Genomic DNA, 57671 nt, shown 5'->3' with positions numbered 1-57671 from the left:
GCAGACACTTTTACTAGCACTTCGTGGCTTTTTAAAACCGGTTTATCGGTTTCACTAAATGCAAGGGTGCCACCCTCATGAGAAATATATTTCATTAATGCTCCGTATTTAGCCTTTTAATTAGGGCCTGTTAACCTTTCAGGATTAAAATTTGTTCAATCTAGGGACCATTTAATCGCGGCGCGAGGTTTGTAACCTAGTGGGCTAAGTAAAAACCGAGCAAAGCTTCCGCGTCCTGCTCACGCCCCTTACCTACATCCATGTAGGCAACAAAGAGTAAATGGCCCCTAGGCAGAAACCCTTCGGGCAGCGCCTGTTTAGCATTTATGCTACGTTATCGCCTATTTATGGGGAACAACCACACTACATAGGCTCTGCCTTGCCTAATTACCAAACAGACGGCTGCAAATTTAACCTCTAAAGATAAACAGGCCCTAGCTAGACATGGGGTTAGTTATTTTTATTTAAACCGCCAGCTTTGTTTATACGGGTATACGTCAGGTAAAAAGCCTGATTTAATTTGTTGTTGGCAAGCTTGCCAAAAATCAGCTAAAAACAGATCGTTATGTTCGCAGTTAAAATAGTTAAATGCCGTTTCGTTTGCGCTAAAAAACACCTTAAACTGACTGGGGAAAATATCGTTTTCTGCTATATCAAAATAACTGTTGGCGCTTAGCTCCTCTAGGTCGTTTTGTGCGCTAGGTACATCTCTAAAGTGGCAATCAGTCAATGGGCAAATTTCATCAAAGTCGTAAAAAACAACGCGCCCCCAACGGGTTACGCCAAAGTTTTTCATTAGCATATCGCCTGGGAATATATTTGCGCCGGCTAAGTCTTTAATCGCTTTACCGTAATCGGTCATAACCTGTTGTAATTCTTTGTTAGAGCAGTGATTAATGTATAAATTAAGCGGCGTCATTTTTCGCTCAACATACACATGCTTTAAAATAAGCGCCTTACCCGATATAACCATGCTGCTGCCAATTTGTGCCTTCATTTGCTTAAGTAACTCGTCGCTAAAGCGGCTGAGGTCGAACGCTAAATACCTAAATTCGTGTGTATCTACTAAGCGCCCTACTCGGTCGGCTTGCTTTACAAAGTTGTACTTGGCTTTTACTTGCGCTTTGGTGGCTGTTTTTGGTGCACTAAATTTATCTTTTATTACTTTATAAACGTAGTCTAGCCCTTCAATGGTAAATACCAGCATAACCATGCCGGGAGTACCTGGTGCTGTCACGTATTTAAAATTAGTAGGGCTATTTTTAGTGGTATCAACTTTGTAACGATAAAACTCTGTTTTAGCGTGCTTAATAAAGCCAATGGCGTTAAATAACTCAAAGCGTTTTTTATGTGGCATCAGCACGCTTAAGTAATCTACATAACGTGCGGGTTGGTCGGTATCAACCATAAAATAGGTACGAGCAAAACCAAACAGTAAACTTAACTGATCGGCGCCCATCATTACGGCATCAAGCTTTAACCCTTTATTAGTATTTAATATGGCGATAGCAAAAGGCATATTATCGCCATTTTTAGCAATACAGCGCCCTATTAAGTAGCAGGCTTTGTTTCTAAAAAATAATGAATTTGCGTATTCTATAAACCCGTCGTTTAAATTTATAAGCTCATACACTTGTTTACATTGCTGCTTTGCACCGGCCATTAAAGTTGTTTGCAATGCGTTTAAATCGGCGTCTAAATGACTAAAAGGTACTCTAAAAGCTTGGCGGGTAATGAGCGTTTTTACAGCATGGTTAAACCCATCTTTAAACGATATTCGCCTTACTAAATTTTCATACGAACGCGGCTCGCTTCTGTATTTTGCTTTTAATACAAACAAATGTACGGTACGAATTTTTTTATCGTCCCAAATTGCACCAAAGGTAGAATTAAAAAAGGTATGTGCTATGGGTTTGTTTTCATGATTTTGCACCATATCGCCGTATATATTTTTAGCTAGCTGCCATGTTTGCGGGCAAGACAGTTCAGCGTAAGCAATAACTCTCACAACTTCACTGACATTTTTTACTTCACGTTCGTACACTTGTAAGCGTTCGCGCATGGTAGTTTGCACATCGTGATATTTTTGTTGTTCAAACCGGCTTTGCGCACCTAGCGTAATATTTAAAAACTGCGCAAACATTGCTTCAAAGCCTGCAAAAACAGCGCGGGCCAACTTAGTAGCAATAACTTGCTGTAGCGCATTATTGGTTTGATTAGTTAACGATTTTGACATGGTTACAACACTTTTATTTTTACCACTTATAGCGGTTATTTTTTATTAATTGTTTACACCTTAGCAAGCAGGCTTTAATTTAGGTAATTAATAAAGCATATAAATAAAATTGATCATATGAATATACGTAACGTCGATCTCAACTTATTAGTGTACTTAAATGTGCTCATTGATGAAAAAAGTGTTTCAAAAGCAGCTAATAAACTCGCACTGACACAACCTGCCATGAGTAACGCACTTAAACGATTACGTGATTTATTTGACGACCCATTACTTGTGCGTGCCGCAGGCTCTATGACCCCCACCAGCAAAGCACTTAGCTTAAAGCCTGAAATAGAGTCTCTTTTAAAAATGGCAGAGGCGATTACTCAGCCCAGTGAGCAATTTAACCCAGCAACGGCAGAGGTGACTTTTAGAATAATGGCAAACGACTACATGGAGTCCACCTTAATTGCCCCCTTTATTACTGAGCAGTTAACTAAAAACCCAGGGGTTAATTTTGATGTACTGAGTCCAAGCGATGTAAACCTACAAGATATGGAAAAAGGCACTATTGATTTAGCCATAAACCGTTTTAATGGCTTGCCTCGCTCGTTTCATCAGGCCAGTGTTTGGCGCGATAATTACTGCTGTTTAACCCACCCTAAAAATACCTTTTTACAGCATTCAAGCCTTGAAGATTATCTGCAAAAAGAACATGTTTGGGTAAACCGTGCAGGCTGGGGGCCAGAAGCCGCCGTTACCAACAAGTCTGGCAAGCAAAAACTAGGTTGGGTAGATGAAGCACTTTGGCAGCTAGAACAAACGCGTAAAATACGGGTGTTTACACGCCACTACATGATTGCAAGTTTGCTATGCCAATCAGAGCAACTTATTGCTACTTTACCGCGCAGGCAGGCTAAATTATTAACCACGCATACCGATTTAGTCATTAGCCCAGTACCGTTTCAAATAGTCCCTATTGAGGTAAAAATGATATGGAGCCCACTACTTCACCATGCTCCCGCACACCAGTGGTTACGTCGTGAGTTGCTTGAGTTTGCTAAAACAATTGCTGATAGGTAATAAATATAAAATCTCAATACTTGTGTTCAGAGCTCAAGAGCCCTAACCCGCAATTTTTACAACGCGCTGACTCACACAGTGATTTAGCTACTTACTTGCTTAATGGATAGAATAAATTAATGCTAAAGCCGTCTTACGAAAACTGAAAACTCTAGCTAAAAAATTACTGCTTGTACTCTTTAATATAGTACCTTTCAAAGATTTGAACCAAAATAGGTACTAGGTTACACTTTACTTAGTCAAAATAAATAAGCTTAAGTACTCATTAAGCAGAGTTTACTACATATATAAAAGGGAGTTTTATGTATCAATACTTATATTTAAGGTGTTCGCTTATGATGAGCAGAGCCACCAAAATTAGCTTTGTTCCATTCTCTCAACTGAAAACTGATAATTTAAAAACTCTCTTATTTACTGCACGACTTTTAGTTTATATAGCACTTATATACTTTTTGAATGGGTTAGGTACTTTTGTATACGAAGTGCATGAAATTGTTAATTTATATAACTTTGAACAAACTTGGGCCGTGATATTTAAAAATATTCATCAGGCACTATTGATGAAAAAATTATTATGGGAGATGCTATTTAGCGCTGCAATATTAGCGACAGCCGGAGTATTGGCCGCAATAGTTTCGTTCGAGTTTAAATACAAAAGTGCCTAATAATATATAAGCTCAGAATAAAAAAGCGCCATGGTATTCAACTTTGGGAAAATACCATGGCACTTTTGAAATCGTAGAAATAGGAGTGAACCCTACCCTTTATTTAGCAACCTTGATGCCAACCCACCAAAAAAATAAAAAACACTTAAAATCAAACATCTAATTAAATTATGCTTTTAATTATTATCTAGTGTGTCCCAGTTTTGTGCATTTTTATAGGTATTTGCACCACTTTAATTAAGCATGCTAAGTGGTTTTTGGTTTGTTGTCATTTACTATTGATAAAATCAATGTCAGTTATTGAAAACAACAATTTCATTAATAATACACTTAGCGCTAAAGTGAAGTTAAGCCAACAAACTAAGAGTAATGATTATGACAACATCAAGCTTCACACAACAAGACGGGTTATTTATTGACGCTAATTTACATCAGTTTATTACCCAACAGTTATGCACTAAAACCAATGCAGCTGAGACATACCAAGCACTTGCTACCTTGGTTGATGAGTTTGGTTGTAAGTGCCGTAAAACAAAGCACCAACCAGATGACATTTTAGAAGTAGATACGCTACTGCATGCGTATCAGCGTAAAAACCACCCGCTTTGCCATGTAGATGCACAAACAACCGAGGCAGTACTTGATGAATACTGCTGCCAAGTTCCGGCTATTATTGTAGTTGCATTAATGGATACGCTTAGCGGTACTCAGTGCGATGAACCTAATGCACACGATATTTACCACCGCGCTGCACAGCTTACTAATCGCCCATGTGTACACAAGGCAAAAACAGCCACAGCGGCCTAGTAATGGAGTTGCTTAAAAATACTCGATAACCTTTTGTGCAAAATCACTGCAGCTTAGGGTTGTCGAGTTATTAATATTTTGCGCTAAATCAAAGGTTACATTACTGCTTTTGAGTGCTTGTTCGAGCGCTTGTTCAATCAGCGTTGCTGCCTCATCCCAGCCCATAAACTTAAGCATTAAAACGGCACTTAAAATACTGCTACTTGGATTTGCTTTGTTTTGCCCTGCTATTCTCTCAAACGTACCATGGGTTGGTTCAAAAAATGCCACATCGTTATTTAAATTAGCAGCCGGCATAATGCCCACTCCGCCAACTTGTGCGCTGAGCATATCTGCTAAAAAATCGCCATTTTGGTTTGTGGTTGCTACCACATCAAATTGCTCTGGGTTCATTAAACATTGTTGCAGCATGTTATCGGCTATCACTTCTTTAATAATCAAAGGCGATTTATTAGCGCGTGGTATTTCAAGCCAGCGTCCGTTTTCGTGTGGGGTAGCGTTAAACTCATTTTGGGCTAAGGCAAACCCCCAACGTTTAAAGGCACCATCGGTAAATTTAAGTACATTTCCTTTATGCACAAGCGTTAACGATTCGCTGTTATTTTTAAGGGCGTAATTAATTGCATAGCGTACTAGGCGCTCGGAGCCTTCTTTAGATATATTTTTTATACCTATGCCACACTCTTGAGAAAACCTTAGGCGCGTTACTCCCATTTCTTCACATAAAAAGTCGAGCATTTTCTCGCTCTCTACGCTGCCCGCTTGCCACTCTATTCCTGAATATACATCTTCGCTGCTATCACGCAGCACTGTTATATTAGTTAAAAATGGATTTTTTAACGGCGATGGCAACGCACTTAACCCTTTAACAGTGCGCATATTTACAAATAAATCCATTTCGTGCCTTAGCGCCACATTTAATGAGCGAAAACCGCCGCCAAGAGGTGTAGTTAGCGGCCCTTTAATTGCTATTTTGCACGCACGTACTGCGTTAATCGTCTCCTCTGGGAACCAATCGCCATCATATAACTTTGCTGCTTGCTCGCCGTTATATACTTGCATCCAGTGAATTTTTCGCTCCTTTGCATAACAGTGTGTAATGGCATTATTCACCACATGCTGCATGGCCGGTGTGACCTCTTGCCCAACCCCGTCACCATTAATATAAGCAATAATAGGGTTTACAGGCACATGCCATTGGCCTTTAGCATCAATAGTAATATTTTGTCCGTGCTCAGGGATTTTAATATGCTGATAAGCCATGGTTAATACCTATACTAAAAATAGTGTTACCTGATTAAATCATGCTTGATTGAGCATGTATGCAATTTGCTTTTTATAATTGATATTAGTTAAAAAAATAACGAATAACATGTGCTTAATTACGTAAATAGTGGGTCTAGTATTAAGCGCGTAATAAGCGCGTATTTAGGAGGTATAAATGAAGTTATTTTGGCTGTTATTGCTATTAATGTGCTCTTTAAAAGCCTCAGCTGTTGATGTGGTTATTCATAATTTAGACGCACTGACTGCTAAGGGTCAAAAAACGGTAGCTACTTGGGTAAATCAAAGCCTTAAAAAAACACAAAATACCTTAGGCCCATTGCAACAAAGTACCCTCCCTATTTATTTAAAGCCACAATACTTTGCTTTTGAACCCGTGCCATGGGCTAGCGTAAAACGAAATAATCCCGATGGATTAGAGCTGCATATTGACCGCTACGCAAGTTTAAATGCATTTACAAAAGATTGGACGCTTTACCATGAGCTTTCACATTTATATTTACCACTACTGCCTTACTCTGGCTTTTGGTTAAGCGAGGGGTTTGCCAGTTACATGCAAAACGTAATAATGCGCAACAGCGGTGTCATTAGCCAAGCGCAATTTGTTCAGCGCCTAAACGCAGGGTTTGAGCGAGCACGCTTACAAACTAAAACAAAGCAACAGCCACTTAATAAACTTTCAAGTGATATGTGGAAGCAACGTGCACAACAGCGGGTTTATTGGACAGGGGCAGCATTTTTTGTAGAAGCCGATTTAGCCCTTCAAAAACAAGGTAAAAGCGTTGCCGCTATAATAAAACAATACCAAATATGCTGCAGAGCTGCGCGCACAAGTGCTAAAACGCTCATAAAAGAGCTAGATAAGCTCTCACGCAGTAGTATTTTTACTACCTTGTACGCGCAATATAATACGCGTACCGACTTTCCTGTTATTACTAAAACGCAGTTAAATACACTTTAAGTGCTTTTAATAAGTGCGCAATACTCATCATATGCTTTTACATTGTAATTAGTAGAGTAAGTATTCATAAAACCATGTAAAAACGGTGTTTTGTTACACGTAACTTGGCTTTTACTATCTAAAGTACTTATCACTTCATCTACATTAAAATGCATTTCGGTATGTGGAAAAATAAACGTACAAGGTACTTTTGCCGCAATATCTAAATGATTTCTAATTTGTGAAGGGTAAAAGCCAATCAGCTTTTTTAGGTGTGGATTGCCTGTTAATAACTGCGCGCGCCACGCGGCACTTGCGCCTGCACTAAACCCTATACAAGCTGTTGGCTCTGTAAGGTTATTAAATACATTTAAGAGCTTAGCTACGTAATTGTCATGGCCACAGTCATTTATAAATTTATTATAATAATACTTTTCACTATCAAGGGGTTGCAGTTCTCCTTTATAGGGGTCTATAACCTCTGTATTCGCTTGCATAATATCTAACAACCTCACTAAAGGTGCTGTTAAACCATAAATATCGCTGACTATTATGTAATTCATACTTACCCTTTTAAGGTTAGAATCCATGCGTTTAAGCAGTTGATAAAATTAAGTATAAATAATTTTTAAATAAATAGCTTGCACACATTTTTTATTTAGGTTACCTTTCTTCTCTGGTCTTAAAAAACCACCGCGGTTAACCTTTTTACCCTGATCCAGTAAGCCCCGCAAAACGTATATTTTAAAGCTAAGTTATTGTACGGCGAGAACCCCTATTAATACCTTGATGATTTTTTTAATATCATCGCAAAAGTGTCATAAAGATCGTCAACACTGTAATGAAGCTAAACACAACATCGTTAATTTATTAACTGCATTTGGCTATAAAAAATAGCGCAGAGTAAATAACAAGAATAAAGTGAGTTTTATTATGTCTTATAAATACAATGGTTCTATGATCCAAATTGCCCATCCGGTGCAATCAATTTCTGTAAACAAACAACGTGTTATTTTTAGTGATACACAAGGTTTGAAAAACGCAATGTTTCAAAAAGCAAGCGAAGCGCGCGAATTTGTAAAATGGTTAAAAGCCAACTAAACATTGCGAGCAATTAACTGATTAAGCAGTTAATGTTAATAAAATGTGCCAGCTTTGTAGCTGGCATTTTACTTTGTTGCTCTTAATTGACTACAATAGCGATACTTTCATTGTTTTAGGTAGTTGTAGTAATGCTCCGTGCATTTTTGTGTATCACCTTATATTTAAGCATTTCTTCAGTCAGTTACGCCCACACGATTAACTGGCTAACGCACGACTTTGCACCCTATTACATTTTAAATGGAAAATACCAACACCAGGGGCGTGATGAAAGCGTTATAACCTTACTCGAGCAACAACTTGAGCACATCACGTTTAATCGCCTTGTTATCCCCTCTGGCAAAGTAACGCAAGAACTAGCCAATAAATCAGCCACACATTGTGCCCTATCACTTTATAAAAATGCATTTAGAGAAAAGTTTATTCACTTTAGCGAGCAAAGCTCAACCACGGGCCTTTCACCTTCCATTGCTATGCATAAAGGTTTGGCGCATTCACTAGAAGTGCCTAACTCAGAGCCAGTGTCGTTGCAGGATTTACTAGCAGAAAAAAAGCTCACGTTAGGTGTATCTATGAACCGCTCATACGGCGAGCAACTCGACAGTGTAATAAATAACACCCCCGATGTTGATATTGTTATTCGCCCAACGCGAAATAGTTTAGCCAGCCTTACCTATATGCTTAATTTAAAGCGCTTAGATATTTTATTAGGTTACCCAAGTGAGCACCATTACTTAGCTAAATCGATGTACTTTGAAGAAAACCTAACTCAGCGAGCGATTGTTGAAGCGCCACCGCTAAGTTATGGCTACATTGGCTGCACTAAAAATGAGCAAGGTGCTAAAAATATTCAACTATTAGATGAGCAATTAAAAAAAATTAAGCAAACCGAGCAATACCACCAAGTAATGTTACGCTGGTTGCCCCCACATTTAAAACCCTTATTAGAATCAAGAATTCACGCTACAAAAAACAAAAACGCCACTAACTAAAGTGGCGTTTTAATTTAATCTACGCTTTATTATTTGCGTACACCTTCAATAGACAGCCCAATATCAACATGGGTAGACGCCGGGCCTAAATTATAATCAATGCCGTAATCGGACAGTTTTAAACTGGTTTCGCCCTCAAAACCAGCACGGTAGCCACCCCAAGGGTCTTGCCCTTCACCTACTTTATCCATTTTAAACGTAATGCGTTTAGTTACGCCATGTAAAGTAAAGTCACCCGTTACTGTGGCTGTATCATCATCGGTAAATTTCACATTGGTGCTTTTAAATGTTGCTGTTGGGTATTTATCTACATTTAAAAAGTCTTTACCGCGTAAGTGTTTATCACGCTCAGCATGGTTAGAGTCTAAACTTGCAGTATCTATATTTACTAAAATATTAGACCCTGTTTGCGCTTTAGCGTCGAAACTGAAGCTGCCATCAAAACGGTTAAATCGCCCGTGCAGCCAGCTGTAGCCTAAATGCTTAATTTTAAAGGTAACAAATGCATGCGCCCCTTGCGTATCAATTACATAATCTGCTGCATTTGCAGTAGCCGATAACATCATTACACCCGATAGAGCTGCACTTACTAGTCGTTTTTTCATGTTAGTATTCCTTTGGTTTGATCATTCTCGTTAAGGTTTTATCTTTATCAATAAAGTGGTGCTTTAATGCCCCCAGTGCATGCAAAACAGCCAAGCCAATTAATGTACACGCACCGTAGTAATGAATTTTTCCGGCAATATCGGCTTGTCCATCAAAGTTATAATCCAGAGCTGGTACATTAAATATCGAAAAAACGGCGATTGCTCTGCCATCAGCGGTAGAAATCAAATAACCCTCCACTACAATGACTGCTAAAATTAGGTACATAACAATATGCGCGGTATGTGCAATGTGGTTTACTGTTTTATTTTGACTAAGGGGGCGAGGTATGGGGCTGAATACACGCCACAAAATTCTAAAAATAAGCACTGCGGCGAGCGTTATACCTATACTTTTATGTAAATCCAGTGAGCCTTTATACCAGCTGTCGTAATAGGTTAGCTCAACCATGTATAAGCCCAAGCCAAATAAACCAAACACGGTAAAAGCCATCAACCAGTGTAAAGTAATGGCAATAAGGCCATAAGATGTGGGCGTATTTTTAAACATGTGGGTTCCTCTAAATTCAATAATTTAAGAATATAGAGGGTGAAGAAAAACTAAAATAGCGTATACAAACAGCATCTGTGCATATACGCACATACAACTTGAGCTACAGTTTTACTAATTAACTATTTGGTGTGTCAGTAAGGTTTATGTAAATTAGGCTATCAGGTGAGACTTGCAAACAGCTAATTAAGCCTTCTTTTATAAGCTCAAGCATAGCAATAAAGCTAACCACTACACCGCTTCGCCCTTCACTAAGGGTGAATAAATCGTTAAACGGCAGCGCTTTTTTTGCGTTACTCAGCTGGGCTAAAATTTGGCTCATCCGCTCACGGGTAGAGAGGATTTCTGCGGTCACTTGGTGATGCTCAAATGTTTTGGCGCGCGCCATCACGTCGCTCAGAGCTAACATTAAATCTTTTAACTCAAGCTCTGGCAGGTTTTGAGCGGTATTTTCAATAACCGGCATAGTTGCATGTGCGACAAAAATATCACGGCCTACACGGGGGATGGCATCTATATTTTCGGCTGCTTTTTTAAACTGCTCGTATTCTTGTAAACGCTTGATCAGTTCTGCGCGGGGGTCTTCCTCTTCTTCGAGCTCCTCGTGCACAGGCAATAACAGACGCGATTTTATTTGTGCCAATAACGCTGCCATTACTAAGTACTCACCGGCAAGCTCTAACTGAAACTCACTCATCATTTCTACATAACTGACATATTGCTCAGTAATGCTAAAAATAGAGAGTTCGAGCACATCTAACTTGTGCTTTTTTATTAAATACAGCAGTAAATCAAGCGGGCCTTCAAAGGTTTCCAAAATAATTTCAAGTGCATCGGGCGGAATGTATAAATCTTCAGGTTTATCTACAACGGCTTTGCCATGCAAAAAAGCCAGTGGCAGCTTTTGCTGCACTGGCTCACTTTGAGTATTTTTTTCGCCCTGTGTTGAATCACTCACCAAGGTTACTCAAACGGGCTGGTATCGCCACACCCTACACGCAAAATGTGAATATCATCTTCTGATAGGTCAATAACCGTGGTTGCTTGCTCTGCAAGGTGTCCGCCGTCAATAATTAAATCTACGTGTTTATCTAAACGCGTTAAAATTTCATCTGGATCTGATTCTGTAAACTCTTCTCCAGGTAAAATTAACGAACACGACATTAACGGTTCCCCAAGCTCTGCAAGTAATGCACATGCAATTGGATGCTCTATAACGCGCATACCAATGGTTTTTTTCTTATCGTTTAATAACCGCTTTGGCACCTCTTTTGTGCCTTTAAAAATAAAGGTGTATGGCCCTGGCGTATTATTTTTAATAAGCCTAAACATTTGGTTATCTACACGGGCATAAGTTGCCAGCTCAGATAAATCACGACATACCAGCGTAAAGTTATGGTGTTTTTCTATTCCACGAATACGCTCAATGCGCTCTTTTGCTTGCTTATTACCGAGGTTACACCCTATTGCGTAGCCCGAATCTGTTGGGTATACAACAACCCCGCCCTGTTTAATAATATCAACCGCTTGGCTAATAAGTCGTGGCTGTGGGTTTGCTGGGTGAATATGAATTAATTGACTCATGATAATGCTCCTTCTTGCCCTTCCCACACTTGCCAAACCCCTTGGCAGTCTTTGGGTAAGTATAAGTTTTTACCTAGCTCTAAATAACTAGTTGGAAAATGAAAGTCAGAACCTTGCGAGCACAGTAAACCGTACTCTTGGCTCAATTGCCCTAAAAATTGGCGTTCAGTGGGCGCTTGTTGCGGCTGCGCAACTTCCATGGCATCGCCCCCGTCGCTTTTGTATTGCACAAGCAACTTACGTAACCATTTATTAGACATTTGATAACGCCCTGGGTGTGCAAGTACTGCAACCCCGCCCGCAGCATGAATGGCGCTAATGGCTGTTTGCATATCACACCAATTGCTAGGAACATAACCTGTTTTGCTGCGCCCTAAGTATTTTTTAAATACCCCAGGAAAATTTTTAGCAACGCCTCTTTCAATCAATGCACGCGCAAAATGTGCACGGGTAATTTGGGCGTTTTCTGCCAGCGCCTTAGCTTGCTCGTAAATGCCATCAAAACCGTTTTTTGCCAGCCTTTTGCCTATTTCAATAGCGCGTTCATCACGCTTTTGCTGCTGCGCCGATAGCAATGATGTAAGGGCATTGTTGTTTATATCAATATTTAGCCCAACAATATGTATTTCAAAGCTTTCCCACTTGGTAGAAATTTCTACGCCAGATATAAGCTTAAGCGGTAGGTTTTCTGTTTCGATAAACGCTTTTGCCGGCGTAATAGCAGCCACAGTGTCGTGATCGGTTATCGCAAACACATCAATGTTTTTTTCTACGGCGCGGTTTAATAATTGCTCAACTGTTAAATGTCCGTCTGAATGCGTTGTATGGCTGTGTAAATCGTATTTTATCAAAAGAAAACTGCTTAAATTTAAGGGTAATAGATGTTTATATAAGTATAACAACTTTTTTGACTAAATTGTTTTAAATAAACACTTGACACAAAAGCGCTAAATACGTTTTACTGTAGCCACTTTAAGACACATTAAGAATTAATAAAAATGATCAATTCAATCCAACACACTATTTGGTGGTGGCACTCATAATTTTTGGGTGATGAATTGTCGTGTCTAGCAAATATTCAAAACCCGCAACTATGCGGGTTTTTTTATAACTAAATTTTACGTATTTAATTTTTTATTTTGAGGCAAAAAAACATGAATAACGGTCTTACTCTTACACATCGTTGGTGGTGGCGCCTGATATAGCGGGACGGTAATGATCTGTTTGTAATTTAGATATCGTTATTCAAACCCCGCATTGCAAAAGCATTGCGGGGTTTTATTTTTTGAGGGAATGAGGTTTGATTTTTAGTCATATAACTACCACACCAGGCGAAGTTACTAGCATAACGCAAGTGCGCGACTACATTAGTAGCCCACTTGCACTTTATGCAGCACTTGATAAGCCTAATTCGCTACTGCTTGAATCAGCCGAAATTGATTCTAAAGACAGTGTTAAAAGCTTAATTTTAGTTGACTGTGCACTGCGCATTGTTTGCCAAGGTAAAACCGTCACGGTAAGTGCTCAATCTAATAACGGTAAACAGTTACTGCCGTATTTAAGAGCCAATGTACAAAGCTGCGATGCAACCTTAACCGACACAAGCCTAACCCTTGTTTATAAAGGCGGCTCTAATGACATTGACGAGGCAAGTAAACTGGTTGCCGATAATGCATTTAGCGCACTACGCACCTGTATAAACAGTATCAAAAGCACCACCGAAAACCCGTTTTCGGTATTTTTAGGCGGTGTATTTGCCTACGACATGGTGGCTAATTTTGAGCAGCTAAGCGACGTACCCGATGGCGAAAACACCTGCCCAGACTACGTATTTTACTTAGCCGAAACCTTAGTGGTTATCGACCATCAAAAACAAACCACCGAGCTTATTGGTAATGTGTTTAATGGCCCAGACGTACACGCTAATTGTTTTGAGGTAGGTAAAGAGCTAGAACGATTAAATGCCCTATGCGATAAAGCAGAAGAGTTTAGTGCGCCTATGCAAACAGGCACCTGCGATGTAAGTGTTGATATAAGCGATGAAACTTACTGCGAGCAAGTGGTTAAGCTTAAAAAGAACATCGTTGATGGTGATATTTTTCAGGTTGTGCCTTCGCGTACGTTTTCACTGCCCTGCCCTGATTCGTTGCACGCATATAGCCAGCTTAAAAAGCAAAACCCAAGCCCTTATATGTTTTATATGCGCGATGAAGAATTTGCTTTATTTGGCGCCTCACCTGAGTCTGCTCTTAAATACGAAGTGCAAAGCAAACAAGTTGAAGTTTACCCTATTGCCGGTACTCGCCCTCGTGGAAAATTTGCCAATGGCACAATCAACCCAGATTTAGACAGCCGTATAGAGCTTGAACTAAGAAACGATCAAAAAGAGCGTGCAGAGCATTTAATGCTGGTTGATTTAGCTCGTAACGATGTGGCACGCATTAGTGTAGCCGGCACGCGCCATGCAAAAGAGCTATTAAAAGTAGACCGCTACTCGCAAGTAATGCACTTGGTTTCTCGCGTGGTGGGCACATTAAAGCCTGAGCTTGATGCACTGCACGCTTACCAAGCGTGTATGAACATGGGCACGCTAGTAGGCGCTCCTAAAGTACGTGCCGCCGAACTTGTACGCCAAACCGAAGGCAAACGCCGTGGCAGCTACGGTGGCGCAGTAGGCTATTTAACAGGCGATGGTGCAATGGATAGCTGCATTGTTATTCGCTCAGCATTTGTTAAAAATAATACCGCGTATGTGCAAGCAGGTGCCGGTGTCGTTTACGATTCTGATCCGCAAGCCGAAGCTAACGAAACCCGCGCTAAAGCCCAAGCGGTGATCACCGCCATAAAATCGACTTATGAGGCGGTATAAAATGAGCACAGCAAACCCAATGAAAATATACTTTTTAGATAACTTTGATTCGTTTAGCTACAACCTTGTTGATGAACTAACCATGCTGGGCTGTGAGCTTGTGGTATACAGAAATAACATAAGCGCAGAGGTTATTTTTAATAAAATGCGCCAAGAGCCTGGGCAAGTATTATTAGTGCTTTCGCCAGGACCTGGTGCCCCCAGTGATGCTGGTTGCTTAATGGAATTAATCGAACTGGCTAAAGGCCACTTCCCTATGCTGGGCATTTGCCTGGGGCAACAAGCACTTACACAAAGTTATGGCGGAGTAATCGGCCACGCGGGCGAAACCGTACATGGTAAGTCATCAATCATTAATTTAAACCCGCATCCGGTGTTTGAAGGAATGGGCAACACCATGCCCGTAGCACGTTACCATTCATTAATGGCAACCAAGGTACCTGAAAATATTGAGGTAATTGCACAATTTGACGATATTCCTATGGCCATATATCACCGCGACGATAAAGCGTTAGGTTATCAATTTCATCCTGAGTCAATACTTACGCCAAATGGTGCAATGCTACTTCAACAAAGTGTTGCGTACTTAACGCGCACCAACTAATAGAGGACATTATGAGTACCCAAGCACAAGAGACCATAAATGTTCAATACGCTATTGAGCAACTTATTCAAGGCAAGTCGTTAAACTATGCCCAATCAAACGCATTATTTAACCAAATAATGCAAGGTAACATGAGCGAAATAGAGCTCACTGCATTGCTAATCAGCCTTAAAATAAAAGGCGAAGTAAGCGATGAAATTGCCGGCGCTGCAGCGTCAATGCGAGAAAACGCCGTTGCCTTTACAACCGCTAGCACGCAACTTGCCGATAGCTGCGGCACCGGGGGCGATGGCTCAAACACGATTAATATTAGTACTACCGCGGCTATTGTTGCAGCTGCCGCGGGTATTAATATGGTAAAACATGGTAATCGCAGTGTATCGAGTAATTCGGGCTCTGCTGATTTATTAAAAGCACTGGGCATTAATATTGATATGAGCCCAGCACAGGCTGCACATTGCCTTGAGCAAACCCATTTTACCTTTTTGTTTGCACCGCATTATCACAGTGGTGTACGCCACGCGATGGGCGTACGTACTGCGCTTAAAACACGTACCATTTTTAATATTTTAGGCCCGCTTGCTAACCCTGCTGCACCACACGTGCAATTACTGGGTGTTTACGATGAGTCTTTATGTATGCCAATGGCGCAAACCCTTAAAACATTAGGCACTAAGCACGCGATGATAGTGCATGGTTCTGGCACTGACGAAATAGCCCTGCACGGCCCAACTAACGTAGTTGAGCTAAACAATGGCGAAATAACGCAGTACACATTAAACCCAAGCGACTTTGACCTTGCAAACTATTCACTTGAACAACTAGCCGGTGAAGGCCCACAATACAACGCAAATGCGAGCCTTGCTATTTTACAAGGTAAAGGCAGTGATGCGCACAATGCTGCAATCGTGGTCAATGTGGCTGCACTTTTATACCTAAGCGGTAAAGTACAGTCATTAAAAGAAGGCGCACAACAGGTACAAACATTACTAAGTTCAGGCAAAGCAATGAACACATTAAATGCAATTATTGAGGTAAGTCATGGCTAATGTATTAGACAAAATTGTTGCTGATAAAAAACAAGAGCTAATAGAGCGTAAAGCCGCGCGCCCACTAGAGAGCTTTAAACACTTAGCAGTGCCAACTAGCCGCAGCTTTTATAAAGCGTTAGCAAAGCCGGGTACGCAGTTTATTTTAGAATGTAAAAAAGCATCTCCTTCAAAAGGACTAATAAGAGAGCCGTTTGATTTAACCGAGATCACCTCTGTTTATAAAAAATATGCTAGCTGCATGAGCGTACTTACAGATACTAAATACTTTCAAGGTAGTTTTGATTATTTAGAGTTTGTACGTAGCCAAGTAGAGCAACCACTTATTTGTAAAGACTTTTTTATTGATGAGTACCAAGTTTACATGGCACGTATTTATGGCGGCGATGCTATATTACTAATGCTTTCAGTGCTTGATGATGAACAATATAAAGCGCTACATGCAGTTGCCGACTCGCTTAACATGTCGGTATTAACCGAAGTAAGTAACGAAGAAGAAGTGCACCGTGCCCTTGCACTTGATGCGCAAATTATTGGTATTAATAACCGTGACCTTCGCGATTTAAGCACTGATTTAGCAACCACCGAAAAGCTACGTAAACTCATCCCACAAGATAAAGTGGTTATCTCAGAGTCAGGTATTTACACTCATCAAGATGTTAAACGCCTAGCGCCATTATGTGATGGCTTTTTAATTGGCAGTTCTTTAATGGCTGAGCGCGATTTAGAACAAGCCTGCAAAAAAGTGATTTTAGGTGATAACAAAGTGTGCGGTTTAACCCGAGCACAAGACGTACAGGCCGCTTACAACAACGGCGCAGTGTACGGTGGACTCATTTTTTACCCTAAATCGCCTCGTTATGTTGATTTAGATTGTGCGATTGAGCTGAGCCAAAGTGCGCCACTTAAATTTGTCGGTGTTTTTGTTAATGCAAACCCGCAGCAAGTGGTACAATACGCGCAAGAACTAAAACTTGCCGCAGTACAATTACACGGTCAAGAAAGTGACGATTACATTGCCGCATTACGTACACAGTTACCTAAAGGTTGTGAAATTTGGAAAGCACAGGCAATTAAAGATACATTGCCAACCCCAGCTACGGGCGTAGACCGCCATCTTTATGATACCCACAGCGATACACAAGCCGGTGGTACAGGTAAAGCATTTGATTGGGCAGTACTGCGCGACGCAACAACCCCCTTTATGCTAGCGGGTGGCTTAAATCCAGACAATATAAAAGACGCGCTTTCTCAAGGTGCCCTAGGCCTTGATTTAAATTCAGGCGTTGAAGAATCTGCGGGTAAAAAGTGCCCTATCAAATTACAAAATGCTTTTACAAGCATCAGAAATTATTGAGGTTATAATGCAAAATCCAGCTTATTTTGGCGAGTTTGGCGGTATGTTTGTACCTGAGCTACTTGTCCCTGCGCTTAAGCAGTTAGAGAACGAATTTAACAAAGCACAAAAAGACCCTGAATTTCAGGCTGAGTTTACAAAATTATTAAACGAGTATGCCGGTCGCCCTACGCCGCTTACATTAACGCGTAATTTAATTAAAAACCCTAAAGTAAAACTTTACCTAAAACGTGAAGATTTACTGCACGGTGGCGCACACAAAACCAACCAAGTACTTGGTCAAGCGTTGCTAACTAAACGTATGGGTAAAAAAGAAGTTATTGCCGAAACTGGAGCGGGCCAACACGGCGTGGCAACAGCCCTAGCCTGTGCATTACTTGACTTAAAATGCCGAATTTATATGGGTGCTAAAGACGTTGAGCGCCAACAGCCTAATGTATTTAGAATGAAATTAATGGGCGCAGAAGTTATTCCGGTAACCGCCGGCTCTGGCACATTAAAAGATGCGGTAAACGAAGCGCTACGCGACTGGTCTGCAAACTACCAAGACGCTCACTACTTACTTGGTACCGCTGCGGGTCCTCATCCATTCCCAACAATTGTACGAGAGTATCAAAAAATCATTGGTGAAGAAGCTAAACAACAAGTGTTAAAAGCAGAAGGACGCTTACCGGATGCCGTACTAGCCTGTGTTGGCGGTGGCTCTAATGCCATTGGTATGTTTACTGACTTTATTGACGAGCCAAGTGTAAAACTTATTGGTGTAGAGCCTGCAGGTAAAGGCCTAGATACCCAGGAGCACGGCGCTACAATTTGTAAAGGTACAAAAGGTATATTGCACGGTACCTATACGTACATTATGCAAAATGACGATGGCCAAATTGAAGAGTCATACTCAGTATCTGCCGGCCTTGATTACCCAGCAGTTGGACCACAGCACGCGTTTTTACACGAAACAGGCCGTGCTCAATATGTGGGTATTACCGATACAGAAGCCCTTGACGCGTTCCAAGCACTTGCTAAAAACGAAGGGATTATTCCAGCTCTTGAATCAAGCCATGCCCTTGCTTATGCGCTTAAATACGCCGAAGAGCAAACAGAAGAAAGCATTTTAGTGGTTAACTTAAGTGGCCGTGGCGATAAAGATTTAACCCACGTACACAGCGTTTTATCACAAGGAGGTCAACTATGAGCCAGTTAAATACAGATCGTTACGGTAAAACCTTTGCTGCACTTAATGAGCAAAAACAAGGTGCATTTGTACCATTTGTTACCATTGGCGACCCAGGTAAAGAGCAAAGTATTGCCATTATTAAAAGCTTAATTGATGGTGGCGCGGATGCACTGGAGCTAGGTATTCCATTTTCGGACCCAATCGCCGATGGCCCCGTTATTCAAGCGGCGAATATTCGTGCTCTCGATGTAAACATTAACACGCAAGATTGCTTTGATATTATTAAAGAAATACGCGATTACAATGCAGATATTCCAATTGGCTTATTATTGTATTCTAACCTTGTGTTTAAACGCGGTTTAGAAACATTTTATAAAGATGCTAAAGCGGCGGGCGTAGACTCTATTTTAGTTGCTGATGTACCACTGCATGAGTCTAAAATGTTTAGAAAAGCAGCCATGGCAAACGGTGTAGACCCAATATTTATTGCCACACCCAATGCCGATGACGATACTCTGCGCCAATGTGCATCTTACGGCCGTGGCTACACGTATTTATTATCGCGTGCGGGTGTTACCGGCACCGATACTAAAGCGCAAATGCCAGCGGGTAACATAGTAACTAAGCTAAAAGAATACCATGCAGCCCCTGCTTTATTAGGCTTTGGTATTTCTACGCCCGATGATGTAAAAGCCGCTCTAAATGCCGGTGCAGCTGGTGCTATTTCAGGCTCAGCCGTTGTTAAAATTATTGAAGCCAACCTTAATGATTTAGACGCGATGACAACGCAGTTAAAAGCGTTTGTAGCTGATATGAAAGCGGCCACCGCACTGTAAAAGCTTAAAATTTACGCATTAAAAAAGGGCATTTTAAATGCCCTTTTTTATTAAGCTCTACACTTAGTGAGCTTGATGCTTACCTTCTAAAATTTCTTCAATAAATTTTGCATTAAATGCTTCTAAATCTGCAGGGCTGCGGCTTGTTACTAAACCTTGGTCTACACTCACCTCTTCATCAACCCAGTTTGCACCAGCATTGATTAAATCACTTTTAATGCTTGGGAATGATGTAACGGTACGGTCGCGTAATTTATTAATTTCGGCAAGTAGCCAAGGAGCATGGCAAATAGCTGCAACGGGTTTGTTTTTCTCAGCGCCAAAAAAACCGTCTATAAACGCTTTTGCGTGCTTATCTTGGCGTAACGTATCTGGGTTAAATAAGCCACCTGGCAGCATGAGCGCATCGTAATCGCTGGCACTGGCATTTGTAACAAGTTTATCTACGCTTACTTTGTCGCCCCATTTATCTTCATCCCAGCCGGTGATTTCACCCTCTTTTACCGACACAATATCGATATCGGCGCCGGCATTAAGTAAAGCATCACGTGGAGATAATAGCTCACTTTGCTCAAAGCCATCGGTGGCTAAAATAGCAATTTTTTTGCCTTGTAAACGAGTGCTTGTTTGTAATGTAGACATAGAGATCTCCTTATTGCGTTTAATAAAATGTTTCAATCACCCTATTAAAAGCATAACCGATGCCAAATTTAACCTATTGAAAATAATGGATAATATAAATTCAAGCTGTCAAAGCTATGTAAATCATTTAGAGGGTTTGAACAATCTACATAGCTTAATTTAAAAGTGCGTATTAAAAACCAGCACACAAGCTTTGCTTATAAGATGAAGTAGTTAGGCATTAACTAAAAGCTGGGTATTTATTTTGTAGACGCACCCTATTAGCGGGGTGCGCCGAACTGTAATGTTATGATTAATAGCGCTAACTAAACCTAAAAAGGTAACCGGGCTATTAGCAAGTATTGATTGCAGGAACTAGTCGCTGGTACTGGTCACTGGTACCGGTCAATGCAAGTTGCTATTTAAAGGAGATCTTTTAATGCTTTGGCAGGTTTAAATACGGGTTTGTTAGCGCCTTCTATTTCAATGCTTTCGCCTGTTTGTGGGTTACGGCCAGTGCGCGCTGGGTAGTAGCTTAAAGCGAATGTACCAAATCCATTAATTTGCACTTGGTCGCCTTCAGATAACGATTTAGTAATTACTTTTTGTAAGCTAGTTAGGGCTGCTTGTGTGTCTTTTTTTGTTAGTTCACTGCGTTTGGCTATTTGGGCAACAAGTTGTGCTTTGTTCATTGTAGGCTCCTAAATGCACACTTAATCAGTGTTGGTTAAGCGTGGGAATTTGATGATGGATAATTAAAGCCACGCAGGCTAAGGCTTACAGGGCAACAAGTCAACCTTGTAGTTGCCTAGTGTTATGTGGTAAAAACTTCCCTGACTTCTTTTTGTATAATTTAGGTAGTATATGCACGCATTGATTGAATACATCCCGCTAATATTATTTTTTGCGGTATTTAAATTAGTTGATATTTACTGGGCAACAGGCCTTTTAATGGTCACTACGCTTATTCAAGTTGCGTATAGCTACTTTAAGCACGGCCATGTACCTGCCCGCCAATGGCTATTTTTTGCTATTGCAGCGGTGTTTGGCACATTAACCTTAGTACTCCACGATGAGCAGTATATAAAATGGAAAGCCACGTTAATTTACGCCGGCCTAAGCCTTACCTTATTAATTAGCCGCTACGTGCTGAATAAAAATCTTGTTAAAAAAGCCCTTAGCTCAATCCTCGAAAACGCCAACGACTCTAAACAGGCGATTGAAGTACCTGAGCCGGTGTGGAATAAGCTTAACTTAATGTGGGTTGCCATTACCGCAGGTATTGCAGTGCTGAATATTTACATTGCGTATAATTTCTCACTCGATTTTTGGGTTAACTTTAAAGTGTTTGGCTTAATGGCCATTACTTTTGTGAGTATTTTGATCACTATTTTTGCTTTGTATAAATACTTCCCTGATGAAGAAGAACCCGCAAAGTAAAACACCTTCGTCATAAAAATGTCGTCTTTGCTTGATAGCGTGTAAAAAAAATCAATCAGAGACGACCTTGAACGCCAATCAATACCGCTGGTTTGAATTTACCCTAATATTTGTTTTATTGCCTTTAATAGGCTTTACCCTTCGTAGTTACCTAGCTAACTGGCTAATACCCGCACTGATTGTTTTAATGAGTGTGTGCTGCATGTTATTACTGAACGACCCTCACTTTAAGCGATTTAGACTTACAAGCCTGGGGCAGTTTTCTGCGGTAAAGCGCCGTTTATTTAGTTTCTTTTTTTTAGGAGCGCTTTTTTCAGGCGTGTTTTACGGCATTATTCATCAAGAGAATTGGTTTAGTATGCCGCTGCACTCATTTTATAACTGGTTACTTTTACTGCTACTATACCCGCTGCTGTCGGTATTACCACAAGAGCTAATTTTCAGAACCTACTTTTTTCATCGCTATAAACGCATTATGCCCAAAAAAAGAGTGCGTATAGTGGTAAGCGCAACGGTGTTTGCCCTTGCCCATATTGTGTATGCCAATTGGGTGGCTGTAGGCTTAGCATTTTTAGGCGGGTTATTATTTTCGTTTACCTACGCGCAAAGCCGCTCAACCATAGTGTGTGTAATTGAGCATAGCTTATGGGGATTGTGGATGTTTACACTGGGGATTGGCAGTTCATTAGACTCAGGAGCTATAAGCTAACAAGCTAAGCCGCTATTCTAAACACAAAAAAGCCGCGTTAATACGCGGCTTTTGAAAACTTTCTTTTAGCCTAAAATCCAAATAACTTAAAGGCAAAAAACTTAGTCGCTACTGTGTTAATAAATATGGCTAATAAAATAACCGGAATAAACGTAGAAAGCGAAAAGTTAACGTATTTCTCCATAAAGCTACCGGCGTAATTTGGTGAGCCTTGGCTTAGCTCATCTGTTAGGCGCGCTTTTTTCCAGCGGTACATAACAAATAAACACACCATTAAACCATTCAGTGGCAATATAGTGTCGTAAAATACATCATAAACAATATCAAAAAAGCTTTTATTACCGCTGCCGTAACTAGTAAACGACGTTAGGCTATCAACCATACCAAACGACATAGTACACAATATAGTTAACACACCGGTGGCTAGCGTTAAAATACCTAAGGCTTTTTTACGGCTGATCCCTTTGCGGTCGCTAAGGGTCGCTGTAGGTACTTCTACAATTGATACAAGCGAAGTAATCGCTGCAAAAAACACTAATAAAAAGAACGAAAACGCCACTGCAGACGCGCCAAAGTAACCAATGTCATTTTGTAGTGCTAATAAAATTTTAGGTAAGTATACAAATATCATCGATACAGATGAGTCAGAAAGTGCGGCTGGGTCGGTATTAGGATCAAAACTAAATATAGCCGGTAACACCATTAAACCGGCAACAAATGCCACTAATGAGTCGGTAATAGCCACCATTTTAGCACTGCCAACAATGTCATCTTTTTTAGATATGTAAGAGGCGTACGTCATTAAAATACCCATACCTAGCGATAGTGAGAAAAACGCTTGGCTTAGTGCACCATTAAGCACGCTGGCGCTCATTTTAGAAAAATCAGGAATAACATAATATTTAACACCAGCCATGGCGTTATCAAGCGTTAATACATACGCTACAAGGGCAAGCAACATAACAAATAAAGCCGGCATTAAAAACTTAGCGGCTTTTTCTATGCCTTGTTTAACCCCACCCAATAAAATAAGGTTAACAATAATAACGACCACAGCCATGTAGCCAAAAACAGTGTAGCTATTTATAAAGCTGCCAAAATGGCTCGGATTTGCCAATGCATCTAAATTACCCATGGCGGTTTGGCTTAAGTAACCAAAAATCCACACGGTAATAACCATGTAAAATACGGCAATCATAAACGGCGTTAATACAGCCAAAAAGCCTGCAAACTTCCATTTTTTGTCGTTATTTGCCAGCGCTTTGTACGAACCAAGTGGATCTTTTTGCGCGTTACGACCCATGGCCATTTCAGCCATCATTACCGGTAAACAAATAAAAGCAACAAACAAAGCGTATACAAGTAAAAATGCACCACCACCATTTTTAGTTGCCGACACAGGAAAACCTACTAAGTTGCCAATACCCACTGCCGAACCTGCTGCAGCCAGTATAAAGCCAAGACGGGAGCTAAAATGCTCTCTATTATTGCTCATGTATTAACCTTGTTATTTTTAAGTTATTCAAGCGACTCTACCAGTGTTGTGCCGCGCTTTTCAAGCAATTACACACTAAAAATAATTAATAACTGTAAACCTAGCTTTAACGGTAATTTGTTCACCAACTATCAACGTTGTGCTAGTATTTGCGTTATTAAACTTAACATTTTTTTGAGAATTACTATGTTGTACATGATTTATTCAACCGACGTTGAAAACAGCTTACCGCTTAGAAAAGAAGCCCGCCCCGCCCACTTAGCACGTTTAAGCGAACTTGACTCTCAAAACCGTTTACTTGTTGCCGGCCCACTGCCTGCAATCGACAGTGAAGACCCGCAAGATGCTGGATTTACAGGCTCATTAGTCATTGCCGAATTTGATTCACTTGAAAAAGCACGTGAATGGGCAGCCTCTGATCCATACGTTGCAGCCGGCGTTTACGCAAACACCGTTGTAAAACCATATAAAAAAGTATTACCAGCGTAACGAACACCCTGAATTTAAAACGTTATTTAATTCAGGGTTGGTTCACTGCTAATTAATTAAGCTGGCCAACGTAAAAGCGCATATTGGACGTTTTTACTTGAGTTTTAGTAGCTTAGTTAATTAGAATAGCTGGGTTTGATCTAGGAGTTCCCGTCATGCGTGTATTATTAACCCTTGGTTTAATTGCCTGTATTAGCGTCAGTGGCGCCGTACACGCAAGTTCGACTGCTACCAAAGCAGTTAAAAAAACTGAGATCAGCAAAAAGAAAGCCGTAATACTTGCAAAAGAAGAAACTGACGGTAAAACCTTAAAAATTACAGAACAAGCAAAATTTTATACTGTACGTATACTCAAATCTGACGGCCACGTCGTTGATTTACATATAAATAAAAAAACCGGCGAAGTGAAAAAGGATTAGCAAATGCGAATTTTAGTTATAGAAGATGATTTACACTTAGCAGACAACCTACGTAATGCTTTAGAGAAAGAACGTTACAGTGTTGATTTATGTCACGATGGCGAAGCTGGCCTATTCCATATTACAGAATACCCGCTAGATATGGCGGTGGTTGATTTAGGCTTACCAAAAATTGACGGTATTGAGCTAATCAATAAAGCACGTGCACAAGGCGTGACGATCCCTATTTTAATCTTAACGGCGCGCGACCGCTGGCAAGACAAAGTTGAAGGCCTAGATGCAGGTGCCGACGACTACTTAACCAAGCCGTTTCATGTTGAAGAATTAATTGCGCGTTGTAACGCACTTATTCGCCGCAGTGCTGGTAAAGCAAACCCTGAAATGACAGCGGGTCCAATTAAAATTCACACTCGCTCGCAACAAGTTTGGGTTAACGACAAAGAACTTAGCCTTACTGCTTATGAGTACAAAGTACTTGAGTATTTAATGGTTAACCCGCAAAAAGTAATTTCTAAATCAGAACTTACTGAGCACATTTACGACCAAGATTTCGATCTTGATTCTAACGTTATCGAAGTATTTGTACTTCGTCTGCGTAAAAAATTAGACCCTGAAGGCACATTAAACCCAGTAGAAACACTACGTGGGCGTGGTTACAGGCTTAAAAGTCAGTGGTAGCATCGCAAATATCGCTTAAAATAAGGCAAGGATTTATCCTTGTCTTTGTTTTATTGGTGGCACTGCCTATTTTGTTTTACTCGATTGGTAAAGCGTATTACGCCTCATTAGTCGAAACCACCGAAAAAAATCTAGAAGCCCACTTATACTCCCTTATTTCTGAAGTCGACTTTACTGAGCGCGGCATTATTATGCCCAGCACAATTTTAACGCCTGAGCTTAATAACTTAAATTCAGATACCTACGCCATGATTTACCGCGATGATGTACCTGTGTGGCACTCAGAGTCGGCTGTAAACGTAAACTTTAAACCCGAGTACATAGAGCCTAAAGCAGGTGCGGCCGACTTTAGACGTGTAGTTTACAACAATGCGGTTTACTGGCAATTAAGCCTAACGGTCATTTTAAATAATATTGACCAATCTGAGCAGGCACGTTTTATATTACTCAAACGAAACGATGCATTGCTAAGGTTAATGGATGGCTTTAAACAAACCTTAGTCGATTGGATGTTTATAATGGGTATTGCGATTGCCGGTTTAATGGCAATTGGTTTTATTTGGAGCGGCCGGCCGTTACAACGTCTTGATAAAGAAATAAAAGCCATTGAGTCGGGCGATATTCAAGAAATTAAAGGCTTATACCCTGTAGAGCTGCAAACAATTAAATCAGACCTAAACTTATTACTAGAGTCGCAGCAACGTCAAAAAGAGCGCTACAGAGCCTCTTTAAGTGACCTAGCACATGCATTAAAAACGCCCCTTGCGGTATTAAAATCAAGCCCGCTTGCTAATGATGCCGATGCCCAAGAGCAACTTGATAGAATAAATGTGATGATCGAGCATCAGTTAAAACGTGCAGCTACTGGCGCCTCAGATACATGGAAAAAACAAACTCCAGTTAAACCTGTGGTTGATTCTATTTTAAGTGCAATGGCCAAGGTATACCGCGATAAAGACATTATATTTAATTGTACCGTGACCGATAAAGATTACTTTTTAGGTGACCAAACAGATTTAATGGAATTACTGGGTAATTTAATTGATAACGCCTGTAAAGCGTGTCGCTCGCAAGTAGAAATACAAGTTATTCAAAGTAAAACACTGTGCATAGGCATTAGTGACGATGGACCCGGTGTACCCGAGGATAAACGCGAGTCTTTATTAACCCGTGGTACCCGCCTTGATACTTATGAAAGCGGCCACGGTGTTGGTATGGCGATAGTCTCTGACTTGGTTAAATCTTATAACGGTCACTTAACGATTAATAAGTCGGACACCTTGGGCGGCGCACAATTTATTTTAGAGTTTAATTACAATGATAAAAAATAGCCTTTTAATCACACTTGCGAGCCTATTAGCCCTAAGTGCTAATGCCAGTGCCAGTGCGCAAGCACAGTGTACGCTTGAGCAAAACGCAACGCCAAGCCAAACTAAACGCTATACGCAGTGTTTAGACACCCAAATAAATCAGGCTAAATACAATCAGGGTACTTGGGTTCAAAAACGTAAATATGAACTCACTAAATTAGAAGAGCAAAGCGGAAATACGCAAATACTGATGTTGTTTAAGCGCAGCGTCGACAACCACCAAAAGTATATTGAAGCAAGCTGCCAATGGCGCTATATATTAAAACTGCCAAATGCCAGCCAAGCTGCTATTGATTACAAATTATGTGAACTTGCACTTATTGAACAGTTTACTCAAGTGCTTAAAAAGCCACTTTAAACGGGGATTAACACCCATAAAAAAGCGATTAATACTGTGTATTAATCGCTTTTTTTGTATCAAATATTTAATCAAATACGCAATTTTAAGCTATGAAAACCAATTGATATTATTTATCGTCTATCGACTCTCCAGTACCAAGTAGCGTGGCAACCCAGCGCCCTTCATCACTTGCCTCTAGGGCTATTTTAACAATCATGGTAAGCGGTACCGATAGCAACATGCCTACAGTGCCTAATAACCAACCCCAAAATATTAACGACAAAAACACCACCAAGGTAGAAAGCCCAAGCCCTTTACCCATGAATTTAGGCTCTACAATGTTACCCATTACCGTATTAATAATTAAATACCCTGCACCTACAAGCCCGGCTGTTAATGGCCCTTGTGTGATCAGTGCTAACAATACAGCTGGTACTGCGGCAATAATAGAACCTATATTAGGAATATAATTAAACATAAAGGCCAACACGCCCCACAGCACAAAGTAGTCAACATCTAAAATCCATAAATAAAATGCTGCAATAATACCGGTGGCTAAACTCACCAATGTTTTAATTGCTAAATACGAATTAATAGAAACCAAAAAGCGGTCAATTTGCTCCATTTTTCTGTCTGGGTCGGCAAGTGCCATATGAATTTTTTTGCTTAATGCAGGCCCTTCAAAAAGCATAAACACCACAGTTAAAATTATTAAAAACATGTTTGCCATTACGCCACCTAAGCCGGTAAGCATATTCGTGGCTACATCAACCATTTTACCTGGGTCAAACATAGAGAGAATTTGATCTCTATCGATTAAGATATTGTATTGCGATGCAAGATCGACCAGCCAAACAAACTCTTCTTGTAACTGGGCTTTATATTCAGGAAGTTGCTGAGAAAAGTCGTTAACTGATTGCCCTACAAGCCCGCCTAAGCTTACACCTAAGCCCACAATGATAAGCACCACAATAACAACAGAAACCCCTTTAGGGATCCGATAGCGGCCAAAAAATGTGATCAGCGGGTTGCATACAATGGCAATAAACGCCGCCAAAATAAAGGGAATAATAATAACACTTGCGGCCTTAATACCGGCTAATACAACCACCAGGGCTGCAAATATTATTAAGCTTTTATTTACGCCAGTTAAACTTGCCAACGCGCCAATCCTTTTCTTATGAAATTCGCTTTAGTGTAAGGCAAAAACTAATTAAATGAAATATTTACAAAGTGATCGTTGTTTTTTAGTTAACGTAATAATTTGCATTAAGATAGTTTAAATAGTATACATTTTAAACAAATCGTACACTTAAAATTGGTAAGATTTTTATGCATATTTTTTTTACAGGCGCTACAGGCCTAATAGGTAAACACTTAACGCCTTTTTTGCTGCATCATCATAAAGTAACCGTACTGAGCCGAAATAAAACCAAAGCCCATGTATTGCTTGGTCATAATATTGATGTAGTAAGCACGGTTGATGAGGTTAATTTTAACCATGTTGATACTGTAATTAATTTAGCCGGCGAACCTATCGTCAACAAACGCTGGACCCAGGCACAAAAACAAACAATTAAAAACAGCAGAATAAACCTTACCACGCAAATCAGCGATGCTATTTTAAATTGCAGCACGCCCCCTGCTACATTTATATCTGGTAGTGCCATTGGCTATTATGGCCGCCAAGACGATACCCCCGTAGATGAGGACACCGACGATGTAAATGATGAATTTAGCCATCAGCTATGTAAAGAGTGGGAGCACGCGGCACTAAAAGCGCAAAGTGATAAAACACGGGTGTGCTTATTACGCACGGGAATTGTACTTAGCAAAAACGGCGGCGCTTTAAGTAAAATGCTTCCTGCGTTTAAATTTTTTGCAGGTGGCCCCATTGGTGATGGGGAGCAAGGTATGTCGTGGATTCATATTGATGACATGATTCAACTGATTTTATTTATTATAAAACACACATCGCTTTGCGGGCCAATTAACGCTACTGCACCCACCCCTGTTAGCAATAAAGTATTTAGCAAAAGTTTAGGTAAAGCATTGTCTCGCCCTGCGGCCCTAACCATGCCAAGCCCTGTGTTAAAAATGTTAATGGGTGAAATGTCTGATTTGCTCACTACTGGGCAATATGTAATACCCAAAAAAGCGTTAGCGCATAATTACCGTTTTCATTTTACGGATATAGATTCGGCTCTAAGAAGTTTAATAAAGTAGGTGTATTCAGCATAGATACACCTAATAAAGGTTATAAAAATACTACTTTAAGCTAGGTTACTGTAATTAATGTAAGCTTTAGTATCTAGTCTCCATTAAAATAGTCGTTTTATAATAAAAGAACCTTTCTATGCTGCACTTACCAACCGTTATAAGCCTTTCTTTTATTTTAAACCTTATAATTGGGCTGTATTTTATCTCTATTTATCAATATAAAAAACAAACTAGTTTTTTATATTTTGGCCTAGCTTGTACCACCTTTACATTCGCCATACTATGCGCAAGCTTACGCGTGATCATTGCATGGCCGTTTATTACCCATTACTTTGCCAGTCTATTTATTATTGCTTGCCCACTTTTTTTAATTATGGGATTAAAAGCACTCAGTCCTTTAAATAAAAGCATATGCAGGCAAGTTAGCTATTTGCTCATCGTGGCTGCGGTTTTTTTACTCGTAGTTTACAACACCGCAGCAGAGCAAGTATTGGTTAGTTTAACTGTGGCAGGCTTATTTTTGTATGCCTCGTATATTGTTTTAAGCACCCGCTTTATAGCAAAATTACAACAACGTATGCTACTGCTTTGCCTATTACTGCACGCACTCGTTATGCTAATACAGGGAGTTTTATTACTGTTGCCGTTTTTTACTGCGCTCAACTTTAATTTTGCCTCTGTTTTGCAATTTACTTTGGCTGTACACTTAATACTTGCCACTAGCGCCGCCCTATTGCTGCCTTTTTTAGTGTTTGCCAATACAGAGCATACGCTCAACTCCCTTGCTAATCGCGACCCATTAACCCAGCTATTAAATAAACGCGGTTTAAATGCAGTGGCCAATACGTTATTTAATAAAAATAATGCCGAGCATCCCCTTAGCATTATTATGGTCGATATAGACTTTTTTAAGCGCGTTAACGATGAATACGGACACGATGCAGGTGATGAGGCAATTAAATGGGTTTCGCAGCATATTGCAGCGCTTTTTTCTAACAGCGCAGTTACCGCACGTGTTGGCGGCGAAGAGTTTGCAATTTTACTTAGCCACTGCACTTTAAATGAGGCACAGTGCGCGGCAAACACCCTCAGAAAAAACATTAAAAACAAGCCCTTTAGCTATTACGGCAACACCATTTATTTAAGAATAAGCGCAGGAGTGGCATGCAGCGATACTCAAACAAGCTCTTTTAAATCGCTACTTAGTGCGGCAGATAAGCGCTTGTATATTGCTAAAGCCACAGGACGCGACAAAGTTATATATGAATCTGCACAAAACCCTTTTATAAATAACAAACCGGTTTGCACATAAAAAAGCCCTTCAATTGAAGGGCTTTGACATACACACTAAAACAAAATGATTACTGACATTTAAGCCCAGCAGAGTCTGCCTTATTAGGCACAAACTGAATGTTTGCTACCGACACTGAGGTTTTACTGCTTGCATGTAAACTAAACGGGCTTGTAAGGCTTGCAAAGTCTACGCCTTGGTTAGCAAAACAACGTAAGTCTACCGACACCGACTGCCATTTATTTTTGATGGATTGATCAACCATTTTACTCAAGGCAATCGCACCACCACACTCACCTGAACAAGTCATAGCAAGGTTTACGTCGTCGGTTAGTGGCTCATTGAGTTTAATATCAAAACTAATAACGCCATTAGCCTCTAAATACGTAATGGTATCTTCTGCAAAGCTTGTGACTATTTCAGCACTTGCCTTTTGCTCGCCACTAAAATTAAATTGGCGCGCGTCTTCTTGAACAGTTTTATCCTCAGTACGGTATTTAAGTGCACCTAGTTGATGAGTACTGCTTGATACATCTAATAGCTCATCGCCAGATTTAAGTAATAAACGCCACGGAGCAACCGGTGCGCCAACTAAAATATCCATACTAGTGAGTGCTGAGTTATCTAATTGAGAGTCTTCGTCTAAATTATCAGCCAATACATTTTTATCGCCATAAGTTAAACCAAAGCCGTACGGTAATAATGGGCTGTAATCGTCATCGCCTTTATTAACCGTTGCTTGTACTGCTGTTTTAGGCCATGAAAACGAAAGCTTGCCGCTAAAGTCATGTTGAATGCTGCCATCTTTGGCTTTTAAAATAACATCGGCAATACCGCCACCCTCTGTACCTGGCAGCCATGCTGCAACAAATGCATCTGAGGCATTTAATTCACTGTTAACCCACATTGGGCGACCGGAAATAAATACCGATACAACATCAATACCCTGCTCTTTTAACGACTTTAATAACGCGAGCGATTTTTTATTACCACGCTCAAATTCAAGGTTATCTCTATCGCCATGGCCTTCTGCATAAGGCTCTTCACCAAATACCACAACAGCTACATCTGGGCGCTGCTCATATGAGCCATCCACACTTAAAATGGCACGACCACCCGCCTCAGTAATTTGTTTTTCAAGACCTGCGTAAATAGACGTGGCACCAGGAAAATCAGCATTTTTGTTATTTGTCCCTTGCCAAGTAATACTCCAGCCACCCGACTGCTTACCTATGTTATCGGCTCCATCGCCAGCAATAAGTACAGTTTGGTTTGCATCAAGAGGCAAAATATTGTTTTTGTTTTTAAGTAAAACAAGTGATTCACGAACTGCCTGACGCGCAACTTCGCGGTGCTGCTGCGCACCAATTAGCTCCGTTTTACCCGAAAACTGACGCTTAGCCGGGCTTGGTTTATCAAATAAACCGGCACGCAATTTAACGCGTAAAATTCTACTTACTGCATCATCAATGCGCGACATACTGATTTCGCCAGCTTTGACTTGCGCTATGGTGTTTTCGTACAGCGGCTTCCAAGCGCCCGTTGGCACCATAAAAATATCAAGTCCCGCGTTAACAGCCTGTGCACAGCTTTCGTTTGTACAGCCTTCAATTTGGCCGTGGCCGTTCCAATCCCCTACCACAAAACCATCAAAGCCCATGCGGGTTTTAAGCACATCGGTTAACAGGTATTTATTGCCGTGGTTTTTAACCCCATGCCAGCTATTAAACGATGCCATAACCGACTGACTTCCCGCCGATAAGCCACCTACATAACCTTGGGCATGTATATCAAACAAATCTTGCTCACTGTCGATATTATTACCTTGGTCATCGCCATCGACTGTGCCGCCATCACCTAAAAAGTGCTTAACGGTACTAATAACACGTTTATCACTTAAAAAGTCGCCATCGGCCTTGCCCTGTAAACCATTTACAATTGCGGCTGAATAATCACGTACTATTTGAGGATCTTCTGAATAACCTTCATAGGTTCTGCCCCAGCGGTCGTCACGCACAACTGCCACTGTAGGTGCAAATACCCAATCAATACCCGTTGCCATTACTTCAACCGCAGTGATAGCTGCTATTTGCTCAATCAATGCCGGGTTGTTTGCCGCACCTAAACCAATATTATGCGGAAATAAGGTCGCGCCAATTACATTATTGTGACCATGCACCGCATCAGTGCCCCACATTGTGGGTATTTTACTGCCATCGATAGAATCATCTACCGACGCCTGATAAAAATCTTCAGCCAATTTTACCCAGTCCATTGGTGTTGCGTGTTTATCACCATTAGGAAACGCACCGCCCCCGTTTAGGTATGAGCCAAAGCCATATTTGCGCATGTCTTCAACGGTAATATCACGAATTTCTGGTTGAATCATTTGAGCTACTTTTTGCTCAAGTGTCATTGTTTTTAAATAATCAGCTATTTTAGCTTCAATTTTTGGGTCTTGTTTTACGGCAATATTAAGTTTTGGCCAAATTTTCTCTGTTTTAGACAGCGCATTATTAGCTTCAGGAGTGGTGGTCCCGTCACTTGAACAAGCCGCTAAAATGCCTAGTGATGCAATTAATGAGGCACGTGCTATTTTATTAAGTGAAAAAAGGGTTTTCATTATAGAGTCTCCTGAGCTTGAACTGGTTTGCTTCCGCTTAAACCATAAAACGCGATAAATAAGTAACAAAAAATAGGTAAAACATACGAAAGTTGAACACCCACACTATCAGCAAGTGCACCTTGTAAAAGAGGCACTATTGCACCCCCTACAATCGCCAAGCACAAAATACCAGAGCCCTGCGCGGTATGCTTACCAAGGCCATTTAACGCTAAACTAAAAATAGTTGGGAACATAATAGAATTGAATAAACCAACCAGTAGTATTGACCACATTGCTAATTGACCCGACGTGCTCATGGCAATAACCACCAAAATAATAGCCATACTTGCGTTAAAGCCAAGTACTTTACCAGCGGGTAATTTTTGCATTACCGCTGCACCAATAAAGCGCCCCACCATAGCTCCACCAAAATAATATGTGATGTAGTGAGCGGCAACATGCTCTTTTAATCCAGCAATATTTTCTTGTGCTAAAAAGCTAACTAAAAAACTGCCAATCGCAACCTCTGCACCTACATACATAAATATACCCACAGCACCGAGGGTTAGGTGGCGGTATTGCCATGCACTACCTTCAATTGTCTCTGACTTTTCAGCGGCTTCTTTTTGCTCATTCATTATGTCTGGTAATTTAAGCCATGCAAAAATACCGGCTAGTAAAATAAGCATGCCTGCTAATAGTAAATAAGGAAGTTGAACCGATTCTGCATTTTGTGCCGGCGTTAAAAATGCTTCAGAGGCAGAATCAAGAATCAAAAATGCACCAAATGTAGGGGCAACCGTCGTGCCTAGCGCATTAAATGCTTGCGTTAAGGTAAGGCGAGAAGACGCTGTTTTAGGGGCGCCCAATAAACTTACATAAGGGTTTGCAGAAACCTGCAACAAGGTAATACCGCTTGCCAGAACAAATAAAGCAAACAAAAATACCGGGTAATTATGTAGTGCCGCGGCTGGGTAAAAAAGCACACAACCACATGCAGCTATAAGTAACCCCACTACAATGCCTTTTTTATACCCTAATTTTTTAACTATATAGCCACTTGGCAGTGACATTAAAAAATAAGCCCCAAAAAAACAAAACTGAACCAGCATTGCCTGAACATAAGTTAGGTTAAACACCGCTTTTAAATGCGGGATTAAAATATCGTTTAAGCAGGTAATGAATCCCCACATAAAAAATAAAGTAGTTAAAGAAGTTAATGCAAAACCATAGTTTTTATCTTGGAAGTTTTGCGACTGTGTGTGTGTCGTCAGTGATGCTGAACTGGCCATGGGCTCTCCGCAATTTATTATTATAAATTAGGGCGTGTTGTTCTTTGCGGATTGAGATTTGTTCAATCTAGGGGCGATTAAATCGCGGCGCGAGGTTTGTAACCTAGTGGGCTAAGTAAAAACCAAGCAACAAAGAGCTAATCGTCCCTAGAAAGAACCCGAAGGGCAACGCATGTTTGGCATTTATGCTGCGTTATCGCCTATTTATGGGGAATAACCACACTTCATAGGCTCTGCCTTGCCTAAAACCAAACATACAGCTGCAAATTCAACCATCAAAGATCAATACGCCCTAACACAAAAGTCGTTATTAAAAATTGCCGTGTAACCCAGCAACATTAAAGAGTTGACCTTCGTATCAATTAACACTAATCTAAAAATGTAAGCGCTTTCACGTGTAATTAAATACGAACATGTAACATATTTCAACAAGTTTTATTTTTTTATAAACGCGCCCTTACGCTTCATCGCAGTAAATACAGTGGCTATTTATGCATTTAAGGTTTAAAAAGGTTTGTTACTAATGACAAAATTATCGTTACCATCTCATTCACCTCTATTAACAAAAAACTTTGTTTATGGTGTGGCTACGGCATCATTTCAAATTGAAGGCGGGTATGAGCATCGCCTGCCCTGTATATGGGATACCTTTTGCGATACACCCAACAAAATAGCCGACAGCTCAAATGGGCATGTTGCCTGCGATCATTACAACCAGTGGCAAAACGACATTGAATTAATAGACTCGCTTGGAGTAGATGCGTATCGACTTTCTATCTCTTGGCCGCGCGTTATTACCTTATCGGGCGAGCTAAACCCTGAGGGCGTAAAGTTTTATACTAATATTCTTGATGAGCTTAATAAGCGCAACATTAAAGCGTTTGTAACGCTATATCACTGGGATTTACCTCAACATTTAGAAGATAAAGGCGGCTGGTTAAATCGCGATACAGCTTATGAATTTGCTCGCTATGTAAAGCTTATTAGCCAAGCATTTGGCGAGCGGGTATTTTCGTACGCGACCCTAAATGAGCCATTTTGCAGTGCCTTTTTAGGCTACGAAGTAGGCATACATGCCCCAGGTTTAGTGGGCAAAGAGTACGGTAAAAAAGCGGCGCACCATTTATTGCTTGCCCATGGTTTGGCAATGGATGTGTTAAAACACACCTCGCCTAATACTCAAAATGGTATTGTGCTTAATTTTACACCTTGCTACCCCTTAACGCAGTCAGCAGAGGATATAAACGCAGCTCGTTACGCCGATGATTATTTAAATCAATGGTATATGAAACCAATAATGGATGGCCAATACCCAGAAATTATTAAACAGCTTCCTAGCAATCAGCAGCCTGAAGTCCACCCAGGCGATATGGACATAATTTCACAATCTATTGATTACTTAGGCATTAATTTTTATACGCGCCAAGTATACAAAGCGCATCCTAGCGATATATACGAGCCACTTGCTCCACAAGGCCCTTTAACCGACATGGGCTGGGAAATTTACCCGCAGTCGTTTACCGACTTACTTGTAACGCTTAATAACACCTACACCTTACCGCCTATTTATATAACCGAGAACGGCGCAGCTATGCCCGACACCATTAAAAATGGCGAGGTAAACGATGTAGATCGCCTAAACTATTATCATAGCCACTTAAATGCCGTGCACGATGCCACAGCGCAAGGGGTTAATATTATTGGTTACTTTGCATGGAGCTTAATGGATAATTTTGAATGGGCTGAGGGCTATTTAAAACGCTTTGGCATTGTTTACGTTGATTATAAAACTCAGCAACGTACTATAAAAGCCAGTGGCCAAGCTTATAAAAGCTTGATACAAAGCCGTAAATAGCCAATAAAAGCTATTCAATTAATCGCATAAATAAAAATCAAAAAGCGAGAACCTAACATCATGATAAGTGTAAAAGAAAAAATAGCCTATGGCCTTGGCGATACGGCAAGTAATATTATTTTTCAAACAGTTATGATGTTTTTAATGCTTTACTATACAGATGTAGTAGGGCTTTCTCCTGCGGTGGTAGGCACCATGTTTTTAGTGGTTAGATTGTTTGATGCCATCACCGACCCAGTGATGGGCAACTTAGCCGATAAAACCCAGTCACGTTTTGGCCATTTTAGGCCCTATTTATTGTGGCTTGCCCTGCCCTTTGCGCTTATTAGTATTTTAGCTTTTACCACGCCAGAGCTTGAAGGCACCGATAAAATTATTTACGCCTTTACTACCTACACCTTGCTTATGGTGGCGTATACCGCCATAAATATTCCTTATTGCGCATTAGGTGGCGTGCTCACTAACGATGTAAAAGAGCGTGTTAGCGTGCAATCGTATCGTTTTGTGTTTGGTATGTTAGGCGGCGTTATTGTTGCGGGCTGTACAATGCCAATGGTTGAATACTTTGGCCAAGGCGATAACGCCAAAGGTTACCAATACACCATGACGGCAATGAGTTTGCTTGGCTTAGTGTTATTTTTACTGTGTTTTTTTGGTACTAAAGAGCGCGTAGAGCAACCGCCTGAGCAAAATCTGTCGTTGTTTAAAAGTCTAAAAACCTTAATTAAAAACGATCAATGGCGAGTCCTGTGCGCTGCCGCGCTATTTTTACTCACTGGCCAAGTATTACGTTTAACCTTAGGTGTTTATTACGTTAAATACTATTTAGGGCAAGAAGATTTAATTACCTCTTTTATGACCCTAGGAGTGGTTGCCAGTATGGTTGGGTGTGCGTGTGCTCAGCCGTTGGCTAAGCGATTTTGTAAAATAAAAGCCTATATTAGTTTGCAGTTAATCGCTGCGGGCATATGTATTGCGAGCTATTTTATCTCCCCAGATAACATTACCTTGGCATTTGCTGCCTTTATTTTGTGGAAGTTTTTTTTAGATATGGCCACCCCGCTACTGTGGGCAAAAATGGCCGACACCATAGACTACGGGCACCACAAAACTGGGGTAAGAATTACTGGCCTTGTGTATTCGGGCGTTATATTTTTTATAAAAATGGGTGTGGCGTTAGGCGGTGCAATTGCAGGCTGGCTGCTGTCTTTTTATAATTATCAGGCGCAAACAATGCAGAGCCTTGATACGCAGCAGGGTATTTTATTATCGTTTACTATTATACCGGCGTTTGGTTCTTTGTTTGTTGCATTTATTATGCGTAAATACACGCTCAATAACGCACAGTTAGCCTCTATACAGGCATCGCTAAAAACTAGTGCTAGTTAACATTTGGTGGGTACGGTATTATTTGCCCGCCAAAATAAAGGATATAAGTGAGTTAACAATAACATGGCCACAATTTATGAAGTGTCGGAGCTTGCTGGCGTATCGTTAGCTACAGTGTCACGGGTAATGAATAAAAACACCCGCGTAAGTGAAAAAACCACTAAAAAAGTACTCGATGCAATGCAGCAGCTGGGCTATAAGCCCAACTCTATTGCGCAATCGCTTGCCTCAAACAGAACCAACAGCGTGGGTATTTTGGTCTCAGAGCTTCATGGTCCTTTCTTTGCTCAAATGATGGCGGGCATCGAGTCAGCCCTGCGCGCTGCGGGTAAGCACGTTATTATTACCACCGGTCACAGTGAAGACGATAAAGAAAAAGACGGCATTGAATTTTTAATTAGCCGCAAATGCGATGCGCTAATTTTACATGTAGAGTCAGTCAGTGATGACTACCTAATTGAGCTAAGTAAAGGTAAAACCCCTATTTACCTTATTAACCGATACGTACATTCACTTGAAAGTAACTGCATTAGCCTAGATAACGAACTCGGCGGCTACTTAGCCAGTAAATCTATTGTTGAACAAGGCCACACAAATATAGCTTATATTGCGGGGCCGCAAGTTAAAGCCGATGCCAGAAACCGTTTAAAAGGACATAAAAAAGCGCTGCACGAAAAAAACATCCCCTTTAATGAGGCGCTGTTTTACGAAGGTGATTTTAACGAAATTGGTGGCAGCAAAGGCCTTGAAAAACTACTCAACACGCGTATTCCGTTTAGTGCTTTAGTGTGTGCCAACGATGAAATGGCATCAGGTGCTATGAAATACGCCCGTGAGCATGGCTTTAATTTACCAAACGATTTGTCGGTGATTGGCTTTGATAACGTTATATTTGCCAATTATCTTTACCCTACACTTACCACCATAGATAACCCAGTAGAAGAAATGGGTGAAATGGCTGCAAAAATGGTGCTACAAGATGTGTATCAGTATAAAAACTTACACATAAACCGCGTGTTTGAACCCACCCTTATAAAACGTGATTCAACCCAAACACTGCCAAAATAACGCATAAAAAAACGGCGCTATATTAAGCGCCGTTTTTATTAAACCCTGCAACTTATTTTGCTATCCAGGGGGTTACTTTAACTACGTTTTCTATATCACCAAGCAGATTTACGTCATCTTCCCAGTTATCCTGTACTGCAAAGTAGCAGATTGATTTTTCGCACTGTATATGTGGGTTATTAAAGGTCACAGGCTCTTTAAACGTTACAGCAACGCCTTTTTGCTCAGGCAATAAAAACCACATAAGTTTACTAACAAAAAAGCCTGATAAATCTGTTAAAAGTTCATCTAACTCGTTATTAATTGTGTACAACGAATCTTTAGTTAAGCTAAGCCCTTCAAATTCGCTGGCCTCAATTTGCAGTTTTAACTGACAATCGTGCTCAGGGTTTTGTGGCTCTACAACAATAACGGCTTTATCCGTATCGAGCTGCTTATCAAACGGTAAAAGTAACTGTGCTTTATCGGTAAAATTAAGCGGGTATTCGTTATTTTCAGTTAAAATTGTGCCGCTTTTAATAGTGCATGCCTCGTTTGTGGCAATATCGCTAATGTAAAAGTTAACTCGTGCATACTGAAAGTCGCCCTTGTTAACCACTTTTAATCTATCGTAAAAGCCATCGTACGACATAACAAACTCTTTGGCATTGACGGTACTTGCCGCCAAACTTAATAAAATGAGTATGGCGTTAATATTTATGAGTCGTTTTTTATTCATCAAAGTAAGCTCTGTTTTGGTTAATCATGGTGTTTAGCTCTTCTATGTAGGCCTCGCCGCGCTCTGAGTACGACATTAAACCCTGCGTTAGTGCCGTTGCCGCAATGGGCTTTTGCTGTTGTCGTAAATCTTCGCGTATCAGGCGTAAATCTTTGTAGGCATTATGCGTGTTTATATTTCTAAAATACGAGCTTACTGCCGCGCGTACCGACTTAAATGCAGCAACTTCGTGCGCCGCTCCACTATTGCGGCGTCTTGGCACCATACCGCAGCCTTTTGAATAACACCATTGGCCAAAAAAGTTAAGCCCTATGCGTGCAAAGCGCGATGTACCCCACGCCGACTCATTCGCCGCTTGCATTAGCGCAAGCTCTTTAGGAATAATATCAACACGGCGCAGCGCTTGGCTTAAAATTAGGGTGTTTACTGTTTCAGGTAAGCCATAGGCTTTTAAAATATTAACGATGTCGCGCTGTTGTTTTTTCTCGAGCGGTTCGTTGTATTCAAGCATCATACGCGCAATTTCTAACTTAGCGCGTTGCTGTAATATTTTTTTATTTTCAGCCTCAACATGTGGGCGAATAAAATCAAAAAATGCCTGTTTTTTCTCTTTTACATCAGCAAATTCAGAAAATTTAGGTAAGGTAACATTGTGCAGGGGTTTTTCTTTTTTCTTTACTTTTTTAGGTTGTTCACCTGTGGTTTGTTCTTCAACCTCTTGCTCATTACTTTGCATAAACGGATATGCAAGCGCCCATAAAAAAAATACGCTTAGTAACAGCTTTAAAATGGTTTTTAGCATGTAGTCTCTCTTTCAAACAACAATTATGCATGGGTAATACACACACATACGAAACCCCATTATACCTAAGCCACTATATAAACGCGAATAACACCCTGTGTGTAACTCTTTAAGGGCCACGCTTTGCTAAAAAATGCTAAAGTGGCTGCTTGCGATAAACATACTATCCACCAGCTCAGGTTATGTACTTGTTCATTCGCAATTTATTAGGGCATGGGTATACTGAGCTTATACCGTGTATAACAACGTTTTGTGAGTAAGCAGTATGGATAAGCAATGGCAAAGCCGAATAATAGAACAGTATAAAAATCGCCCTAACGATAATCGCTCCCCCTGGCAGGTAGACCGCTCTCGTATAATTCATGCCGCAGCTTTTAGGCGCTTACAAGCAAAAACCCAAATTATGGGGATAGGCTTAAACGACTTTTATCGCACACGCTTAACGCATTCTTTGGAGGTATCGCAAATTGGTACCGGCATATTGCGGCATTTAAAAGCACAGCACAGCGATTTTGAACACTTCCCCTCTACCGGTTTATTAGAAACCTTATGTTTAGCCCACGATATAGGCCATCCCCCGTTTGGCCATGGCGGCGAAATTGCCTTAAATTATATGATGCGTGAGCACGGTGGATTTGAAGGCAACGCACAAACATTACGTATAGTCGCTAAACTTGAGCCTTACTCTAACGGCCACGGCATGAACCTAACGCGCCGCACGTTGCTTGGCTTTATTAAATATCCCGCATTTATAGACGATTTATGGCACACCATTCCGAAGGTAAATAATACACGTTCATTTATAAAAGCAGATGATTGGCGCCCCGCTAAAGGCTTATACAAAGACGATGCACAAATATTTGAATGGATCATTGCCCCTTTAAGCGACAACGACAAAGCCCTATTAACAAGCCATGCACCAATAGATCAGTTCCGTGCAAAAACCCGTTATAAATCGTTAGATAGCGCCATAATGGAACATGCCGATGATATAGCATATGCAGTGCACGACCTAGAAGATGCCATAGCCACTAAAGTGCTCACACTAGATGATTGGCAAACACACGCATTACCCCACTTAAACGCGCTTAATTACGATTGGTTAAACACTAAATTAGACTCGCTTACCCAACGCTTATTTTCAAAAAACGATTTTGAACGTAAAGACGCCATAGGCGAGCTGGTAAATATGTTTATTATTCATATTCATTTAGATGTTCAGCATGGTGATTTTGAGTGCCCTATTTTAAAGTACACTGCAAAGCTAGACCCACAGTACGAGCGTGTTTTGCAAATACTTAAGCATTTTGTATTTAATCGCTTAATACGCGACCCCGAAATGCAGCAAATAGAGTTTAAAGGTCAAAACTTACTGATTGAATTATTTACCGCTTTTGCCAGTGACCCTCTGCGTTTATTACCCGAAACAACGCAAGCACTTTATCTAGACGCTGAAAAACAAAACCAAGGGATGCGCATAATATGCGACTACCTAAGCGGCATGAGCGATGAGTACGCCTATAAAACCTATCAGCGGTTATTCTCACCAGTACAATAAAAAGCCAAGAGCACACCATGTTAAGCGTTTGGTTAAACTAAGAGCCTGTGTAAGGGGTTATTGCAAATAAATAGGCGTGAGCAAAAGCCGTTATAGAGCCCACTCGGTTACAAATTTAGCGCCACGATTAAATAACCTCTTGTTTGCAAAAATTTTTCCTGCAAAATTTAGCAAGCCCTTGTATATTTAATAAACTATAAAAATAAGAGCATTGACTATGAACACACCACACACTTTTAACTCCTTTAAAGCGTTTTACCCGTATTACTTAAAAGAGCACCGCAATGTAACCAGCAGAAGGCTTCACTTTATTGGCAGCACGCTAGTACTTGCAGTCATCTTTATTGCATTGTTCAAGCAGCAATATAGCTTGCTGTGGTTATTACCGGTTATTGGCTACGGATTTGCTTGGATTGGGCATTTCTTTTTTGAAAAAAACCGCCCCGCCACTTTTAAGCACCCCTTTTATAGCTTATGGGGAGATTGGGTCATGTTTAAAGATATACTTACCGGTAAAATAAAATTTTAATTTTTATATTATTTTATTATAAAAATCACTCGCAACCTTTTTAAACGCTATACAAATTTCAGCTTAAATAACCTGCTCTTTATATGTTAATTTATTTAACATATAAAAAGTGGGTTATACACTTAATTTAAATAAACACTGAGTAACAGCCATTATTAAAGGCGCACACACTGCTCTTACCTGTTAACTAAAAGTAAACCTCATGGTTGCCAATTATTTTAAGCTCCATCAATTACTTACAAACTCCTGCCTATTTATAGCTTTTACCTCATTTAGTTTTATTAATTAAACCTTGTAACTATATACCCCTTAATTTTAATTGAATGTTATTCAATTGACTCATTTTGTTAATGCGGTTTATGTTCTCAAAGCAGCTCCATTAAAATGTAGCGGCTATAAAAACAAAAATTTTTAAATCAATGGGTGATCAGATGAGGATTAACAACATGAATCAAAGCCTACCGTTTAGGTTAAATAACTTAAAAGTGAGTACAGCAGTGGCTGTGGGTGCATCACTTTCGCTATTTGGTGCGTTTTCTGCACACGCGGCACAGCAAACACCTCAAGTACAAGAAGATATAGAGCAAATTAGCGTAATTGGCTCACGCCGTTTAGGGCGCACAGTTGAAGACAGCGCCGTACCTATTGATATTATTGGCGCTGAGGCGCTTACCAGTTCAGGCCTTACGGAAACAAACGCGCTACTGAGCAATTTGTTACCAAGTTTTAACTTTCCACAGGCATCGCTTACCGATGGCAGTGATCATGTACGCCCTGCACAACTTCGTGGTTTAGCACCCGATCATACCTTAGTGCTGGTTAATGGAAAGCGTCGTCATAGTAGCGCACTGCTTAATTTAAATGGTTCAACGGGGCGTGGCTCATCTTCTGTAGATTTAAATGCAATACCAGCTAATGCTATTGAACGCATTGAAGTTTTACGCGATGGCGCTGCGGCGCAATACGGCTCTGATGCTATAGCGGGTGTGATTAATATTGTACTTAAAAGCGCAAGCAGTGGCGGCTCCCTTGCGGCTATTTATGGGGCAAATATCACCGAGATGGATGGTGTGCCTCAGCTTGAATCGGTATCTGAGGGTAGCGATGGCAACCTAGCATTTACCGAAGGCGGCGATCGCTCTTTAACCGATGGGCAAACGCTCACTTTGCAAGGTAATATGGTTTAGAGCTTGGTGATAATGGCTTTTTAAACATTTCGACCGAATACCGCGACCGCCACTCAACTAACCGTGCCGATTACGATCAACGCGAAAACTACGACCGATTAGAAGATGGCTCACTCGACCCCCGCGAGTTTACAGTTAACCGCTATAACCATAACTTTGGTAATGGGGATGTAGAAGACCTATCGGTTTTTTATAATGCAGGGTATCAATTAGCTAACGATGCAGATTTGTATTCATTTGGCTCTTACTCTAAACGTGAGGGTGAAGGCGCTGGTTTTTATAGACGCGCAAGCGATAGCCGTAATATAGTAGAAATATACCCCGACGGTTTTTTACCTGTGATCACCTCAGATATAAACGACTACTCACTCGCGTTAGGTGTTAAAGGCTTTATAAGTGATTGGAACTACGATGTATCGGCTGTGTATGGTGAAGATGCATTTGAATTTGGTGTAACCAATAGTTTAAATACCTCATACGGCCCAACAAGCCAAACACGCTTTGATGCAGGTACGCTGACATACGATCAACTTACTTTAAATGTTGATTTAAGCCGCGAAGTGGATGTCAGCTTTTTAGAAAGCGCGGTAAGTGTTGCCATTGGGGCTGAGTACCGCACAGAAGGCTATCAAATAGAAGCTGGCGAAGAAGCCTCATACGCACAAGGCTCATTTGGCCCAGGTGGCGTAGTCACAGGCGAAGATGGCCCATTTGGTGCAGCAGGTGCGCAAGTATTTCCAGGCTTTACACCCGAATCAGAAGGTGACAACAGCCGCCATAATGTAAGCTTTTACATAGACTTAGAAACCTACCTGACAGATGATTGGAATATAGCTGTGGCAGCCCGTTACGAGGATTACTCAGATTTTGGCGATACACTTAACGGCAAAATTGCAACGCGCTATTCGTTAACCGAAGATTTAGCCATACGCGCCTCAGCCTCAACAGGGTTTAGAGCGCCTTCATTACAACAGCAATATTTTACTTCGGTTGCTACCGTATTTGTTGATAGCGTTCCGACCGAAACCGGCACCTTTGCACCAAGCAGCGATGTAGCCAAAGCGCTTGGATCACCGGGCCTTGATGCCGAAGAAGCCACTAACTACGGGGTTGGCTTTACTTGGTCTACCGACTTTAATTTCAGCTTATCGGTTGATTACTATCAAATACTAATTGATGACCGTATTGTTTTATCTAACAATTTATCGGGCGCAGCAATAGAAGAGCTACTAGCAGGTACGGGCGCTAACCAAGGCCGCTTTTTCTTAAACGCTATAGATAGTAAAACGCGTGGTGTTGATGTGGTTGCCTCGTACAACTTAATCACCGATGGCTATGGTGATATTGCCTTTAGCTTAGGGTATAACTACGGCAAAAATGAAGTCACTGATATTATTGACCCGCCCGCTGAACTGCAAGGTGCTGGGTTTGATCAAGACAACTTGTTCTCAGGTACAGAGCTGCGCCGCTTTGAAGTAAGCACCCCGCGCAATAAATACAATTTAAGTGCTACATGGACCCATGATGCGCTGCGTACCACACTAAGAACTACGCGTTATGGTGAAACCCAAGACCCTTCATCAACGCCTGAGCTAAACGAGGTATTAAAGCCTAAGTGGATCACTGATTTAGATGTAGCCTATGCCGCTACCGATAACCTAACGCTTAGTTTAGGTGCCAATAACATATTTGATGTATACCCAGATCCTACCCGCGAAAATGTAGAAGAAGTCTCTACTTTTTCTCGCTTGTTTGCTTATTCGAGCTTTTCGCCCTACGGATTTAATGGCCGTTACGTGTACGGCAAAATAGAAATGAAGTTTTAAGCGCTATACATTTAAAAAAGTACTCAAAAACACAAAAGCCACCTAGTCGGTGGCTTTTTACTGCGAACTGCTCAAATCAATTAGATTTTAGTTAACCAGCCGTGTTTGTCTTCACTTTTACCCCATTGAATATCGTTCAATGCTTGGCGTAATCGCGCTGTTGTAGGACCTGGCTCGCCACTGCCTACTTTGTATTCTTTATCGTTATGAATAAACGTGCCTACCGGTGTTAATACCGCAGCAGTGCCTGAAAGTGCAGCTTCTGTACCTGGCTTTGCAGCACGCTCTAAAAGCTCGGTAACGCTAAAGTTACGCTCGCTTACCGTCATACCTAAATCTTTTGCAATGGTTAAAATGCTATTACGGGTTACGCCATGTAAAAACGTGCTATCAAGCGCTTTGGTAATAATTTCGTTACCATCAATAAGAATAAAGTTAGCTGCACCTGTTTCTTGTACGTCGCCGCCAGGGCAAAACAAGATTTGATCGGCTTGGTATTTTTCGCGCGCTGCGCTAATTGGTGCAAGTGCACTGGCGTAGTTACCGCCACTTTTTACCATGCCCATGTGCGGGGCACAGCGCATGCCATCTTCTTCAAGTAATACGCGTAGTGCAGTAGCGCCGCCGGTAAAGTAATCGCCAACTGGCGATAAAAGTGTATATAACAACGAGCTCATTGAAGGTGCAGCCGCTTTACCAATGGCAGCCTCTGTTCCTATGTGAGTTGGGCGAATGTACATAGAGCCCGGTGGCAATGGCGTTTCATCAGCATACTCTTTAACAATCTCGATAATCATGTCTTTTAGCATTTGACCGTCAAAACTTGGTAAGCTTAATAGCGCAGAGCTTTGCTGCATACGCGCAATGTTTGCATCTATTCTAAAAATATAAATAGAGCCATCTTCGTGGCGAAAAGCTTTTAAGCCTTCAAAACACGTGCTTGAATAATGAAGGACGTGCGCGCCCGCATGAAGTTCAAGTTTATCGGAAGGGACGATTGAGCTTTCGCTCCATTGGTTATCAGAAAAACGAGCTTGAATCATCTGCGGCATAAACACGGTACCGAATGCGGCCATTTTAATCTCTCTTGTGTGGTCTATTTTTCTCCATTGTATGACATTCATGCATCATTTAACCATAGCAAAACTGAGGCTTTTTTAATTATCAAAAAGAATTTTTTGCAACTGCTGTTTATAAATTGGCCATATTGCTAAGCACATACAAAAAAGCCGATTAATGCACCTTCATTAATCGGCTTTTTAAAGGCACATTATTTATTTAAACGAGTACCTAATAATACGTTTTAATACCGAGCTGTATTGTTTAAAAAAACCACCTGTATGATAATCAATACCGTGCTTTTGCATAATGGCTTGCACTTGCGGGGCCACTTCTTGATATCGTGAGGACGGCATATCAGGAAATAAGTGATGCTCAATTTGGCAACTTAAATGCCCAGTTAAAACATGAAACCAATGCGGGCCTTTGATATTAGATGAGCCTAAAACTTGGCGATAGTACCACTGCCCTTGCGTTTCGTTTATGCAGTCTTCTTGTTTAAAGGTTTCGGTGTCCTCGGTAAAGTGGCCACAAAAAATAATGGTTGAAGTCCATAAATTACGGATCAAATTTGCCAGTAAGTTGCCTGCTAATACCCATAAAAACAAAGGGCCTGCCAATAAAGGAAATATCACATAATCTTTTATTAATTGGCGCGCACCTTTACTAAAAAAGCGCTGTTTTAGGGTAGAATGCGATACACCCCCTTCGCGGTTTTCTTTCTTTTTACCTATAAACACACGTTCCGCTGCCAGTTCGTGATACGACACACCCCACTGAAACAGCACACTTAAATTTATATATGTAATAAACTGCCACACATTTTTTAAGCGCCATTTAAAATCATTGCTTAAACGCAATAAACCATAACCAAAGTCGCGGTCTTTACCAATAATATTAGTGTAGGTGTGGTGCTCAAAGTTATGAACGCGATGCCAACTTTGCCCATCGCAAGCAATATCCCATTCGTAGTGTTGCGAGTTAAGCTGCTTGTCGTTCATCCAATCGTATTGGCCGTGCATAACATTGTGGCCAATTTCCATGTTGTCTAAAATTTTTGCCAGCGCTAATAACAGTACACCCGCAACCCATAAAAGTGGCTGAATAAAGCCCAGCATAAGTAAAATACGGCCACTCCACTCACATAGCCGCTGCTTTTTAACGACCGAGCGAATGTAGTTTGCATCTTGTTGCCCTACTTTGCCTAGCGTATCCATTTTTATGCTATCTAAATCGTGGGCTAACTGATCAAAGTTTATGTTTTTCATAGCTGTAACTCCAAGTCGCTAACAGGTTGACTTACACACAGTTGAATTAACTGCTCGCCGTTATCACTCAACTCACCAGTTTTTAAATTACGCACCACGCCCGACTTTTTAATGCACTGGCACTGGTGGCAAATACCAATGCCACACCCGCGTTTAACCGGTAATTGTTTTGCTTCAAACTGTGCTAACAATGCGTTGTTAGCATTTACGATATGAGCGCTGCTATTAATCTGTACGTTAAACAGGCTGTCGTCATTTTGGCTTGGCAGCGTTAAACCAAATGCCTCTTGGTAGTAATTTAAATGGTGTTTTTTAGCAAAGTCACACACCGTTTTCATGAAGTTTGCAGGCCCACAGCAGTATATATCTGGGTTTTCCCATACATTTACATGGCGAGTAATATCATCTGATTGCTCGCGTGTGAGCAGTAAAAACGAAAAATGCGAAAACTGGTTTGCTAATGCGCTTAGCTCCTCTACACATTGGTGTGCAGCAGCTTTGGCATAATAAATTAGCGATACTTTTTGTGTGGTATGTTTTAAATACTCACTAATCATGGCAAGCATAGGTGTAATTCCCGAGCCACCCGCTATAAACGTTGCATTGTTTTGGGTGTTTTTATAAACAAAGTCGCCACTAGGCGCTGAAATATTGCACCACTCACCGACTCGTAAAGCCCTGCTTAAAAGGCTTGTAAAACGCCCTTGCTCATTAGTTTTAATTAATAAACGCACCAAGCCCGTTTTTTTAAATTGCTCAGGGCTTGAGGCAACCGTAAACACACGAGTTAATAAACGCCCGTTTATTTCTACCGTTAAACTAATATGTTGGCCAGCAATGTGTGCCTGCCAGTGCTGAGTAGGCTTTAAGGTAATACTTAAAAAATCACCATTGTGCTGCGTCAGCTCTTCTATTTTTGCTCTATAAAGACCAGCACGCCACGCAGGCTTAACCATTTGCATTATGGGCTCAATGTAGCCTGCAAAGCTTTGATGGTGTAAAAACCACTTCGAAAATTGGTCTAATACTTTAGTAATCATCACTATTAATCTCTTGGATATTAAATATTGAATTTGAACTTACATGTGTACGCTCAAACTTCAGCGCACAAGTGTACGCCCAAAAAAATTAATTTCAATAGTATTAGAGTAAATATTCAGTTTTTTAGCGCAATTTTTACGCATCTCTCTAATTTAAAGCGCTGTACTAAAGCCTCAATTAAGGTGTAATAAATAGCTGTTTAAAATATTAAAACCAGCCATACAGCACTGCGGGTAAACTCTTTATGATTGAAATATATATAGTTTTTATTAAAGCGCTACATTTAGCAAAATCTGCAGCAGCATGCTAATGTAGGTATTACTTGCTTATTTATTGGACAGGACAACAACTGTGTTTTTACCAACAAAAACGATTGCTAAAACATTATCAACAGCGTTCATAGCTGTACTCGTTTCAACGCCGGTGGCAGCTGTAGATTACAAAACCCTTGATGTATTACCGCTCAATGTAAAGGCCGTCAGTGTGGCTAAAGGGGTAACTATCCCCTGGGCTATTGAGCCGTTAAGTAATGGTGATTTACTTATAACCGAGCGAAGCGGCGCACTTTATTTACTACCTAAAAACTCATCAACCTTAACTAAGCTCTCGGGTTTGCCACAAATTGATGCCAACGGGCAAGGCGGTTTACTAGATTTAGCCCTACATAGCGGACCAAACGATAACCAATGGCTTTACATAACTTACTCAAGTACCCAAGGCGCTAAAAGTGGCAGTAATACAGCCCTAATGCGCGCCAAGCTTAGTGACGATCGCACTGAGCTTTTAAGCATACAATTACTATACAAAGGTGAGCATAACAGCACAAAAGGCCAGCACTACGGAAGCCGTATTGTGTTTGATAACCAAGGGTATGTTTACTTTTCGATTGGCGATCGCGGCTCGCGCGATAAAAACCCGCAAGACTTAACTCGTGATGGCGGTAAAATTTATCGCTTACACGCTGATGGCCGTATTCCTAAAGATAACCCGTTTGTAAATCAAAAAAGCGCTAAACACGCTATTTGGTCATACGGACACCGTAACCCGCAAGGCATGTGGTTTGAAAAAACAACACAAACGTTATGGTCTCATGAGCACGGCCCACGCGGCGGCGATGAGCTAAACATAATTAAAGCGGGCGCTAATTATGGCTGGCCGGTGGTTAGTTATGGAGTTAATTACAGCGGTACTTCGTTTACCGACATACAAGAAAAAGACGGCATGCAATCGCCCGTACTGCATTGGACCCCCTCCATTGCCCCTTCTGACACGTTATTGGTTAGCAGCGATAAGTACCCGCAATTAAAAGGCAAACTTTTGCTATCGTCTATGAAATTTTCGTTTTTAAGTGCACTGGAAATATCTAACAAAGGTGTTTCAAAGCAATATAAAATTTTAGAAGGAATAGGCCGCGTCCGCAGCTTAGCACAAGGCAGTGATGGCTATATTTACTTAGGCATTGACGGACAAGGAATTAAACGCCTTGAGCCTGAGCAATAAAACCGTTAGTAACCGCAGCATAGCAAATAATGCGTTTACCTTGTTTTTATATAACAAGGTAAACGCCCTTCAGCTAAAAGAACTATTTAGCTCTTTGTAGCGTATGGTAATGCTAGGGCGTGTTGATCTTTGATGGTTGAATTTGCAGCAGTATGTTTGGTTTTTAGGCAAGGCAGAGCCTATGAAGTGTGGTTACTCCCCATAAATAGGCGATAACGCAGCATAAATGCCAAACATACGCTGCCCTTTGGGTTCTGCCTAGGGGCGATAAACTCTTTGTTGCCTACATGGATGTAGGTAAGGGGCGTGAGCAGGACGCGGAAGCTTTGCTCGGTTTTTACTTAGCCCACTAGGTTACAAACCTCGCGCCGCGATTTAATCGCCCCTAGATTGAACAAATTTCAATCCGCAAAGATCAACACGCCCTAATACTTTTATAAAACTAAGGAGCCACATGTTTTCACTATTTAAATCAGACCCGACAAAAAAACTACGCAAAGAGTATGACGCAAAGCTTGAGCAAGGCATGCAAGCACAGCGTAAAGGCGATATTAAAAGCTACGCCATGTTAAGCGCAGAAGCCGAAAAAATCTGGAGTGAAATAGAAGCGCTTGAAGCTAAAAAAGCCAGATAATACCAATCGTGTTAAGTAATTAGACATTTATAGCGACGGATAAATAGAGTGATAACAAGGCATAAGTTTCGACATGTAGTTTTTCTACATGAGAAATTTATAACGCAGTTAACGCTTTATTTAGCACGCGAGAAAGGCTAAATATTTAAGTCGATTGGTATAAATATCGTGTCTGTACTGTTTTAAAAGTAGAAAGACGCGTTTAGCAAATAATTCATCACCTCGTTTTATAGCCTCCACCAGCCAAAAACCACCTTTTATAATAGGCTTGCATAAACAAATGTACTTAAAGCGGTTACTTATATTTTCGATGCAGTTTTTATTGGCGGTTAAATGATTAAAAAAGGGGTTTGGATGTCATTTTAAATCTTTAGCGCTGTATTTGCTTACTGCGCTGGCGTTTTTCCTCCTAAGTCAGAAAATGAGGACAATTTCCTCTTTTCCACCTGCCATAAAAAGAACACCCCGCCTTAAAGTTTAATACTCGCAATGTGTTACAAGATTTGTTATTAATATTAAAAATAATTAAGAGGACATACATTGCTCATAAAAAGAGGAAAGTGTCCTCTGATAAAGCTGTTAGGTTGCATATGAGCACCGAGATTGAAGTAATGTATGTGGATTGTGGCGAACATGGTAAGCGAGTTGCAGCTGTCGTCTGTTGCCATTTGTTGAAACCAGAAGGTGTGCCTGTAGGCTTTATTGAAAACTCTAGCGAGCCTAATGACCTTCAAGCGTGGTGTTACAAATGTGAAGCCTTGTTTGATGAAGAAGATGGTATGACTGAGAAGTTTCGAGCCTTTAATAAAATGTCGGTTGTGTGTGTCAATTGTTATGAAACATCAGCTGATTATCACAGAGTCGATGCTCAATAGTGTTTGTTGTAAACCAGCAACCTAACAAGCCAAGTCAGCGGGAATTTTACTCGCTGTACAACGCTCATAAAATCCCCTGCTTGGGGCGTTACGTGCTCTTTTATTCAATTAGATCAAGGTCATAAAATTAGGTATGAAAACAGGTGTTATTATTTTCCTCGTGGTACTGAGTAGCATGTTAGGCATCATGCTTGGGTTTAAGTTGGCTAGTGTGCGTGAGGTCGGTGCTATTTGGCTATGGCTAGTTGAATTGGGAACTGTGTTGGCTGGCTTCGGAACTGTTTTTGCTTCTTATGTGGGTTACTTGGCTTTGAATAATTGGAAATCTCAATCAAAGGGAGCGTCAACATTAAATCGACTTCTTCAAAACCAAGAATATATTGCGATCCTATGCTGTGAGTTTTTGGATCGTTCTACAAATTTAATGGGCGATGAAAAAGATGATATGAATGAAATTGTAAAGAAAACGGATAAAAACTTTGCAATTCTTTCTCGTCAATTACAACCTAATACTGAAATCCTAGAAATGAAAAAGTTATTACAAATGCCAAGAGTTAGAATTCGTGACTTTGGGGTATTGTGGGATGATGAAAAGAAAAAATTGCGGAAGTTAGAGTTAAAAATAAATGTGTATATTGCTCGCAACTAGCACGCACATAACAAACGCTTCAAACCTGATTCGTAAACGCGTGCGGACTCCGCTTCTCTTCATTTGGGCACAAGTTCACTCACAGTATAAGTGGGCGTTACACGCATGGATAATGCATGAGTCTTGAAGATGAATTTGATGAGTTACAAAGACTCTTCGCACAAAAAGATTTATTAACTGAGCCAAGTCGGTCATCACGCAGCGGCTTCATGGAAATTCTCTTGGCAAAGAGAAAGAATATGAAAATAAAAATATACCAAGAAAAAGGGCACCACTTACCGCATATCCATATCGACTACGGAAGGCAACAACATGCAGCTAGTTACGCCATCGAAACAGGTGAGCGAATTGAGGGTAACCTACCTAGGAAATATGATAACGATGTTTCTAATTGGCTTGAGCAGAATCGAGATAAAGTTTTAGAAATCTGGCAATCCTTACAAGCGGGTATGCCACATGAGCCACTATTAGCTGGGTTAGCCGGTGACGTGTAACAAAGCATTATGTGCCAGTGCAATATGGAGTAAGCATTGAGTTTTAGTGTTCAATCAAAATTATTAATTAGTGCAGGTGTTATAACTTCCGCTTCTGCGATCTGGCACCTACTCTGTATTTTGGGCGGTCCTAGTTGGTTTGCATTTGCTCGGGCACCTCAACAAATAATCGACTCTTCGATTCAAGGAACTTTACTTGCTCCAATTGGCACAATAATCGTTGCAAGCTTAATGTTTGCTTGTACTATTTTTGCTTTTTCAGCAGTTGGTTTAATTCGCAAAGTTCCTCTGCTCAAGTCAGCTTTAATTACCATTGCAATGATCTGCTTATTGCGGGGATTAATCGCTGTTCCTACATTTGTAACGTCCTCAGGTTTAGATACTTGGCAAATTGTAGCGAGTACTGTTTGGATTTATGTTGGTATTTGTTTTTCCGCTGGTAGTATAGAACAATATAGTCTCGGTAAATTAGGCACATAGAAAACTTCTTAAACTCTTCGCCCCATTTATTAGGTCTCACTATTATTTCCCTCATACACATTCTCAGGATTTATTTGCATTAGCAATGCTGGGTTGTCTATCGGTTTAAACCCGTATTGCGCATAAAGGCCATGGGCATCAGAAGTGGCTAATAAAAAGCGCCTAAGCCCTTGCAGCTCAGGGTGCTCTACTATCGTTTTTATGAGTAACTTGCTCAAGCCATTACCTTGCAAATCTGGGGTAATAAATACATCAGCCAAATAGGCAAAGGTGGCGTTGTCGGTTACTACGCGGGCAAAACCAACTTGCTCGTTATCAGCGCTGTAAACACCAAAGCACATTGAGTTATCAATCGCTTTTTGCATAACGCTTTTAGGTATTCCTTTAGCCCAATAGCTATTAGCAATAAAGTTATAAATAACGTTAAAGTTAAGCTTGCTTTTATCTGTGCTTATTTTGAAATTGTGGGTATTTACAGTCATAATTTATTGTCTTTTAATCATAAAATTTGAATCAATAATCTTTAACATTTTTTAACTGTTTATCATGTACTTTTGAAAGCAGCAATATCGAGCAAATAGCCCCAAGTAAGGCAATTCCCATATCAGATTGAGTATCCCATACGTACCCTTGCGTACCTAAAAATGCTTCTGCGTTTTCACCGCTTAATACTGCAACCCACCACTCTATTAGTTCGTAAAAAGCACTAAACGCTAAACATATCGATACAACAAACACATTTAGCCAGCCTTTACCATTTACTACGTTTTTACGTAGTAATATTTCACGCGCTAATAATGCAGGCACGAACCCTTGAAAAAAGTGCCCTACTTTATCGTAGTTGTTACGCTCACAGCCAAATAAGTTATCAAACCAAGGGACTTCGGCGTAGGTGTAATGCCCGCCAACCATTAACACAATACAATGCGCTAATATAAAGCCATATAAAATGGGGGTGAGTTTAAAATGCTTATAGCTGCTTGCCATAAGCACTAAACCAATTATTGCGGGGATTACTTCAAGCAGCCAAGTAAACTGATCTTTTGGGTTAATTCCGGACCAAGTTAATACAATAAAAAACAGGCCAAGCCATAAATACTTCATTTAGAATCCTTGTCTAAATTGATTGAATTTACAGCATTTTATATCTCTAAATTGCCCGATGCTACCGATAGTTTGTTTTAGCGGTTAATCGATTAAATAAGCGAGGAAAAAACCGTTTAATGGTCGGTGCCCAGCCACTTAGGCCTTTGCCAACAATCACTTCGTCTTTTTTATTATGAATTGCGAGGATCATTTTTTTAGCAGCTAGGCTTACATCCATGCCATTTTCTATTGAGTGCTCTGGCTTGTTTTGCGCTATGCCTTGCTCGTTTAACGAATTATGTGCAATGGCGGTTTTAATAGAGCCGGGGCAAATAGTTAAGCAATGAATGTTATGCTCTGAAAGCTCAGCACGCAGGCAATCCATAAAGCCCACTACCGCATATTTAGAGCCTGAATAGCCCGTTCTAAATTTAGAGCCTACTTTACCCGCAACGCTACTAATAGAGACGATTGAACCGCTTTGCCTTGCTACCATACTAGGCGCTACCGCTTTGGTAAGTGCAATGAGGCCAAAATAGTTAACTTCCATTAATTGGCGATAAACATTAAATTCGTTTTCTAAAAATAAGCTGCGCTGCGATACCCCACCGTTATTAATTAAAATATCGATAGCAGGTAATGTACTCATTAAATCAGTAACTTGAGCTAAAACAGCTTCAGGCGCTGACAAATCAAGAGGCACAATAATGTGGCCATCGCCATGTAAGCTTTGTTTTAGTTCGTTAAGTTTATCAACGCTTCTGGCTGATAAAATAACCTTGGCACCCAGTGCTGCAAACTGTATTGCGAGCTCTTTGCCAATACCTGATGATGCGCCGGTGATCCATACGGTTTTATTTTTATATTGCATGGGTTATTTGCCTTTATTATTTTATCCGCTGCTAATAGCAATCGTGTTAAGTATTAAACGTTTATAGCGACAGATATATGATTTATAACGCGGTTAATGCTTTATTTAGCACGCTAGAATAACTAAATATTTAAGCCGCTTAGCATTATGCCTTGGTGGGGCCTGCTATGGCGTTAACTTCATGCTCTAGCGATTTATAAAGCCCCATTAAAAATAAAAGCTCAACGGTTACATACAACGGGCCAATAATTAGGCCAATTAAATCATCTACAAACGCAGGCTTTTTACCCTCATAATAATGGCCAATAAACTGCAGTACCCAGCCAAATACAAACACGCCCACACCAATACTTAACCAAGGCCAAAAAGCCATAGCAGCGATTGGCTGCGCTGCTAAAAGCAATAAGGTAAACAGTACACCCATTATTGAACCAAGCGACACGCTCAGCATTAAGTAATACACCACGCTTGCAAAAACAAAAAGCTGCGCGCCATCAATAAGCAGGCTGCCAATGGGTATTTGAATACGCGCTAACAAGCAAAGCACCGCAAATACAATAAGCGGAATACCAAAAAAATGAGTTAAAACATTGCGTTTAGAGCGATGGTACAAACCGTATGTACCAAGCTGTTGCTGTAGAGTTTTCATGTGTGTGCCTTTTATTGTGTTTTTTACACTATATCAGGCTTTTAAAATATCACTCTGTCGGGGAGCCGACATTTACTGATTACAAAGTAGCTCTAAAGCAGATTGGTTTAAAATGGTCACTTTGTTATAGCCGACCTCAATGAGTTGCTGCTTTGCTAATTTTTTTAAAATTTGATTGGCGGTTTGCCGTGTAAGGTAAGTCATATCAGCCAATTGCTGCTGAGATAACGTAAACGTATGGCCATTACTATGCGCTAAATGCGCGCACAATATAAGTAAACGTTTTGCAACGCGCTGCTCGGCACTTAATAGTGCGTGATCTTCCATGCTAGTAAACATAACTCGCAATTTTTGGGCAAGGAGTAACCCAAAGTCTTGCCAATAATGCGGGTATTGTTTTAACAATTGCTCTAGTGCGCGTTGCCCAATAAAACACAGTGTTACATCGGTTTGCGCATAAACATCGTGGGTGCGCATTCCGCGGTCAAATAAAGTGACTTCGCCAAACCACAGCGAGGCGTCAACAAAACTTAAAACAGCTTCTTTACCATTATTACTTACCCCACTAATACGCACCACACCACTTAATACAGCATAAATACCGTCGTGTTTATCACCTCGTAAAAAAAGAGATTGGTGCGCGCTAAGGCTTAAAGTTTTTGCGTGGCTTAGTAAAAAATGTTTTAAGTGTGCATCACGCTTAGAAAACCACTGCCCTTGTTCAATAATGTTACAATGTGCTTTACTTAATCCATTCATTGCATTGTGTTTATATGTGGTTGAAGCTCTATTGCCAACGACTTAGGCAAGTCTAAATTACTGGCAATAACAAAGTCGTTATACGCCTCATTACCAGAGAAAAACTCCGCAATAAGCGTTTTATTTTTATATACGTTCACTGAAACACCACTGCCCATACCACCAGCATTAATAATGTAGTAATAGTAATTGCCTTTGTTAAAAAACAAAATACTTTCGCCTACTTTCCCTATTTGACGATAGTAGCTACCAAATGGCTGCGCGGCAGTGGCCGTATACTCTAGGCCAATTTTTTGCTCAGTGCCATAACGATAAGTAATAGCTGAGTTATCATTGGCCACACACACAGACAAAATATTATCAGTGGGCTTTAGTGTATAAGTCACTTTTGCGGTTGGGTTGCGTATAACCTTTTGCATTTTTGCATTTATATATGCTGTTTCACCACGTTTACAGTGACTTGGTACAATTCCCTCTATTAGGCCTTCTACAACAAGGTGCTTTTGCTTAATAGCAGTAGCCGGTAAATTAGCGTTTTCGTTTTTAGCCACTAACGGCGTTTTACTGCTACTAAATAAACTCACTTCCTCATCGCAACCATTTAAAAAGAGTACGGGAATACAATAGCAAAAAGAGATCAATTTGAAACTCATACTAATTCCATCTAATACAACTTAACCTTAAAAT

Annotated in this window: 58 protein-coding genes and 1 pseudogene (1 of these 59 only partly in view); 33 read left to right on the top strand and 26 right to left on the bottom strand. The window is 40.7% G+C overall.

Translation table 11 applies throughout. The features are described 5' to 3' along the window. Both MTN96_RS12390 and aceK read right to left on the bottom strand, forming a co-directional pair. Window positions 1-95 carry the 5' portion of a zinc-binding dehydrogenase gene (locus tag MTN96_RS12390; protein WP_248531806.1) on the bottom strand. It extends 868 nt beyond the left edge of the window, so 95 of the gene's 963 nt are visible here — the first part of the coding sequence; it begins with the start codon at window positions 93-95; its stop codon lies off the left edge, out of view. A gap of 365 nt (window positions 96-460) precedes the next feature. Further along, window positions 461-2236 (bottom strand): bifunctional isocitrate dehydrogenase kinase/phosphatase, encoded by a 1776-nt coding sequence (gene aceK / locus MTN96_RS12385; protein ID WP_248531804.1) that lies wholly within the window; start codon window positions 2234-2236, stop codon window positions 461-463. Between the two features lie 117 nt (window positions 2237-2353). On the opposite strand from aceK, the gene MTN96_RS12380 reads away from it, so the two are divergent. The 3 genes from MTN96_RS12380 (at window position 2354) to MTN96_RS12370 (ending at window position 4773) form a co-directional block, all read left to right on the top strand. Beyond that, entirely contained in the window at window positions 2354-3301 is a 948-nt protein-coding gene (locus MTN96_RS12380; protein ID WP_055255714.1) for a LysR family transcriptional regulator, read from the top strand. 335 nt (window positions 3302-3636) lie between these two features. Next, window positions 3637-3966 carry a hypothetical protein gene (locus MTN96_RS12375; RefSeq protein ID WP_248531802.1) on the top strand — a complete coding sequence of 110 codons (330 nt, stop codon included), beginning with the start codon at window positions 3637-3639 and terminating at the stop codon, window positions 3964-3966. Window positions 3967-4341: 375 nt separating this feature from the next. Continuing rightward, window positions 4342-4773 carry a hypothetical protein gene (locus MTN96_RS12370; RefSeq protein ID WP_004586781.1) on the top strand — a complete coding sequence of 144 codons (432 nt, stop codon included), beginning with the start codon at window positions 4342-4344 and terminating at the stop codon, window positions 4771-4773. Between the two features lie 12 nt (window positions 4774-4785). On the opposite strand, the gene icd is transcribed toward MTN96_RS12370, so the two are convergent. Beyond that, window positions 4786-6036: an NADP-dependent isocitrate dehydrogenase gene (icd, locus tag MTN96_RS12365; RefSeq protein WP_248450877.1), complete on the bottom strand. Its 1251-nt coding sequence runs from the start codon at window positions 6034-6036 to the stop codon at window positions 4786-4788. Between the two features lie 178 nt (window positions 6037-6214). On the opposite strand from icd, the gene MTN96_RS12360 reads away from it, so the two are divergent. Next, on the top strand, window positions 6215-7018 hold the full coding sequence (locus MTN96_RS12360) for a hypothetical protein (protein ID WP_248531800.1): 804 nt from the start codon (window positions 6215-6217) through the stop codon (window positions 7016-7018). Here the strand turns inward: MTN96_RS12360 and MTN96_RS12355 are convergent. Beyond that, the gene (locus tag MTN96_RS12355; protein ID WP_248531798.1) at window positions 7015-7560 is read right to left on the bottom strand and encodes a dienelactone hydrolase family protein; all 546 of its coding nucleotides are present in this window, start codon (window positions 7558-7560) and stop codon (window positions 7015-7017) included. The genes MTN96_RS12360 and MTN96_RS12355 overlap by 4 nt on opposite strands. Before the next feature lie 370 nt (window positions 7561-7930). Here MTN96_RS12355 and MTN96_RS12350 point away from each other — a divergent pair, with 370 nt between their 5' ends. Beyond that, the gene (locus MTN96_RS12350) at window positions 7931-8098 is read left to right on the top strand and encodes a hypothetical protein (protein WP_024033460.1); all 168 of its coding nucleotides are present in this window, start codon (window positions 7931-7933) and stop codon (window positions 8096-8098) included. 131 nt (window positions 8099-8229) lie between these two features. Further along, on the top strand, window positions 8230-9090 hold the full coding sequence (locus MTN96_RS12345) for a transporter substrate-binding domain-containing protein (RefSeq protein WP_029772692.1): 861 nt from the start codon (window positions 8230-8232) through the stop codon (window positions 9088-9090). A gap of 29 nt (window positions 9091-9119) precedes the next feature. Here the strand turns inward: MTN96_RS12345 and MTN96_RS12340 are convergent, their stop codons facing one another. The 5 genes from MTN96_RS12340 to MTN96_RS12320 form a co-directional block, all read right to left on the bottom strand. Continuing rightward, window positions 9120-9695, bottom strand: coding sequence for a YceI family protein (locus MTN96_RS12340; RefSeq protein ID WP_248531796.1), 576 nt, complete (start codon window positions 9693-9695; stop codon window positions 9120-9122). Window position 9696: 1 nt separating this feature from the next. Continuing rightward, the gene (locus MTN96_RS12335; RefSeq protein ID WP_121637583.1) at window positions 9697-10245 is read right to left on the bottom strand and encodes a cytochrome b; all 549 of its coding nucleotides are present in this window, start codon (window positions 10243-10245) and stop codon (window positions 9697-9699) included. A 118-nt stretch (window positions 10246-10363) separates the two neighbouring features. Next, entirely contained in the window at window positions 10364-11203 is an 840-nt protein-coding gene (locus MTN96_RS12330; RefSeq protein ID WP_248531794.1) for a ScpA family protein, read from the bottom strand. A 5-nt stretch (window positions 11204-11208) separates the two neighbouring features. Continuing rightward, entirely contained in the window at window positions 11209-11829 is a 621-nt protein-coding gene (locus MTN96_RS12325; RefSeq protein ID WP_004586789.1) for an L-threonylcarbamoyladenylate synthase, read from the bottom strand. Beyond that, entirely contained in the window at window positions 11826-12680 is an 855-nt protein-coding gene (locus MTN96_RS12320; RefSeq protein WP_004586790.1) for a PHP domain-containing protein, read from the bottom strand. The genes MTN96_RS12325 and MTN96_RS12320 overlap by 4 nt, the downstream gene beginning before the upstream one ends. A gap of 449 nt (window positions 12681-13129) precedes the next feature. Here MTN96_RS12320 and MTN96_RS12315 point away from each other — a divergent pair, with 449 nt between their 5' ends. The 6 genes from MTN96_RS12315 to trpA are packed head-to-tail and all read left to right on the top strand — an operon-like array spanning window position 13130 to window position 19718. Continuing rightward, window positions 13130-14698, top strand: coding sequence for an anthranilate synthase component 1 (locus tag MTN96_RS12315; protein WP_055255700.1), 1569 nt, complete (start codon window positions 13130-13132; stop codon window positions 14696-14698). Window position 14699: 1 nt separating this feature from the next. Then, window positions 14700-15302 (top strand): aminodeoxychorismate/anthranilate synthase component II, encoded by a 603-nt coding sequence (locus MTN96_RS12310; RefSeq protein WP_248531786.1) that lies wholly within the window; start codon window positions 14700-14702, stop codon window positions 15300-15302. An 11-nt stretch (window positions 15303-15313) separates the two neighbouring features. Continuing rightward, complete coding sequence (trpD, locus tag MTN96_RS12305) at window positions 15314-16351, top strand: anthranilate phosphoribosyltransferase (RefSeq protein WP_248531779.1); 1038 nt, start codon at window positions 15314-15316, stop codon at window positions 16349-16351. After that, complete coding sequence (gene trpCF, locus MTN96_RS12300; protein ID WP_248531777.1) at window positions 16344-17708, top strand: bifunctional indole-3-glycerol-phosphate synthase TrpC/phosphoribosylanthranilate isomerase TrpF; 1365 nt, start codon at window positions 16344-16346, stop codon at window positions 17706-17708. Before trpD ends, trpCF begins: the two co-directional genes overlap by 8 nt. A 7-nt stretch (window positions 17709-17715) precedes the next feature. Beyond that, entirely contained in the window at window positions 17716-18900 is a 1185-nt protein-coding gene (gene trpB, locus MTN96_RS12295) for a tryptophan synthase subunit beta (protein ID WP_248531767.1), read from the top strand. Beyond that, window positions 18897-19718: a tryptophan synthase subunit alpha gene (gene trpA, locus MTN96_RS12290; RefSeq protein ID WP_004586796.1), complete on the top strand. Its 822-nt coding sequence runs from the start codon at window positions 18897-18899 to the stop codon at window positions 19716-19718. The genes trpB and trpA overlap by 4 nt, the downstream gene beginning before the upstream one ends. A gap of 63 nt (window positions 19719-19781) precedes the next feature. Here the strand turns inward: trpA and MTN96_RS12285 are convergent, their stop codons facing one another. Both MTN96_RS12285 and MTN96_RS12280 read right to left on the bottom strand, forming a co-directional pair. Further along, window positions 19782-20360 carry a type 1 glutamine amidotransferase domain-containing protein gene (locus MTN96_RS12285; RefSeq protein ID WP_004586797.1) on the bottom strand — a complete coding sequence of 193 codons (579 nt, stop codon included), beginning with the start codon at window positions 20358-20360 and terminating at the stop codon, window positions 19782-19784. Window positions 20361-20761: 401 nt separating this feature from the next. Then, the gene (locus MTN96_RS12280) at window positions 20762-21031 is read right to left on the bottom strand and encodes an HU family DNA-binding protein (protein WP_004586798.1); all 270 of its coding nucleotides are present in this window, start codon (window positions 21029-21031) and stop codon (window positions 20762-20764) included. A 172-nt stretch (window positions 21032-21203) separates the two neighbouring features. On the opposite strand from MTN96_RS12280, the gene MTN96_RS12275 reads away from it, so the two are divergent. Together MTN96_RS12275 and MTN96_RS12270 are read left to right on the top strand one after the other, a co-directional pair. Beyond that, the gene (locus tag MTN96_RS12275) at window positions 21204-21779 is read left to right on the top strand and encodes an inner membrane-spanning protein YciB (RefSeq protein WP_004586799.1); all 576 of its coding nucleotides are present in this window, start codon (window positions 21204-21206) and stop codon (window positions 21777-21779) included. A 67-nt stretch (window positions 21780-21846) separates the two neighbouring features. Then, complete coding sequence (locus tag MTN96_RS12270) at window positions 21847-22488, top strand: CPBP family intramembrane glutamic endopeptidase (protein WP_024033448.1); 642 nt, start codon at window positions 21847-21849, stop codon at window positions 22486-22488. A gap of 70 nt (window positions 22489-22558) precedes the next feature. Here the strand turns inward: MTN96_RS12270 and MTN96_RS12265 are convergent, their stop codons facing one another. After that, window positions 22559-23983, bottom strand: a complete 1425-nt coding sequence (locus tag MTN96_RS12265; RefSeq protein ID WP_096041560.1) for a sodium-dependent transporter — start codon at window positions 23981-23983, stop codon at window positions 22559-22561. Window positions 23984-24169: 186 nt separating this feature from the next. On the opposite strand from MTN96_RS12265, the gene MTN96_RS12260 reads away from it, so the two are divergent. From MTN96_RS12260 to MTN96_RS12240, 5 genes are all read left to right on the top strand, one after another. Further along, window positions 24170-24472: a YciI family protein gene (locus tag MTN96_RS12260; protein ID WP_004586802.1), complete on the top strand. Its 303-nt coding sequence runs from the start codon at window positions 24170-24172 to the stop codon at window positions 24470-24472. A gap of 155 nt (window positions 24473-24627) precedes the next feature. Continuing rightward, entirely contained in the window at window positions 24628-24891 is a 264-nt protein-coding gene (locus tag MTN96_RS12255; protein WP_096041559.1) for a PepSY domain-containing protein, read from the top strand. A 3-nt stretch (window positions 24892-24894) separates the two neighbouring features. Beyond that, window positions 24895-25569 (top strand): response regulator transcription factor, encoded by a 675-nt coding sequence (locus MTN96_RS12250; protein WP_004586804.1) that lies wholly within the window; start codon window positions 24895-24897, stop codon window positions 25567-25569. Then, a complete protein-coding gene (locus MTN96_RS12245) occupies window positions 25563-26900 on the top strand; it encodes an ATP-binding protein (RefSeq protein WP_004586805.1) in 1338 nt (445 codons plus the stop codon). Before MTN96_RS12250 ends, MTN96_RS12245 begins: the two co-directional genes overlap by 7 nt. Next, the gene (locus tag MTN96_RS12240; RefSeq protein WP_096041558.1) at window positions 26887-27297 is read left to right on the top strand and encodes a hypothetical protein; all 411 of its coding nucleotides are present in this window, start codon (window positions 26887-26889) and stop codon (window positions 27295-27297) included. The genes MTN96_RS12245 and MTN96_RS12240 overlap by 14 nt, the downstream gene beginning before the upstream one ends. 109 nt (window positions 27298-27406) lie before the next feature. Here the strand turns inward: MTN96_RS12240 and MTN96_RS12235 are convergent, their stop codons facing one another. Next, window positions 27407-28441 (bottom strand): AI-2E family transporter, encoded by a 1035-nt coding sequence (locus MTN96_RS12235; protein WP_024033443.1) that lies wholly within the window; start codon window positions 28439-28441, stop codon window positions 27407-27409. 170 nt (window positions 28442-28611) lie between these two features. Here MTN96_RS12235 and MTN96_RS12230 point away from each other — a divergent pair, with 170 nt between their 5' ends. Next, on the top strand, window positions 28612-29505 hold the full coding sequence (locus MTN96_RS12230) for a TIGR01777 family oxidoreductase (RefSeq protein WP_248531765.1): 894 nt from the start codon (window positions 28612-28614) through the stop codon (window positions 29503-29505). Between the two features lie 130 nt (window positions 29506-29635). Beyond that, complete coding sequence (locus tag MTN96_RS12225) at window positions 29636-30811, top strand: GGDEF domain-containing protein (RefSeq protein ID WP_096739484.1); 1176 nt, start codon at window positions 29636-29638, stop codon at window positions 30809-30811. Between the two features lie 49 nt (window positions 30812-30860). Here MTN96_RS12225 and MTN96_RS12220 read toward each other — a convergent pair whose 3' ends face one another. Both MTN96_RS12220 and MTN96_RS12215 read right to left on the bottom strand, forming a co-directional pair. Next, window positions 30861-33413, bottom strand: a complete 2553-nt coding sequence (locus MTN96_RS12220) for an exo 1,3/1,4-beta-D-glucan glucohydrolase (protein WP_248531759.1) — start codon at window positions 33411-33413, stop codon at window positions 30861-30863. Further along, window positions 33413-34687, bottom strand: coding sequence for a sugar MFS transporter (locus MTN96_RS12215; RefSeq protein WP_248531757.1), 1275 nt, complete (start codon window positions 34685-34687; stop codon window positions 33413-33415). The genes MTN96_RS12220 and MTN96_RS12215 overlap by 1 nt, the downstream gene beginning before the upstream one ends. Before the next feature lie 523 nt (window positions 34688-35210). Between MTN96_RS12215 and MTN96_RS12210 the strand changes: the two genes are divergently transcribed. The 3 genes from MTN96_RS12210 (at window position 35211) to MTN96_RS12200 (ending at window position 38999) form a co-directional block, all read left to right on the top strand. Further along, the gene (locus MTN96_RS12210) at window positions 35211-36542 is read left to right on the top strand and encodes a GH1 family beta-glucosidase (RefSeq protein ID WP_248531755.1); all 1332 of its coding nucleotides are present in this window, start codon (window positions 35211-35213) and stop codon (window positions 36540-36542) included. Window positions 36543-36602: 60 nt separating this feature from the next. Next, window positions 36603-37931 (top strand): glycoside-pentoside-hexuronide (GPH):cation symporter, encoded by a 1329-nt coding sequence (locus MTN96_RS12205; RefSeq protein WP_054982646.1) that lies wholly within the window; start codon window positions 36603-36605, stop codon window positions 37929-37931. Window positions 37932-37994: 63 nt separating this feature from the next. Further along, complete coding sequence (locus tag MTN96_RS12200) at window positions 37995-38999, top strand: LacI family DNA-binding transcriptional regulator (protein ID WP_024033435.1); 1005 nt, start codon at window positions 37995-37997, stop codon at window positions 38997-38999. Window positions 39000-39051: 52 nt separating this feature from the next. On the opposite strand, the gene MTN96_RS12195 is transcribed toward MTN96_RS12200, so the two are convergent. Then, window positions 39052-39717 carry a DUF2987 domain-containing protein gene (locus tag MTN96_RS12195; protein ID WP_282452025.1) on the bottom strand — a complete coding sequence of 222 codons (666 nt, stop codon included), beginning with the start codon at window positions 39715-39717 and terminating at the stop codon, window positions 39052-39054. Beyond that, the gene (locus MTN96_RS12190; RefSeq protein ID WP_121637606.1) at window positions 39710-40519 is read right to left on the bottom strand and encodes a glucosaminidase domain-containing protein; all 810 of its coding nucleotides are present in this window, start codon (window positions 40517-40519) and stop codon (window positions 39710-39712) included. The genes MTN96_RS12195 and MTN96_RS12190 overlap by 8 nt, the downstream gene beginning before the upstream one ends. 265 nt (window positions 40520-40784) lie before the next feature. Between MTN96_RS12190 and MTN96_RS12185 the strand changes: the two genes are divergently transcribed. From MTN96_RS12185 to MTN96_RS12175, 3 genes and pseudogenes are all read left to right on the top strand, one after another. Beyond that, on the top strand, window positions 40785-42077 hold the full coding sequence (locus MTN96_RS12185; protein WP_248531753.1) for an anti-phage deoxyguanosine triphosphatase: 1293 nt from the start codon (window positions 40785-40787) through the stop codon (window positions 42075-42077). 217 nt (window positions 42078-42294) lie between these two features. Further along, on the top strand, window positions 42295-42606 hold the full coding sequence (locus MTN96_RS12180) for an Mpo1-like protein (RefSeq protein WP_248531751.1): 312 nt from the start codon (window positions 42295-42297) through the stop codon (window positions 42604-42606). A 446-nt stretch (window positions 42607-43052) separates the two neighbouring features. Then, a pseudogene (locus MTN96_RS12175) lies at window positions 43053-45619 on the top strand (TonB-dependent receptor plug domain-containing protein). 80 nt (window positions 45620-45699) lie between these two features. Here MTN96_RS12175 and MTN96_RS12170 read toward each other — a convergent pair. The 3 genes from MTN96_RS12170 to MTN96_RS12160 all read right to left on the bottom strand — a co-directional run bounded on the left by MTN96_RS12170 (window position 45700) and on the right by MTN96_RS12160 (window position 48986). Further along, on the bottom strand, window positions 45700-46743 hold the full coding sequence (locus MTN96_RS12170) for a branched-chain amino acid aminotransferase (RefSeq protein ID WP_083901793.1): 1044 nt from the start codon (window positions 46741-46743) through the stop codon (window positions 45700-45702). Between the two features lie 150 nt (window positions 46744-46893). Next, window positions 46894-47946 carry an acyl-CoA desaturase gene (locus MTN96_RS12165; protein ID WP_248531749.1) on the bottom strand — a complete coding sequence of 351 codons (1053 nt, stop codon included), beginning with the start codon at window positions 47944-47946 and terminating at the stop codon, window positions 46894-46896. Beyond that, complete coding sequence (locus MTN96_RS12160; protein ID WP_248531856.1) at window positions 47943-48986, bottom strand: flavin reductase family protein; 1044 nt, start codon at window positions 48984-48986, stop codon at window positions 47943-47945. Before MTN96_RS12160 ends, MTN96_RS12165 begins: the two co-directional genes overlap by 4 nt. Window positions 48987-49386: 400 nt before the next feature. Here MTN96_RS12160 and MTN96_RS12155 point away from each other — a divergent pair, with 400 nt between their 5' ends. The 6 genes from MTN96_RS12155 to MTN96_RS12130 all read left to right on the top strand — a co-directional run bounded on the left by MTN96_RS12155 (window position 49387) and on the right by MTN96_RS12130 (window position 53619). Further along, window positions 49387-50487 (top strand): PQQ-dependent sugar dehydrogenase, encoded by a 1101-nt coding sequence (locus MTN96_RS12155; RefSeq protein ID WP_248531855.1) that lies wholly within the window; start codon window positions 49387-49389, stop codon window positions 50485-50487. A 454-nt stretch (window positions 50488-50941) separates the two neighbouring features. Beyond that, the gene (locus MTN96_RS12150) at window positions 50942-51121 is read left to right on the top strand and encodes a DUF6435 family protein (RefSeq protein ID WP_029772742.1); all 180 of its coding nucleotides are present in this window, start codon (window positions 50942-50944) and stop codon (window positions 51119-51121) included. 590 nt (window positions 51122-51711) lie between these two features. Further along, a complete protein-coding gene (locus MTN96_RS12145; protein WP_121638215.1) occupies window positions 51712-51996 on the top strand; it encodes a hypothetical protein in 285 nt (94 codons plus the stop codon). Between the two features lie 133 nt (window positions 51997-52129). Then, the gene (locus tag MTN96_RS12140) at window positions 52130-52645 is read left to right on the top strand and encodes a hypothetical protein (RefSeq protein WP_121637613.1); all 516 of its coding nucleotides are present in this window, start codon (window positions 52130-52132) and stop codon (window positions 52643-52645) included. A 239-nt stretch (window positions 52646-52884) separates the two neighbouring features. Next, a complete protein-coding gene (locus tag MTN96_RS12135) occupies window positions 52885-53139 on the top strand; it encodes a DUF4160 domain-containing protein (protein WP_248531747.1) in 255 nt (84 codons plus the stop codon). Window positions 53140-53175: 36 nt separating this feature from the next. Beyond that, window positions 53176-53619 (top strand): hypothetical protein, encoded by a 444-nt coding sequence (locus tag MTN96_RS12130; protein WP_162985994.1) that lies wholly within the window; start codon window positions 53176-53178, stop codon window positions 53617-53619. Window positions 53620-53648: 29 nt separating this feature from the next. On the opposite strand, the gene MTN96_RS12125 is transcribed toward MTN96_RS12130, so the two are convergent. From MTN96_RS12125 to MTN96_RS12100, 6 genes are all read right to left on the bottom strand, one after another. After that, the gene (locus MTN96_RS12125) at window positions 53649-54101 is read right to left on the bottom strand and encodes a GNAT family N-acetyltransferase (RefSeq protein ID WP_248531745.1); all 453 of its coding nucleotides are present in this window, start codon (window positions 54099-54101) and stop codon (window positions 53649-53651) included. A 31-nt stretch (window positions 54102-54132) separates the two neighbouring features. Next, window positions 54133-54723, bottom strand: coding sequence for a DUF2238 domain-containing protein (locus MTN96_RS12120; protein WP_248531743.1), 591 nt, complete (start codon window positions 54721-54723; stop codon window positions 54133-54135). 61 nt (window positions 54724-54784) lie between these two features. Beyond that, a complete protein-coding gene (locus MTN96_RS12115; RefSeq protein WP_248531742.1) occupies window positions 54785-55576 on the bottom strand; it encodes an SDR family oxidoreductase in 792 nt (263 codons plus the stop codon). 145 nt (window positions 55577-55721) lie between these two features. Then, entirely contained in the window at window positions 55722-56225 is a 504-nt protein-coding gene (locus tag MTN96_RS12110) for a DUF962 domain-containing protein (RefSeq protein ID WP_121637616.1), read from the bottom strand. 72 nt (window positions 56226-56297) lie between these two features. Then, a complete protein-coding gene (locus MTN96_RS12105; protein WP_248531740.1) occupies window positions 56298-56984 on the bottom strand; it encodes a Crp/Fnr family transcriptional regulator in 687 nt (228 codons plus the stop codon). Next, window positions 56981-57637, bottom strand: a complete 657-nt coding sequence (locus tag MTN96_RS12100) for a hypothetical protein (RefSeq protein ID WP_029772248.1) — start codon at window positions 57635-57637, stop codon at window positions 56981-56983. The genes MTN96_RS12105 and MTN96_RS12100 overlap by 4 nt, the downstream gene beginning before the upstream one ends. Between the last annotated feature and the right edge of the window lie 34 nt (window positions 57638-57671).

Source organism: Pseudoalteromonas sp. 2CM28B, from assembly GCF_023161935.1.
This window is presented reverse-complemented; position numbering and strand designations above follow the sequence as displayed.

What these genes read in the sequence shown, in the direction of transcription:
- MTN96_RS12160 (WP_248531856.1), bottom strand. Translation starts at nt 48,986, where the DNA reads ATGATTACTAAAGTATTAGACCAATTTTCGAAGTGGTTTTTACACCAT.
- MTN96_RS12195 (WP_282452025.1), bottom strand. Translation starts at nt 39,717, where the DNA reads ATGAATAAAAAACGACTCATAAATATTAACGCCATACTCATTTTATTA.
- MTN96_RS12285 (WP_004586797.1), bottom strand. Translation starts at nt 20,360, where the DNA reads ATGTCTACATTACAAACAAGCACTCGTTTACAAGGCAAAAAAATTGCT.
- MTN96_RS12110 (WP_121637616.1), bottom strand. Translation starts at nt 56,225, where the DNA reads ATGAAAACTCTACAGCAACAGCTTGGTACATACGGTTTGTACCATCGC.
- MTN96_RS12165 (WP_248531749.1), bottom strand. Translation starts at nt 47,946, where the DNA reads ATGAAAAACATAAACTTTGATCAGTTAGCCCACGATTTAGATAGCATA.
- MTN96_RS12225 (WP_096739484.1), top strand. Translation starts at nt 29,636, where the DNA reads ATGCTGCACTTACCAACCGTTATAAGCCTTTCTTTTATTTTAAACCTT.
- aceK (WP_248531804.1), bottom strand. Translation starts at nt 2,236, where the DNA reads ATGTCAAAATCGTTAACTAATCAAACCAATAATGCGCTACAGCAAGTT.
- icd (WP_248450877.1), bottom strand. Translation starts at nt 6,036, where the DNA reads ATGGCTTATCAGCATATTAAAATCCCTGAGCACGGACAAAATATTACT.
- MTN96_RS12250 (WP_004586804.1), top strand. Translation starts at nt 24,895, where the DNA reads ATGCGAATTTTAGTTATAGAAGATGATTTACACTTAGCAGACAACCTA.
- MTN96_RS12340 (WP_248531796.1), bottom strand. Translation starts at nt 9,695, where the DNA reads ATGAAAAAACGACTAGTAAGTGCAGCTCTATCGGGTGTAATGATGTTA.
- MTN96_RS12200 (WP_024033435.1), top strand. Translation starts at nt 37,995, where the DNA reads ATGGCCACAATTTATGAAGTGTCGGAGCTTGCTGGCGTATCGTTAGCT.
- MTN96_RS12355 (WP_248531798.1), bottom strand. Translation starts at nt 7,560, where the DNA reads ATGAATTACATAATAGTCAGCGATATTTATGGTTTAACAGCACCTTTA.
- MTN96_RS12350 (WP_024033460.1), top strand. Translation starts at nt 7,931, where the DNA reads ATGTCTTATAAATACAATGGTTCTATGATCCAAATTGCCCATCCGGTG.
- MTN96_RS12345 (WP_029772692.1), top strand. Translation starts at nt 8,230, where the DNA reads ATGCTCCGTGCATTTTTGTGTATCACCTTATATTTAAGCATTTCTTCA.
- MTN96_RS12145 (WP_121638215.1), top strand. Translation starts at nt 51,712, where the DNA reads ATGAGCACCGAGATTGAAGTAATGTATGTGGATTGTGGCGAACATGGT.
- MTN96_RS12100 (WP_029772248.1), bottom strand. Translation starts at nt 57,637, where the DNA reads ATGAGTTTCAAATTGATCTCTTTTTGCTATTGTATTCCCGTACTCTTT.
- MTN96_RS12105 (WP_248531740.1), bottom strand. Translation starts at nt 56,984, where the DNA reads ATGAATGGATTAAGTAAAGCACATTGTAACATTATTGAACAAGGGCAG.
- MTN96_RS12255 (WP_096041559.1), top strand. Translation starts at nt 24,628, where the DNA reads ATGCGTGTATTATTAACCCTTGGTTTAATTGCCTGTATTAGCGTCAGT.
- MTN96_RS12280 (WP_004586798.1), bottom strand. Translation starts at nt 21,031, where the DNA reads ATGAACAAAGCACAACTTGTTGCCCAAATAGCCAAACGCAGTGAACTA.
- MTN96_RS12205 (WP_054982646.1), top strand. Translation starts at nt 36,603, where the DNA reads ATGATAAGTGTAAAAGAAAAAATAGCCTATGGCCTTGGCGATACGGCA.
- trpD (WP_248531779.1), top strand. Translation starts at nt 15,314, where the DNA reads ATGAGTACCCAAGCACAAGAGACCATAAATGTTCAATACGCTATTGAG.
- MTN96_RS12185 (WP_248531753.1), top strand. Translation starts at nt 40,785, where the DNA reads ATGGATAAGCAATGGCAAAGCCGAATAATAGAACAGTATAAAAATCGC.
- MTN96_RS12375 (WP_248531802.1), top strand. Translation starts at nt 3,637, where the DNA reads ATGATGAGCAGAGCCACCAAAATTAGCTTTGTTCCATTCTCTCAACTG.
- MTN96_RS12150 (WP_029772742.1), top strand. Translation starts at nt 50,942, where the DNA reads ATGTTTTCACTATTTAAATCAGACCCGACAAAAAAACTACGCAAAGAG.
- MTN96_RS12335 (WP_121637583.1), bottom strand. Translation starts at nt 10,245, where the DNA reads ATGTTTAAAAATACGCCCACATCTTATGGCCTTATTGCCATTACTTTA.
- MTN96_RS12180 (WP_248531751.1), top strand. Translation starts at nt 42,295, where the DNA reads ATGAACACACCACACACTTTTAACTCCTTTAAAGCGTTTTACCCGTAT.
- MTN96_RS12360 (WP_248531800.1), top strand. Translation starts at nt 6,215, where the DNA reads ATGAAGTTATTTTGGCTGTTATTGCTATTAATGTGCTCTTTAAAAGCC.
- MTN96_RS12265 (WP_096041560.1), bottom strand. Translation starts at nt 23,983, where the DNA reads ATGAGCAATAATAGAGAGCATTTTAGCTCCCGTCTTGGCTTTATACTG.
- MTN96_RS12140 (WP_121637613.1), top strand. Translation starts at nt 52,130, where the DNA reads ATGAAAACAGGTGTTATTATTTTCCTCGTGGTACTGAGTAGCATGTTA.
- MTN96_RS12370 (WP_004586781.1), top strand. Translation starts at nt 4,342, where the DNA reads ATGACAACATCAAGCTTCACACAACAAGACGGGTTATTTATTGACGCT.
- MTN96_RS12210 (WP_248531755.1), top strand. Translation starts at nt 35,211, where the DNA reads ATGACAAAATTATCGTTACCATCTCATTCACCTCTATTAACAAAAAAC.
- MTN96_RS12135 (WP_248531747.1), top strand. Translation starts at nt 52,885, where the DNA reads ATGAAAATAAAAATATACCAAGAAAAAGGGCACCACTTACCGCATATC.
- MTN96_RS12310 (WP_248531786.1), top strand. Translation starts at nt 14,700, where the DNA reads ATGAGCACAGCAAACCCAATGAAAATATACTTTTTAGATAACTTTGAT.
- MTN96_RS12275 (WP_004586799.1), top strand. Translation starts at nt 21,204, where the DNA reads ATGCACGCATTGATTGAATACATCCCGCTAATATTATTTTTTGCGGTA.
- MTN96_RS12380 (WP_055255714.1), top strand. Translation starts at nt 2,354, where the DNA reads ATGAATATACGTAACGTCGATCTCAACTTATTAGTGTACTTAAATGTG.
- MTN96_RS12215 (WP_248531757.1), bottom strand. Translation starts at nt 34,687, where the DNA reads ATGGCCAGTTCAGCATCACTGACGACACACACACAGTCGCAAAACTTC.
- MTN96_RS12230 (WP_248531765.1), top strand. Translation starts at nt 28,612, where the DNA reads ATGCATATTTTTTTTACAGGCGCTACAGGCCTAATAGGTAAACACTTA.
- MTN96_RS12125 (WP_248531745.1), bottom strand. Translation starts at nt 54,101, where the DNA reads ATGACTGTAAATACCCACAATTTCAAAATAAGCACAGATAAAAGCAAG.
- trpB (WP_248531767.1), top strand. Translation starts at nt 17,716, where the DNA reads ATGCAAAATCCAGCTTATTTTGGCGAGTTTGGCGGTATGTTTGTACCT.
- trpCF (WP_248531777.1), top strand. Translation starts at nt 16,344, where the DNA reads ATGGCTAATGTATTAGACAAAATTGTTGCTGATAAAAAACAAGAGCTA.
- MTN96_RS12120 (WP_248531743.1), bottom strand. Translation starts at nt 54,723, where the DNA reads ATGAAGTATTTATGGCTTGGCCTGTTTTTTATTGTATTAACTTGGTCC.
- MTN96_RS12115 (WP_248531742.1), bottom strand. Translation starts at nt 55,576, where the DNA reads ATGCAATATAAAAATAAAACCGTATGGATCACCGGCGCATCATCAGGT.
- trpA (WP_004586796.1), top strand. Translation starts at nt 18,897, where the DNA reads ATGAGCCAGTTAAATACAGATCGTTACGGTAAAACCTTTGCTGCACTT.
- MTN96_RS12260 (WP_004586802.1), top strand. Translation starts at nt 24,170, where the DNA reads ATGTTGTACATGATTTATTCAACCGACGTTGAAAACAGCTTACCGCTT.
- MTN96_RS12170 (WP_083901793.1), bottom strand. Translation starts at nt 46,743, where the DNA reads ATGAATGTCATACAATGGAGAAAAATAGACCACACAAGAGAGATTAAA.
- MTN96_RS12190 (WP_121637606.1), bottom strand. Translation starts at nt 40,519, where the DNA reads ATGCTAAAAACCATTTTAAAGCTGTTACTAAGCGTATTTTTTTTATGG.
- MTN96_RS12325 (WP_004586789.1), bottom strand. Translation starts at nt 11,829, where the DNA reads ATGAGTCAATTAATTCATATTCACCCAGCAAACCCACAGCCACGACTT.
- MTN96_RS12220 (WP_248531759.1), bottom strand. Translation starts at nt 33,413, where the DNA reads ATGAAAACCCTTTTTTCACTTAATAAAATAGCACGTGCCTCATTAATT.
- MTN96_RS12240 (WP_096041558.1), top strand. Translation starts at nt 26,887, where the DNA reads ATGATAAAAAATAGCCTTTTAATCACACTTGCGAGCCTATTAGCCCTA.